This window comes from Paraburkholderia bryophila (assembly GCF_003269035.1).
GTDB classification, from domain to species: Bacteria; Pseudomonadota; Gammaproteobacteria; order Burkholderiales; family Burkholderiaceae; genus Paraburkholderia; species Paraburkholderia bryophila.
Window position 1 is genome coordinate 1 of sequence record NZ_QLTK01000038.1, and the last position, 57,671, is coordinate 57,671.

Below are 57,671 nucleotides of genomic sequence, written 5' to 3' on the forward strand. Positions count from 1 at the left end.
TGAACCAGTTTGCTATCCTGTTTGGCGAGCGCTTCACGCTCGCACGTGGCTAGAAATCTTTAAACCGCCTCGCACACAAAAATGCGGACAGGTTCACGATTTCCCGTGCGACACACAGGTTGTCTTCAATGATCAGAATGTTCCGCATGTCATGACCGGCATCGATTTCGCACTTAGGGGCCCGGGATCCATCCCTACGTACACCAGCACGTTGTTCGTCGTTCGGTCAGCGCCGCAGGATGGGCTACAGGTGGCTAAACACATCCTTCGACCGTTTTATTCCACTCCCGTAAACGAAAACCAGGCCTATTTGCAAGAAAATGTTCGAAGCAGGGGGGGCGGCGAGGAGAAACGCGGTTTGCGAAAAACAGACCGGTGACTCGCTGGCGCGGCAGGCCGTGCGGTGGACTACAGATAGACCGTTCGTCAGGCAGCTTCGCTTTTCGTTGCCGTCTTCAACATCTGACACAGCGCCGTCTTTACTTCTTCGATGACCGGCGGCCAATTGCCCAACTCACGTTGGCGGAACAGCCGCATGGACGGATACCAGGGGCTATCAGTGCGGTCTTGCATCCAGCGCCATTCCGAATACCCCGGTACAAGAACCCATACAGGAAGATTAGCGGCACCGGCAAGATGAGCGACGGATGTGTCGACCGTGATGAGTAGATCAAGCGTGTGAAGGATGGCAAGCGTGTCCGCAAAATCGACAATGGCCGGTCCCAACGTATGAATGTCAAATGTCCCGGCGAGGATTTCGCTATCGCGCTCATGGTTGCCTTTCTGAATGGAGAACCATGTCGTACCGGGTAAGGCGAACAGCGGCACCATGGTTTGAACGCTGATCGATCGAAACCGGTCGAGTGAACTGTCGGGACCGCCTGCCCACACAACGCCGATGCGTTTGCGTCTGTCGCCGTCCGCTGCGGGTGCGATGGCTTTTATACGCTTGCGCCAGAAATCGAGTGTGTCGGGCTCCGGTGCGAGGTAAGGCATGACGATCGGTAGCATTGGCAGGTCAAGCTTCATATGCTCGGGCATCCTCAGCATGTAGCTCCAGTAATCGTATGGACCGGGAGGCATCGCCGTAAACACGGTTCTTATACTCGAGATGCTCGCCGCAATACGTGCGATACGTCGGTTGACCAGTACATCGACCACTGCTCCGCGCTGACTCAGCCAAGCGGCAAACCGGATAAACTGAATCTCATCACCGCACCCCTGCTCACCGACAATCAGGAACGTCTGCCCTGTCACCGGTTCGCCGTCCCATCGCGGAAAGCCAGGAACAGCGAGCGTTATATCCGGAAGCGAATAGAATGCCCTAAGTCGGGCCCAACCTTCAGCGAACTCTCCCCGAACGAGTTGAACCTGTGCGAGCTGATATTGCATCGCCGGATTGTCAGGCATGAGGCGCGCGGCTTCCCTGCTATGCGGCAAACTTTCGGTCGTTCTCCCGCGTATGTTGAGCGCAACTGCCGCATAGTGATGCAACGCAGCGCGTTGCGGATTGACGGCAAGTCCCTGCTTGGCAACACTCAAAGCTTCGCCAAACCTGTCGCCTTTGACGAGCACGAAAGACAGCCGTTCGAGTACCTCCGCATTGTCTGAAAATCGGGTTGTGATCTGTTCGATCGCGCCAACGAGTTGTGCGGTGCGCCGTGCCTTCGAAAGTGCTGCGACCAGTTCAATCCCATCGTTAGGATTTGACGCATCGATCGCACAGGTCTTTGACCAGAAGTCTGCCGCATCGTCTATATCACCCAGCTCTGTACTGATGCGGGCGATAGCGCGAATTGCATGGTGCAAGCGGGGCTCTATTTCGACGGCTTTTCTGTATTGAATTTTGGCTTCGAGCAGACGTCCCGACAATCGAAGGCAGTCGGCCAGATTCCGATGCAACGTCGCCGTACTTCCTGCGATGCTGATGGCTCGGCGATAGAACGCCTCGGCACGGTGATGTTCGCCCTGAAGCGCTGCAATCAGACCTGCGTGCTCCCACAGTTCAGCTTGATCTGGTGCGTCCTGCAGAGCGAGACTGATATGTCGAGCCGCCTCGTCGATCATATTGATATGCACGCATGCTAGAGCGATGCGATGACGCGCGTGGATGTCGTGTGTGCGTACGGCCAATACTTGTTGATAAGCATCCTTCGCGGCTTCCATACGGCGCTCGGCGAAGTCTGAATCGGCTATTGCGAGCAGACCGCCGACATCGACCGTATCGCGATTTGAAGGGGGATCCGTTGGCATTCGATGTGTATCCATTGACCTGTCTCATTCAACGGAGTAGTTGACCGACAATGTGCGAATCCCTTCGACATTTTGACCAGAAGGAGGCGCGTCTGTTTGTACCGGACTGTAAAGATAACGAGGATAAAACGCAGAATTTGTATCGACAATCAGCCGCATCCGGTTCGTGTGTCGGAGGGTGCGCAGGAAGTGTAGGAATGGATGTAGGGCGGCCCGGCACGATGCCTGAGATCATGCAGGCCGCTTAACAGAAAAAAGACAAATAGGTTTGCGCGTCTTCGGGTTGACATCGACAACCGACGCAGGTCTTTTCACTGAGACGCAGCCTGTGCCCTCAGTCGTCGAGACGCAACCAGCGTAGGACTGTTTTAAGGGACTCGTTGTAAAAAACCGGGCAGACAAAATCCCCACTATTTAATCCCAAGAATCCAGTGAGAAAACCGTTCCGCATCAGCCGGAGAGATAGGATTCGGCGGCATTTGAGCGCCAGTATTCCACTTCCCAGAACTCCCTTCGAGCATGCTCTTCTTAAGCTTGGCCACTGCATCAGGATCTCCCTGATACCGCTCGGAGATAGCCCGAAAAGGCGGCCCGACTTTAGTGGTATCGATAGAATGACAAGCCCGGCAGGTCTGTTCGCTTGCCGAGCTCGAGTGTGCGGCATTCGCGGCATCCCCGGCTGCCGTGGCAGCAAGGGCTCCAGCACCAGGCGTTCCCCCAGCCACACCCACGAGAACCAGAAACCCCCCAATCCATTTCACAATCGCACTCCAGAAGGAAAACAAAAAAGCCCCGCCGAACGAAACCGCCGGCAGGGCAAAAGCAAAGCGCTCAAACCAACTGCATGGAACAACAAAAAACCAGACCGCTCACCGCGGCGGCCAGGGCTTGGCCGGCGCCCCAATCACAGGCTTCCCGAGCAACGGCGTCGACAACGCATACGCGCCATTCTCGGTAAAGGCCCAAATGATATTGCGGTCGTACTCGGTATAGATCGCCAGCACACCTTTGCCAAGCGTATAACTCGGCAACTCGCTCTCATCGGCCAGCGCAGGCACGAAGTACCCGGCAATAGTCGGTTTCTCCGGATTGCGCACATCGAAAATCTGCACGCCGGCGTTATAGAACGAGTACGGAATCACCCCTTGCCGCGCGCCACCAGGCTGCCCGATCGCATTCGACCGCTTAGGCCCAAAGTTCCCGCCGCGCTGGCAGAAACTGGTGAACGGCGCACCTTCCGGCGGCGTGGGCTGCGGCAATTTACCCGCGACCTTCAGATGCGAAGGATCGCGCGCATCGACGACAAAGATGTCCTTATACGGCTCATAGCAATCGCGATTCATCGGATAACCGCTCGTCAGCACGAAGCCCGTGCGTTCGTACTGGCTGACATCGGCATTGTCGTACTCGGTGCCGGCAAAACTCGGCGCCGTATTCACATTGCCGAGCACCTTCGGCTTCGCCGGATTCGACAGATCGAACGAGTACAAACCCAGCCCACCCATCGCGCCGAAGCCGATCTTGCCGCCTTGTTCCAACGGCTTCGGCAAAAAGATTGGAATCCGCGACCCCATCCACGAAGTCCGATTCCCCGCGCGCGGATTCTGCAGATAAGCCTGCTCGTGCGCTTCGTTGCCAAGAATCTGGCCCGGCACCGAGATCTGCGAAACAAACTTCGGATCGGCGGGGTCCGACATGTCCCACACCTGATAGCCGGGCGAATACAGATAGTTCGGGTACTCGGTCAACGCATAGCTGTCGTCCGGCGCGGCCGACAGAATCATGTACTTGCCGCCGTAGTACTCCGGCGCATCGAGCGAACCCGAACCCTGCTGCTGGCCGATCGGCGCATCGGGATGCTTGTAGTCGGTGGTACGCGTCGCGATCAGCTTCCATTGGCTCGGCAGTGGGCCGTCCATTTCGAAGACCTTGAAACCCTTCAGCGAGTTGTAGTGACGCTGCGCCTCGACCTTGTCCGGTTGTTCGCTCTTGTCCGTCATCAGCCCATAGCGGCCAATTTCAAACGATGCCACCAGCACCGGCTTGCCGAGCTTCCTGCTCCACACGATGGTGGCGCCGCCCAGGTAGTTGTGGACGTTGTTCGGATCGAAGTGCTCGGTCGGTCCTTTCGGGCCCCACGTGCCGCCTTCCGAAAACACCACCTTGCCGTGGGCGGGATCGGTCACGTCCATGATCCGCAGATAGTCGCGGTCGTGAATGTAGAGGTAACGCTTGCCGTCGAAGTCGGCGATATTGTTCCAGGCGTGAAAGGGCGAATCGACGAGCGGATAGAAGGCCAGCACCTTCACGTCCTTCGCGTAGCTCTTCTTGTCCCACGTGGTCATTTCGCCGGGGAAGCGTTGGCCCTGGTGGACTTCGGGCGTCGCCTTCGGCCACACGAACTGACCGGTCGCCGGGTCCATGCCGTAGTCGACGCCGGGCTTCAGCGGCAGGGGCGGGCGATTCGGCGTCAGGCGCAGCCACGCGGCGAGGTACGGGTCCTTGACCGCGGGCGTGCCGGGCGTCGCCGATGCAGCCGCAGCGGTTGCGGCCGTCGCGTCCGATGCAGCCGCCGCAGGTTGCGCTGCGTCGCCGCTCGCGTACGCGGCGGCCGACATGAACGCCAGCAGCGCGCCGGTTGCGAGAGTTGATTTCAGATGGCTTGTACGAAGCATGGGCTTCCTCCTTTTTATATTAGAACGCGTGACGAATACCGAACTGGAAGCCGCTCGGATTCTGTCCCGCGTTCGGATAGACCTGGAACGTCACCGGATACGCGACCGGCACGTTGTTCTGGCTCTTGACGTGAGCAAACGTTGCATACAGGTCGGTGCGTTTCGACAAACCGTACAGGTAGCCGATCACGCCGCCGGTTGCGCTGGAAATGCTCTTGTTGTTGTCGTCGTGACGATGCACCACGCTGACGTACACACGGCTGCGTCCGTCGATATTCCAGCGCGCGCCGACCTGCGCGTCCCAGCCCTGCGAATTGAACGCGACATACGGCGGGTAAGCGTAATAGCCGTTGTACGTGTGATAGATCAGGGTCGGCTCGAAACCGCCGAACTTGTAGACGGCGGCAAAGTAGTTATCGCGCGACGAATGAATCTGCGACGACTTGAAGATGTCTCGCGTGTACTGCAACTCGCTCACCGCGCCGAGGAAAATCGGCCCGTGGCGATAGTCGAGGCTGGTGCTCAGAAAACGCCCCGCGCGGGTGCTGTCGCCCACGCCGGTCGTGGCCATGATGCGGCCGGTGAAACCGTAGAAGCTCGGCGTCTTGTACTGGATCGCGTTATCCACGCGATACGACGCGTAGAAGAACTCCATGTTGTTGACCATGCTGAAATCGGCCGCCCAGCTCGGATCGGCGTAGCCCGCAATCCAGTACGACGGCGTGAACTGACGCCCCATCGTCACTTCACCCCAATTGCCCTTGAGACCGACGAACGACTGGCGGAACTGCGTCGACTGCACGCCGTTGTTCGCGGAGAACATCGGCTCGACGGTGAACACGGCCTTGTTGCCGCCGCCCAGATCCTCGACGCCGCTCAGGTTGAAGCGCGAGTTGTTCAGCCCGCCGCTCGACATGCGCGTGACGTTGCCGCCCGAGCCGGAAGAGATCAGATGTTCGATGTTCAGGTCGACATAACCGGACAGCCAGACGCTCGACTGAGCATGTGCCCCGGCGCACGCAAGCAGCATGGCGCCTGACACGAGAGTCTTCTTTTTCATTCCATCTCCAAACAAATCGTCGTTCTTTTCGTGTTGTTGAGAGTGCTGTCGTCGCGCGCGACAGCCGCGGTTCCATCCTTTTCTGTCGTGTATACACAAACTGGAAAAAATTATACCCATGGCAAAATTTGGATTCCGAGCTTTATTTTTTTATACAAAACAGCGGTTTAGTTATAGCGGGTTGACCCGAATGGCATAGCGCGTCAAAACAGATGCCGGATTCCGGTCGCATAGGTCATCGCCGTGCCGTAGCCGGAAAGCCGGTCGTAGACGGTCAGCAGATACAGATCGGTGCGCTTGGAGAGGAAGTAGTCGAGGCCGGCCGAGCCCGTATTGCGCCCGCTGACGGCGTTTTTCGGCGCGCTGCGGCGCGTGTAGGCCCATTCGGCGAGCGCGCTGAGCTGAGCCGTGAGCGGCACGAACAGGCCCGCTTCGACCGTGTGTGCGCCGATGCCGGTCGAGTCGGTGCGCAGTCCTTGCAATGCGCCGTACAGTTTGAACAGCGAAAAATCGTACGCACCGCCGACGAGGTACGCGTTCTGTGTCGGCGATGCGACACCGGCCACCACCCGAGTGCGTTGCACGGTCGCGACAGCGGTGAGCGAACCGCCGGCATAGGTGGTGGATAACGCGGCGTTGTAGACGCCGTTCGAGCCCGCGAAGCCGCCGGGCGCATACACGGCCGTGGTGGTGAGGCCGTTCAGATTCGGGCTGGTGTACTGGATGCCGTTGTTCCACACGGTGTCTCCCGCGATGCTGCCGCCGTAGGGCGCGGTGAAGGTCTGCATCACCAGCGGCGAAAACAGGATCGACGCCTGAAACGGATTGACCGCCTGTTCGGCGAGGTAGAGCAGGTTGGTGTGCCGCCCGAGCGTGACGCGGCCGAACGGGCCGGCAATGCCAGCGTATGAATTGCGTCCCCAGAACGGATCGGCGGACGTGCGGCCGACGCCGCCGTTGGTTGGCTGGAAGAAGCTTTCGAGCACGGCAATCGCGCGATAGCCGGCGCCGAGTTCCTCGTTGACGCGGATACCCCAGTACGGCGCGGTGAGCCCCGGGCTTTGCTCGGCGATCGCGGCAGGCGGCCCGTTGCTGCGTTTGGTGTCGGCGATATCCAGGCCGACGAGGCCGTACAGCGTGACAGACGTCTGCGCATGGACCACGCGCGACGCGAGCCCCCACGCAGTGACGCAAATGAGCGCGAGCGCGCCCAACGATCGAACGTTCATGGCGGATCCTCTTTTGAGCGGTTGGGGACAGCGGGAACAGCGGGAACAGCGGACATCGGAGCGGGCGGCGCGATGCGGCGCCACCCTGTTTCAGGCGGTGGGCACCGCAAATTCGATCGGTGCGCGAGCGAAGTGCTGCGACAGACTGGCGAGCAACGCGTCGCGCTGCGCGATCCACGAAGCGGGCGAACGGCCCGCGATATGCGGCGTGATCAGCACGCCGGGATGGTCGAGCAGCGCGCGCGGCACCTCGGGTTCGCTATCGATCACGTCGAGCCCCGCACCCGCGAGCGCGCCGTCGGCGAGCGCGTCGATCAGCGCCTGCGTGTCCAGCACCGAACCGCGCGACACGTTCACCACGTAGCCGTGCGGCCCGAGCGCGCGCAGCACGTCGCGATCGATCAGATGTTTCGTGGCCGGTCCGCCGTTGCAGGCAATCACCAGAAACTCGCTGTCCCGCGCGAGTTCGACGAGGCTGTCGTAGTGGCGCCCGGGCGCGTCGGCATGCGCCCGGCGTGTGTGATAACCGAGCGTCACGTCGAAACCCTGCGCGCGCGCGGCGATCAGCCGGCCGATCCGGCCCATGCCGACGAGACCCAGGCGTGCGCCCGTCAGCGTCGGCCGTTCGGCGCGCGAGTTGTGCCAGTTGTCGGCGCGCACCGCGTCGGTGAGCGGCGCGTAGCCGCGCGCGAGCGCGAGCAGCAGACCGATTGCATGATCGGCGACGGTCGCCGCATTCGCACCCGGTGCATGCGTCACGGCGATGCCGCGTCGCGTGGCGGCGGCGACATCGACATTCTCATAGCCCGCACCGAACGCGCTGACGATGTCGAGCGCGGGCAGCGCGGCCATCTGCGCGTCCGACAAACCGGTCGAGCCGTTGGTCACCACCGCGCGCACGTTCGCCAGTTCAATGCGCGACGACAACGCCTCGGCGCTCAAACCATCCGGATGGTGGTGCAGCGTGTAATTGCGCCGCAGCGCATCGAGCGTCGCATCGGGCAGCGGGATCAGCGTCAGCACATGCGTGCCGCTCGGGCTTGTGCCAGTGCTCACGCCCGTGTACGTGCCCGTGCCCGTGCTTAGGCCCGCGCTCATTGCGGATCGACGGACGGCGCGGCGGACGAACCCACCGTCGGCGCCACTTCTTTCACCGCGCCTTTCCAGCCGTTTTCGGTGATATCGAACACGGTGCCGTCGGGCATGCGGTACTTCACTTCGTAGAACACGTTCGGATCTTTTTCGTGGCGTCCCGTCAGATAGGTGCCGCCGGCCGCGACCACGCGCGCCGCGGTGTCGTCGACGTTATCCACCCACATGCCGAAGTGGATCACGCCGCGCACGTCCTTCAGGCCCGCATAGCCGGGCACGGTTTCGTCCTTGAAGTTGAGCAGCGCCACGTTCATCGTGCCGTCGGTCATATAGATGCCGCGCATCGCGTTGCCCGCGCGACGCATGCCGAACGCCTGCTCGAAGAATTGCGCGGCCGCTTCGGGATCTTCCACCGAGAGCGCGATATGACGGAGCTTGTCCATGAGATGTCCTTGGGTTGTCCTGACGATGAATCGCCCGCAGGCGAAGGGAGGGTTGTCGTGACTGTGAAGCATGTGTGTCCCCAACTTCACCAGGTATACTACGTATAACAAATGTATACACAAAAACAAATTGATATACCAGAATGGCCTTCATACGCTGATCGGGACGCGCTGCGCTCTGGCGATTTCGCTTGGGAGCCCGGCTTGTAGCGCCCGCTTCAGCAGCACGCTTCAACAGTCCGTTGAATCACCGCGATGTATGAAGGACCACCGATGCAGACCTCGCAGGAACCCTTAGGCAGTCTGTCCGCCGCCCTCAGGCAGCGCTTCGCGCAGATCGGCCCGCTGTGGGCGAGCGATATCAATGCGCACCGCGATCTGGTGATCGACGCGTATTCGCCGTTGGTGGCGGCGGCGCGCGATGCGGGCGCATCGTTCGAAGCGGCGCGCGACGTTCCGTACGGCAGTCATGCGCGGCAGCGGCTCGATGTATTCGTGTCGGACGAGACGCGCCGCAAGGGCAACGCCGACGTCGTGCTGTTCGTCCACGGCGGCGCTTTTCTGCGCGGCAGCAAAAGTTTCAACGGACTCATCTACGACAACGTTGCGCGCTGGTTCGCGCGGCAGGGCTGCGTGGCGCTCAATGTCGAATACCGCCTCGCGCCGCAAGCGTCGTATCCCGCTGGCGCCGACGATGTCGCCGCCGCATTGGCATGGGCGCATGCGCATGCCGCCGGGTTCGGCGGCGATCCGCGCCGGATCTTTTTAGTCGGTCATTCGGCGGGCGGCGCGCATGTCGCCAGTTATCTCTGCGATCCGCTGTTTGCCGCGCGGCGTGAGGATGAAAACGCGCCGGGCGTCGCGGGCGCCGTGCTGATCAGCGCGCGGCTCGCCGCCGATGTCTTCCCGGATAACCCGAATGCCGCCGGCGTACGCGCTTATTTCGGCGCGGACGAATCACGCCATGCGGCGCGCTCGCCGCTGACGCACGCCGACCACTTCGACACGCCGCTGATGGTGGTGGTCGCCGAATACGAGAACCCTTATCTGGATGCCTACGGCGCGGCTTTTTTCGAGCGCGTGCTGCTGGCGCGTCAACGCGCCAGTAACGCGCGAGCGAAACGCGCACCGCGTTTCGTGCAGATGCCGCGGCACAACCATACGTCGGTGGTGGCGCATTTCGATTCGGGCGAGACGTTGCTGGGGGACGCGATGCTCGATTTTTTCGGTGGGTAGTTGACGAGCCGAGTCGATCCACGCCACTCGTTGGCGTCGTTGACCGGCGTAATCGACCGGCGTAATCGACCCGCGTCTTCGACCCACGTAAATCGACTCACGTAAATCGACTCACGTAATCGACCGTCTTAACCGACCCGCCCAAGCGACGCGCTTCACCGCGCCGACCGCCGTCACTGTCCGCATGACCAGCAAGGAGACCCGCATGTCCCGCACCATGTCCCCGAACGACGCATCCGCATCCGCATCCCCATTCGCGACCCCCCGCGTTTTCGCCCCGGTTATCACGCCCTTCACGGCGGACTCGACCGTCGACGCGCCGCGCTTCGTCGCGTTCTGTCGCTGGCTGGTCGGGCAGGGCGCGGGACTCGCGTTATTCGGCACCAATAGCGAGGCCAACTCGCTGAGTCTCGCCGAACGGCACGCGTTGCTGGACGACGTGGTCGACGCCGGCATCGACCCCGCGCAGATGTTGCCGGGCACTGGCGCATGCGCGCTGCCCGATGCGATCGCATTGACGCGTCACGCGAACGATGCCGGTTGCGCGGGCGCATTGATGCTGCCGCCGTTTTTCTACCAGGGCGTCAGCGACGACGGTCTGTTCGCGTACTACGCCGACGTGATCGAAGCGGTCGGCTCCGAGCGCTTGCGCGTGCTGCTGTATCACATCCCACAGTTCACGGGCGTGCCGATCACGCATACGCTGATCGAACGGCTGATCGCCGCGTATCCGCGCACGGTAGTGGGGATCAAGGACAGTTCGGGCGATTGGGCCAACACGGCGGCCATGCTGGAGAAGTTTCCCGGCTTCGCGGTGTTTCCCGCCTCCGAGGCTTTGCTCGGTAAAGCGCTGCCGCTCGGCGCGGCCGGCTGCATTTCGGCGACCGCGAATATTCAGCCGCACGCGATTGCGCGTCTGCTGAACGCGGCGACACCGGAAAAGCGAACGCAATGGGAAGGCAAGGTGGCGACGGTGCGGCTCGCCGTGCAGGCACAACCGATGATCCCCGCGCTGAAAAGCATCGTCGCGCACTACGCGAACGATGCCGCATGGAATCGCGTGCGCCCGCCGCTTACGCCGATGAACCCGGCGCATTCCGGCGCGCTATTGCAGCAGTTGGAAGCGTTGGGGTTGTCGATGCCGTCGATGGCCGCGCTCGCGGCGGTGGCCGCGTGAGCATGATGGGGCAGTTGTTCCGCGTGTTCCCGCTTAAGCCGGCCAGCGCGTCGGGCCTGACTTCACGCGCTCTCGCGCTCCGCGCGTTGCCGTTTGAGCCGGCCCAGCACCACGATAGACAGCCGCGCGGTGTGGTCGCGCATGGCGTTGTACGCGCGTTCCGGTTCGGAGTTGAGAATCGCCGAGACGATCTCGCGATGCTCGTCTGTAGCCGCTTCGAAGCGCGACGGCGAAGCCGGCTGCGCGGCGCGAAAGCCTGCCAGCCGCTGCCGCTGTACCGCCATGATCGACGCCAGCGACTTGCTTTGCGCGCCTTTGCAGATCAGTTCGTGGAAGTCGCGATTGAGTTCGAAGTACTCCGCTTCATCGCCGCGCGCGATCGCGGCGTTCATTTCGGTTTGCAGCTCCTCGAGCTGCTTCTTCTCGACGAGGCTCATACGCTGCGCGCTCAGACGGCAGCACAGCGCTTCGAGTTCGCACATCGCCTCGAGCATGTCGGCCAGCTCGTCGATGCTGAACTGCGCGACCACCACGCCTTTGCGCGGCGTCAGCTCGACCATGCCGCGCGCGGCGAGTTCGCGCAGCGCTTCGCGGATCGGTGTGCGCGACGCGTTGAAGCGTTCGGCGAGCGCCGCTTCCTCGAGCTTCTGGCCCGGTTCGAGCGTGCCGTCGATGATCTCGTCGCACAGCAGGCGGTAAATCTTGGAAGAGAGCGTGGTCATCGTGATGGTCGTGGGTTGAGCGAAACCGTGGGCAGGCGGCCCTCATTATGCGCCAGCGGCCCAACCGCCTCAATCGCCACCGCGCATATCCGGCCAGTGCAAGCCCATGCAGTGTACGCGCGAACGTGTTTACGCCCCGATAAGTGTATACGATGATTTTAATAAAAATACATGGGTGACTGAATGTATACGAACTGTGCAGTGCGCGGATAACGCTCCCGACAACTGAACGATTCCCCACAAACGCAAAAAAGCGAGGCAACACGTGACCTGGTTTGGTATCGCAACTTATGAATCGAATGGCCGCCGCGCCACTGGCCTGGCGGTCGGCGACGCGCTGTACGACGCGCGGGCCGCGTTGACGCAAAGCGCGCCGAACGCGTCCGGCGCGGAGATCGACGATGTCGGCAGTCTGATCGCCGGATGGGAAAGCGACGGCGCGGCCATTGTCGAACGGTTCGGCGACGCAGCCCGCGCGATTGAAGCCGGCACGCTCGATCTCGAACCGCTGGCTGGCCACACGCTGTGCGTGCCGTACCAGCCGCGGCGGATTTTCGCGGCGGCGTCGAACTATTACGAGCACGCGCTGGAGATGGGTACGGAACTGGCGCCGCGCGAGGAAAGCACGCCGTACATGTTCATGAAGGCGGAAACCAGCGTGGTGCCGACGCTCGCCAGCGTGGTGATTCCGCCGCACGCGGAGCGGGTCGATTGGGAGGTGGAGCTGGCGGTGGTGATCGGCAAGGCCGGTCGCCATATCGCGCAGCGGGACGCGTACGACTACGTTGCCGGGTACACGATTCTGAACGACGTCAGCGCGCGCGACCTGAATCGGCGCACCGACTATCCGTTCAAACACGACTGGTTTCGCGGCAAGAGTTTCGATACCTTTGGTCCGCTCGGGCCGTGGTTCGTGCCGCGCGCGTGCATCGCCGAACCGCAGAATCTGCGCATGCGTCTCGCGGTGAACGGCGAGACGATGCAGGACGGCAATACGTCCGGGATGATTTTCAACATCGCCGAGCAGATCGAATATTTATCGACGATCCTCACGCTGCAACCCGGCGATCTGATCGCCACGGGCACGCCGACCGGCGTCGGCATGGGACGCGGCATTTATCTGAAGGCGGGCGACGTGATGGTCGCGTCGATCGACGGCATCGGTTCGATCGAAAATCCGCTGGTGGCGGGCTGAGCGTCGTCACGCCCGGCGCGTTTTTTCACTCCACTCACGAATGGGGACACGACATGTCGCAGCCGATACGGCACGCGTTTTTGCAGCGGATCATGCAGCGGCCCATGCAACTGCTCATGCGGCCGTTTATGCCGAAGCTTGTGCTGCAGGTATCGCAGCAGATATTGCCGCCAATAGCGAATCAGATATCGCGACCCGTCGCGCAGTGCACCCCGGCGCGGCTCGTGCAACCCGCCGCCTCACCCGCACGGCGCATCGCAGCGGGCGCGGCGGCACTCGCCGCCGTCGCGCTGTTCGCAAGCGCGCATGCGCAAGCCGCCGACGCCGTGCGCGTGAATCTCGCGTGGCTGCCGCAGGGCAGCACCGGCGGCATTCTGCTCGCGCAATCGAAGGGCTACTACCGCGAGGCGGGGCTCGACGTCAGCGTGATGCGCGGCTACGGCGGCCAGCGCACCGTCAATGAAGTGGATGGCGGTCTGTTCGAATTCGGCTACGGCGATCCGGTCAGCGTGATGCTGAACCGCGCGCATGGCGGCCATGCCGTGATGGTCGGCGCGATCAACACGCGCTGGCCGGGGGCGATGTGCTATCTCGAACGGCCCGGCTTCAAGGTGACTTCGCCGAAGGATCTGGCGGGTCTGACGCTCGGCGGCGGCGGGGCGTCGCCGGTACAGAACATCATGCCGGCGTGGCTCAAACAGAACGGTCTCGCGCCCGACGCCATCAAGACCGTGCGCCTCGACCCCGCCGTCATCAACACGGCGCTGCTGCAAAAGCGTATCGACCTGTCGGAGTGCTGGGAGGGCGCGAGCCTGCCGGTGCAGGCGGCGCTCGCGAAGCGCGCCGGCCAGCAACTCGGCCGCGTGTTCTACCGTGATTTTGGTCTGGATATGATGGGCAACGGCCTCGTGACCACCGATACCTTCGTGGCCCAGCATCCCGATGTGGTCAAGCGTTTCGTCGCGGCCACCTATCGCGGCTATGCGCTGATGCGCGAGCATCCGCAGGAAGCGGCGGATGCCATCGCCGCGCAATATCCGGTGCTCGACAAGACGATCCTGCTGCAACAGATCGTCGAGACCAATGGCCTGATTAGCGACAACCCCGCCGACCACAAGACCGGCTGGCTGCGTCCGGCGCGCATGGAGTCGACGGCGGCTTTCGTGTCGCGTGCGTTCGGCACCGGCGCGAAAGTGAAGGCGGCCGATCTTTATACGAACCGATTCGTCGAATGAACCCGATCGGGAGAATGGGCCTCGTCGCAGGATGAGGCACATTCTCCAACCCGCCTGCGCGAGCCGTGGGCAAAGAGGAGACAGGCAATGAACAGTTTGCGTCCGAAGCGGCTTGGACACATGGTGCTGATGGTGCGCGACATCCAGAAATCCGCGCGATTTTATACCGACGTGCTGGGCCTCAAGGTGTCCGACTGGATCGGCGATCAGATGGTGTTTCTGCGCGCCGGCAGCGATCACCACGATCTCGCGCTCGCCCAGCTACCGAAAGATTCCGCCGACTTCGACGATCTGCCGCGTTACTCGCGGCCGGGTCTGGAGCACTTCTCGTATCTGATCGACAGTTACGAGGAAATGGAGCGCTCGGTGAAGGTGTTGCAGGAGCATGGCGTGGAGATCGTGCGCGGCATCGGCCGGCATGGTCCGGGTAATAACCTGTTCCTCGTGTTCAAGGATCCGGACGGCAATAACGTCGAGGTGTACTGCGAGATGACGCAGATCGGCGAACGCGACGCGCACGAACCGCAGGTGTGGGAGCGCACGATCGAATCGTTCGATCAGTATCGCTTCGAGCGGTTCGTCGTACCGCCGCCGCCGCATCTGGTGGCGCAGAAGCAGGCGCAAACATCGGCGCAGAAGCCGGCGCAAGAGTCGACGCAGGACGCCTCGTCGGACCCCGCCGCCGAACCCTCCGGCGATCCGTCCGCTCACCCGTAATTCGACACCCTTCGGAACCCTCATGAAGCGATTGATCGAAACCGTCTCGTTCTGGGTCGTGATCGGCCTGATCTGGGAATTCGGCGTGCGCTGGAGCGGCACGCGCGACTACGTGCTGCCGGCGCTTTCGCAGGTGTTCGCGGCCGGCTGGGAAATGCGCGGGCAGTTGCTGTCGGACACGCTCGCGACCGCGTGGGAGGTGCTCGCCGGTTTCGCGCTGGCGCTGGTCGGCGGTCTCGCGATCGGTCTGCTCGCCAGCATGTCGAGCATCGCGCGGCGCACGCTGTTTCCGCTCGTCACCGCCTTGCAAAGCATGCCGAAGATCGCGCTCGCGCCGCTGCTGATCGTCTGGTTCGGCTACGGCTTCGCGTCGAAGCTGGCGGCGGCCGTGCTGTTCGCGTTCTTCCCGATCGTGATCGCGACCATGGGCGGACTCGCGGGCGTGCCGCGCAACCTCGACGAGCATTTCCGCGCGCTCGGCGCGTCGCCGGCGAAAACCTTCTGGCACCTGCGTTTGCCGGCCGCGCTGCCGGCGCTGATCGACGGTTTGAAGATCGCGATGCCGCTGGCGGTGATCGGCGCGATCGTCGGCGAATTCATCGGCTCGGAGTCGGGGCTCGGCCATCTGATCGTATTCGCGACGTCGAATGCGCAGACGGCGTTGTCGTTCGCGGCGATCCTGATGGTGACCGGGCTGGCCATGCTGTTTTACTGGGCCGTCGAACTGGTGTCGCGCGGCGTGTGGTGGAGAGGAGTGACAGTCTGATGGCGATGGTCGACAAGTTGCGTATCGTGGAGCGCGCCCCGGCAAGCGGCGCGTCGGTTCAAACCTTGCCGCGCGACGGCACGGCGCCCGCGCTGATCGCGGTGGAGCAGGTGGGCAAGCGCTTCGCCGCGCGCGGCGGCGCACAAGCCTTCAGCGCGCTCGACGACGTCTCGATGCAGATTCGCCAGGGCGAGTTCGTGTCGATCCTCGGACCGAGCGGTTGCGGCAAAAGCACCTTGCTGCGCATGGTGGCCGGCCTCGTGGCGTGCGACACCGGGCGGATTCTGCTCGGCGACGAGCCGATTCACCAACCGGTGCCGGATATCGGCGTGGTGTTTCAGACCAGCAATCTGCTGCCCTGGCTGACGGTCGGAGCCAACATCCGGCTGGGCGCGAAGCTGCGCGATCTGCCGCGCGCGCAGGTCGAGGCGCGCTTGCCCGCGCTGCTGGAGACGCTGGGTCTGACGGCCTTCGCCGACCGCTATCCGCACGAGTTGTCGGGCGGCATGCGGCAGCGCGCGGCAATCGGCCAGATTCTGTTGCTGCAGCCGCGCGTGATGCTGATGGACGAACCGTTCGGGGCGCTGGATGCGCTGACCCGTGACCGCCTGAATGTCGAGTTGCTGAGAATCTGGCAGCAGAGCACGCTCACCGTGTTGCTGGTCACGCACAGCATCCACGAGGCGGTGTTTCTGTCGGATCGTGTGCTGGTCATGTCGGAGCGCCCGGGCCGGGTGATCCACGACGTCAGGATCGATTTGCCGCGCCCGCGCCAGCCGGAGCAGGTCAAGAGCGATCCGCGCTATGGCGAATATGTGTCGCGGTTGTCCGCGTTGATGGGTGTGTTCTAGATCGCGCGGCGGCGCGACGAAAAGGAGCGGCGGGCATCGTGGATGCAAGCCGCTCTTTCAGTCGGCAAATCAGCGGGCAAATCCGCCGCGACCGGCGTCGTTGCCGGCGCGGCAGATGCGTCACGATAGCGACCGGCCGCTCGCGCGGTCAGGGCGCGATTGCGTTCGTGACTTCGGCGCTCCAGTAGGGCGGCAACGCCTTATAAGGATTGGAGCCGCCCAGCGAGGTCACGTACACGCCGCCCGCGCCGTGCGTGCTCGCGTATTGCACGATGCCCGGCATTTGAGCGGCGGTGGCGCTGTACACCATGTGCACGAAGCGGCTCTTCGGATACGCCGCCTGCCAGCTCAACGGCTCGTATTTCGCGTAAGCCTTGGCGGTGCTTTCGAACACGACGAACGTATCCGCCGTCGGCAAGCTGGCGTAAAGTTCCGGAATGTTGGTACCCGGATTGGCGGTCACCGAGTAGCTCGCGTTCAGGCCTTTGATGTAGTTGTAGAGCGATTGGTAGTACTGGATGTGAGCGATTTTGCTGTCGTTCGACATCTCGTCGATAAAGAAGCCATCGACCTTGTACAGCGCCACATACGCATTGATCTCGGCGACGACCGTGGAGAGCGAACGCTTGCCATACGACGTGTGCACATAGCCGACCACCTTGCCGCCCGCCGCGCGAACCCTGGCCGTCGCGGCCGCGTAGTTCGGATCCGTGGTGGCGCCGGGGCCGTTGTCCGGATTCAGGATGGCGGTGGTCGAAACCTGATGAGCCGAGGTGACCATGCTGTTCCAGTCGGCCACGCTTTTTGTCGCGTTGAAGTAGGACGGCACCACCAGACCGAGCGCGGCGGTGGTGCCCGCGAACGCCGTGCCGTGCAGACAACCGGCCAGCATGCAGGCTATCAGCGTGGCGCGTGTCAGCGCCTTGCCGGCGCGTGTCGCGCGGCGGTTCGTTGCGTTGGATTCCTGAACAGCAACGCCGAGCGTGCCCAACTTCTGGATTCTTTTCATCTTGCCTCCTGACCCGGTCTGTCGATGACCGTTGTCGATTGGCCCGCCGCGGTTACGGCGGGCAACTGGCAAACTCCCCCAAGGAAGTCCCTATAGCTTTGCGTCGCCGGATCACTCCGGGTTTGCCAACTGCGCTAACGGCAATGCGGCCGATTCCTTTAGGGAGCCGGCGGATAAATCATCAAGCATGAGAAGCCGCCGCGCCGATCGTGTCTGCGGACACGCCGCCGGGCTTGGCGGCGCGACCGTACTCAGGGTCTTCCCGATTCATTCGGCATTTTTTATCGGCGGCTGGGGAGTGCGATGGATGAAATCGATTTCCGCCGGGAATGACGACTTTTGACTTGCCGGGCTCGGCAGTCGACGAAGTTCGCCTTTTGCAAATCGAGGCGAATTAGCTTTTGTAAAAAGATGTTAAAAAATCGGTAAAGCCGATTAGAAAAAAGAACGATAGTGCAGTTTCCCCCGATTTATTGATATGACCAATTGAACGTTTTCATGGTGACTCGGGTTGAGTGCGGCGTATTCCCAACACATAAACCAGGCTTGGCCGGACAGCGCCTTCGACGCGCAATCGTTTGCCTTGAGATTCAAGCAGATGCATTGCGTTGTATTCAGACGCGGGATTGTCAACAATGGCTGAAGCTAGCTTGAGACGACTCAAGTCATGTGCTATCTTCCACGGCCTTAACAAGAAACAAATACAACAGGCCGGTTTTGCATCCGGCGCAACGCCGGATTGGGTTACGTAATTAATGCCAAACAGGCCGGCTCAAAAATCAGCAAGCGGTAATTTTCTCCCTGTGGAGATATCGCCGCTCGTGTTCAGTCAGTAGAGAACGGGGAAAAGATTTTGGCTATGAAGAAGCGGACCGGGACACGGGCCGGCGGGAATTCTCGCAAGGTAGCTGAACGAACCGGCGAACGGTTTCTCCGGCGCACCTTGATTGCAGTACTGCTTGGGTCGTGCGTCGTTGCCCCGCTTGGCGTTCACCTCCAGGCCGCGCCATTGCCGTCGGCAGCGGCCGCCACTGGCGTTGCCACGGCCCCGCCCAATCTCGCTTTCTTCTACGCGGCCAATCCGCCGGTCGGCGAACTGCAGGCGTTCGACGCCGTCGTGGTCGACCCCGCCACGGGATTCGAGCCGCTCGCTCATCCGCTGCGCCACACAACGTGGATCGCGCGCACTACCGCCGGCCAGTCCGGTGACACCGCCGAAGCGTTTATCACCAGTCAGGTCGAGCCGTTGTGGCGGCGCGGCTATCGTGGATTCCTGCTTGAAACGCCGGTCGCGATCGCCGCGGCCCCGCGCATTCGCGAGATGCATCCGGATGCGCGACTGGTCGCCGGCGGCGCCGACGTCACGCAGGCCGCACTGCCGTATGCGACATCGCTGTACGCGGTGGTCGGAGAGTCGCTCGTCCGCGGACTGGGCGATAGCGGCCGGCCGAACGAGGTGCCCGAAGCGCAGCGCGCGGAGCGCCTCGCGAAGGCGCGCGCCTTTACCCAGCAGACCGGTGTGCCGGTCGTCTCGGTCGAGTACTGCGCACGCAACGATCGTCAGTGCGCCCGCGAAACGGCGGCCCGCGTGGTGGCGGCCGGCATGCTGCCGTACGTGACCAGCCGCGCGCGCGACGTGATCGGCATCGGCCGGATCGAAGTGTTGCCGCGCAAGATTCTCGTCGTTCAGGACCGCGACACCAGGGAACCGCTCGACTTGAGCGCCGGTGTGCGCGATCTGGCCACGCCGCTCAATTACATGGGTTACGACGTCGAGTACGCCGATTTCTCGTCGCGTCTGCCGGACAACATTTCGCCGGATCGTTATGCCGGCGTGGTCGCGTGGATCCAGCGCGGCGCGGCGCCCGATCCCGAAGCCTGGCAACGCTGGGTCGCTGCCCGTATCACGGACCATGTGCCGATCGCGTTTCTCGGCCAGTTCGGTTTCGACGCCGCCGGTTCGGGCGGCGCTGCGCTCGATCTGCAAGACGTGAGCGGCACGCTGGCCGCACCGGTCTCGGTGGTCAAGAGCGATCCCATGGTCGGCTTTGAAATCAATCCGAAACCCGAGCCGCGCGATTTACTGGGTGTGCGCGTCGGATCTCGCAGCCAGTCGCTGCTGCGCATCTCGGCCAATGGCGTGCTGGTCGACCAGATCGCGCTTACCCCGTGGGGCGGCTATGCGCTGAGCCCGTACACCGTGGCTTCGCTCGACAGCATCGAGCAGGAACGCTGGGCGATTCAGCCGATGGCTTTCATGAAAGCCGCGCTGCATCTGCAAGACCTGCCGTCGCCGAGCGTTACGACCGAAAACGGCCGCCGTCTGTTCATGTCGCATGTGGACGGTGACGGCTTCGCGTCGCGTGCCGAATTTCCGGGTCCCGATTATTCGGGCGAGGCGCTGTACCAGCAGATTTTCAGCCGCTATAAAGTGCCGATGACGCTGTCGGTGATTGAAGGCGAGGTCGGTGCGAAGGGACTGCATGCGGACATCTCGCCGCGTCTCGAGGAAATCGCCCGCAAGATGTTCGCGCTGCCGAACGTGGAGATCGGCACGCACACGTATTCGCATCCTTTCCAATGGGAACATGTCGACAACAAGACTGGCGCCCAGGTAGACGTGGGCGGCGGCGATGCGGCATTCTCGCTGAATATTCCGGGCTATAAATTCAATATCGACCGTGAGATCACCGGGTCGATCGACTACATCAACTCGCGCCTCGCGCCCCCCGGCAAGAAGACCGTGATGCTGCAATGGTCCGGCGATTGCCAGCCGCCCGCGTTCGTCGTGCGCAAGGTGTACGAAGCCGGCGTCTATAACTTCAACGGCGGCGACACCGTTATCACGAAGTCGGCCAACAGCTGGACCAATATCGCGCCGATCGGCGTCGACAAAGGTCCGGGCGCTTATCAGGTCTATGCACCGAACCAGGACGAGAACGTCTACACGAACGACTGGCAAGGCCCGTTCTATGGCTTTTCGCGCGTACTCGAAACGTACGCGATGACTGACCGTCCGCTGCGTTTCAAGCCGATCGACGTCTACTACCACATGTACAGCGGCACCAAGGTGGCGTCTTTGCGCGCGCTCGACCAGATCTTCTCGACGGTGCTCAAGCAGCCCGTCATGCCGGTGTATGTGACCGAGTACATCCGCAAGGTGCTGGACTGGCGCACGTTTGCCGTGGCGAAAGAGGTGGGCCCGCAAGGCGGCTGGGTGGTGCGTGGCGACGGCTCGGTGCGCGAACTGCATTGGCCGCAGACCGCCAGACCGTCGCTCGACACGGCGCAGGGTGTGACCGGTTTCTCCAACGGTCCGGACGGCACCTATATCCACATCGACGACGGCAATGCGCGCTTCGCGCTGGGTGGAGCGGCGAGCGTGCCGTATATCGCCGAAGCCAACGGTTTCGTGCGCAATTTCCGTCGTACACCACAGGGTATGCATTTTGAATTTGCCGGCCATTACTTGCCGTTCGTCAAGCTGGCGAACGCGCAGTCGTGCCGGATCAGCATCAACAACCAGCCGGTCGCGGCGCGTCGCGACGGCGAGTTCCTGCGTTTCGACACGCCAGCCGATATCGGCACGAAACTGAACTATCTGTCAGTCGAGGCCGCCTGTGGTTGATACCCGCCCTCGCATCGCGCCGACCTGGCTCGTCCTGCTGCTCGCGGGTGTCGTGCTGATGACGCTGTACGTCGTGCATCCGCGCGGTGGTCTGCGCAGCCGGATGACCTCGACCGACGCGCCCAGCGACCTGAGCATCGCCTATCTGGAAGCGTGGCTGCGCGTGCAGCCCGACAACACCGAGTTCCTGCAGGTGCTCGGCACGCAATACGTGCAGCTGGGCCGCAACGAAGACGCACGGCGGATCGCCGTGCGCATGGAGGCCATGCCGTCCGACGCGATGCACCGCGCGGGGCTGTTGCTGCATCTGACCGTCGATACGCGCGAGATCTTTGCGTTGCCCGTCGACGACCCGGAGCGCGATGCCGCGCTGGTGCGTCTGCGCGCGCAGCTCGCGAATGCGGCCGCGCTGTCGTGGTCGACCGCCGACCTGCAAATGTTGGCGGAGATGGCTGCATCGGTGAATGCGCAACAACTCGCGGAGCAACTGTATGCGCGCCTCGCGGTCCAGGACCCGGCGCAGCAAACGCGCTGGAATCGCGAGGTAGTGCGCTTCGCGATGTACGGCGGCGACTATCGCGGCGCGGCCGACGGCTGGTTCCGTCTGCAGGCAGGCGCCGCGACGTTCGACGCGCAGCGCCAGTGCTTTATCGAAGGCATCCGGGCGCTGCAAAGCGGCAATCTGCTCGACGACGCGCTCGCCGCCGCTGATCGCCACGGCGCGGCTTTTGCCCACGATCACGAGACGCTGATCGTTTTGCTGAATCTGGCGCGCGCGGCGCATCGTCCGGACCTGGTCGATCGTTACGCGAAGGCGCTGGCCGGCTATGCGCAGGCTCGGCCGGACGACGGCGGTGCGCTGCGGCTGGTCGCGTTTATCCGCGAGCGCGAGCAGCGGGACGGCTCGCAGCGGCCGTACGCATATATGGACGGTCCGCAAGCCGGTTCCGGCGCGGTGATGCGGATCGGTACGCACGGCCGGGGCGATGTGCACGTCGTGCGGGTGGCTGCGGCGGTGAATGCGACCGGTGCTGCGTCCGTTGCGGCGGCATCGGGCGCGAGCGCGGCATCCGCTGCTCCGGCAGCCGCCGCGTCGGGGACCGACGTCCAGGGCTTGCTGTATCAGTCTTTCCTCGAATCGAACGATTTGCCGAACGCGCAGCGCGTGGCGACCGAACAGGTCCAGAAGAATCCGGGCTCGGCGGTCTGGGCCAAACGTCTCGCTCAGGTCGCCGAATGGAATCATGCGTCGCCGCTCGCCTTGCAGATGTGGCTCGCCTATTCGCAGCTCACGCAGGATCCGGACGGCTGGAAAAACGTGATGCGTCTCGCGCCGATGCTGAACGACGACAACGCCTATCTGGCGGCGTTGATTCAGGCGTCCAATGCGGCGCCCGGCGATCTCAAGCTGCTCGATTCCGTGGTCGCGACCTATGAACGTCTCGGTCGTCCTGACGACGCGCTGGCTTTCCTGCGCGGCCGTCAACACAATTCTCCGGCCGAAGCGATCGATTCCCGGCTGGGGTTGCTCGCCGAGCGCTCCGGTCACGACGACGAAGCACTGACGTACTACCGCAAGCTGAACCAGCTCTATCCGGACAATACGCAATACGCGCTGCACACGGCGAGCATGTTGTATCGTCACGGCGACTACAAGGGTGCGCTCGACGCACTCCTCGCGGCACGCAAGGGCGCGAAAGACGACGACGTGCTGTTCTGGCGCAATGCCGCGCAACTCGCCCGTCTGCTGCAACGCGACGACATGGCGAACGACGCGTACAAGCATCTGTTGGCAAGCAATCAGGCGACACCCGAAGACCTGAGCGCGATGACGTACTTCTACGACGCGTATCCGGTCGATGCGGCTCGCACGTCCGAGCTGCAATTCCGTCGCGACCAGTCGCCACTCGCGCTGCAGGCGGCGATTCACTATTACACCATCGCGGAGCAGTTCGATCGCGTCGCGCAGTTGCTGGCAAGCCTGTCGCCCGCGCAAGTGAGCGCGGCCGAACGCGATCCGGCTTTCCTGCAGGCACGGGCCGAATATTATCTCGAGGTCGACCGTCCATACGACGCGCTGCACGACCTGCAGGCCGCCGTGAAGCTGCCTGGCGCCTCGCTTGAGTTGCGCGCCGCGTTGCTGTGGACGCTGGTCGACTACGGCAACGGAGCGCAATTGCGCGACGCGGTGGCCCAGTGGCGCGACGCGCCCGCCCAGGCACCCGCCTTGTGGGGGCCGCTGGCCGCCGCGCAGATGCGTCTGAACCGTCCGGAAGCGGCGCTCAGGTATCTGCGCCTGCAGTCGGCCTCCATGTCGCGCGATCCGCTCTGGCAACTGACCTACGCGGAAGCGCAGGAGATGGCCGGTCGCACCGATCTCGCCTGGTCGATCCGGCGCAACGTCTGGCGCCAGATGCAGAAGGACGGGGCCGACATCCGCGCCAACAACGCGGCAGGGCAGGTTGCGTTGCGCACGCGGACGTCGCAGGGCGCGGACGTGCGTGAGCAGTTGCTCGGCCGCCGCGTAACGCTTGCCTCGATCTTCGCCAACGGGGATGTGTCGAAGGCGTTCCTGACGGATCTGCTCGCGACCGACGCCGGTCGCAACGACCACACGGAGGTGCGCCGCACGCTGCTCGGCGATACGCCGGGCCTGCCGCCCGCGCAACTCAAGCCGACCAAAGCCACGGCGGCGCCGGATCAGGCGCGTCTGACTTCGTCGGTGGCGCGCGACGTGGCGCTGGCCTGGGCCATGTCGCGTGAAGCGAATCCGCTGGCGAAGCGCTGGCTGGCGCGCCAGTACGCGTCCGTGCTGCTGCAGCCTTCGGAGCAACTGATCGCGATCGCGCTCGCCGACGACGACAAGCCCGCCATGGAGCGTCTGCTGGATCAACAAGGCTCGCACTTGCCGCTCTACAACCGGATCGATGCGTCGATCGAGGTCGACCGTCCGGGCGCGGCCGAAGAGCTCTCGTTCCAGGGACTCGAAGGCGCCCCTGACGATCCGGAAATGCATAGCCGCTTGCAGGAGACCGCGCTGGGCTGGCCGCAATCGCTCGACGCCACGGTCACGAGCTATGTCGAGCATCCGCTCGACTACATCGAGCAAACGCTCGCGGGCAGCATCAAGGTTGCCGATCTGTACATGGTCGGCGTGACCGGGGTTCAGCGCTTCCAGCATTCGACCGATACCTCGCAGCTCACCGAGGTCCCAGCGATCGATCGCTCGGTGGAGTTTTTCGCCCGCCGGCAAACCTACGACACCGCCTTCCAGGTGAGCGCGGGTCGCCGCGAGGCGCTCGACAGCTTCTACACCGTCGCGGTGGCCGCGGAGTGGGGCAGAAACTCGCCGCTGTCGTTCGAGCTCAAGGCCGGCCGTAACCAGACGGCGCTGGAATCGCAGGCGCTGCAGATCGGTGGCGTGAAGGACAACGTGATCGGCACGGTCACTTATCACGCAACGCAGCACCTGTATGCAACCGGCACGGTCGAAGCCGATCGCTTCTATAGCCAGGCGCGTCACTACCTGGGCAGCGGTGTGCTGTCGACGGGCGAGATCGGCTATCGGATCCGCACCAACTACCCCGACTACACGATACGGCTGATCGGCGCGCACGGCGACTACAGCGCCAGCGGCGCGGCCGACGGCCTGATTTCGCGGCTGATTCCGGTGGCCGCGGGTCCCGCCACCGCAGCGTCGTTCGTCCCGCAGACGTACTCGCAATACGGGCTTTTCTTCGGTTTCGGCAACGATCTGCTCGAGCAGTACACGCGTGCGTGGCGGCCGTTTCTCGACGTCGGCATGCTGCACGACACGCTCCAGGGCTGGGGGCCGGAAGTCAGCCTCGGTCTCGCGGGCACGGTGTTCGGCGGCGACCATGCGGCACTGTTTTTCTCACATCAGCGTGTGTCGCGTCTGGGCACGCCTGTGACCCAGATCGGCGCGCGGTATAGCTGGTTTTACTGAATCCCGGTTTCGAATCCATCCAAGGAGAATTCTTCATGTACGGCATCAAACAATTGGCTCGAACCAGCGCCTGGTGTGTCGCGGCAACCACGCTGGCCCTGATCGTGAGCGCTTGCGGCACGGTGCGTCAAACCTCGGCTCCGACGCTCTCGCGCGGCGACAAAGTGGCGGTGGTGTCGATCGCCAACTACACTGAAACGCCCGACGCGGGTCATAGCGCCGAATCGATCGCGGCGAACACGCTGCGCGCCGGCGGCATTTCGGACGTGCGTATTGCACCGGCCGATGCCAGCCGCAACGCGATGTTCGACACGACGCAACGCGCCGACGGCGACAAGGCGCTCGACTGGGCGCGCTCGCAGAATGCCCGTTACGTGTTGTCGGGCGCCGTCGAGGAATGGCGTTACAAGACCGGCGTGGACGGCGAGCCGGTGGTCGGCGTGACGTTCGAACTGATCGACGTGTCGAACGGCGCCGTGGTGTGGAGCGCGACCGGTACGCGTACCGGCTGGAGCCGCTCGGGTCTGTCGAGCGTGGCCAGCTCGCTGATCGCCAAGGTGCTGTCGCCGTTGCAGGCGCGTCAGTAAGCTTATCCCCGGGTGGCCGGCTGGCGCGTGAAGCGCGGACCGCGCACCGGAACCCGATACGACAAGTGAAAAGGAAATGGCCGTGAATACCGCAGCCGTGGAAAACAACCCGGGCGCCTCGAAGCCGCGCCATGCGCATCCGTTCGGCAATCTCGGACGCGTGCGCCGCTTTCTGGCGCCCGCGGTGGCGCGGCCGTTCGCGATCGTGGAAACCATCGCGCTCGTGGTGGCCGTGCTGGCCCTGACGCGCTGGCTTCATCCCGAGGACCCGCTCCTGCTGCACGCCGGCTACCCGTGGGTGTGGCTGGTGTCGCTGCTGGTGGCGCTGCGCTACGGCAGCCTGCTCGGTCTGCTGTCCGGCGTGATCATGCTGGGCGCATGGTCCTTCTTTTATCCGCACGGCAACGCGTTTCCCGCGATGTTTTTCGCGGGCGGCCTGATCCAGACCATTCTCGCCGGGCATTTCGGCGACACGTGGGGCAGCCGCGCCGAGCGTGCGTCGTCGCTGAACGATTACCTGAACGACCGGCTCGTCGCGCTGACCAACAGTCACTATCTGATGCGCCTCTCGCACGAGCGGCTCGAGAAAGACCTGTTGTCCCGCCCGACCACGCTGCGCGATTCGATCACCGAACTGCGCCGGCTGTCGGTGGCGACGGACACGGCGCTGGCCGTGCCGGCCGCTGCCGCGCCAGGCGGCACGTTGACCGGTGCGAGCGGCTTGCTCGAATTCGTCGCGCAGGCCTGCCAGATCGAAGTGGCGGCCCTGTACCCGGTGCGTGACGGCAAGCTCGGCACCCAGGCGATCGCGCAGATCGGCGACGCCTTCGAACTCGAAGCGAACGACGAACTCGTGATGCACGCGCTCGCCACGCTGAGCGTCGCGCATCTGAAGAACGAAGACACGGTGGTGCCGGTCAGCCAGTATCTGGTTTGCGCGCCGCTGGTGTCGGCCGACGGCGAATTGCGCGCGCTGCTGATCGTCAAGCGCATGCCGTTCCTGTCGCTCAATTTCGACAACCTGCAACTGCTGCTGGTGCTGCTCGGTTACTACGCCGACGGCGTCGAGCATTCCGCGTTCGTGCAGCGCATTCTCGACAGCGTGCCGGATTGCCCGTACGAATTCGCGCTCGACCTGAGCCGCCTGACGCGCCTGCAGCAGAAGGCGGGCGTGGCGTCGTCGCTGGTGGCGCTGGCGTTCCCGCGCGACGAAGAGGGCGATTCGCTGTTCGAACACGTGATGCGTCGCCGTCGTTCGCTCGACGTGATGTGGCCGGTGCAGACCGCGAAACAATCGGTGCTGGTGAACCTGATGCCGGCCACCGACACGACCGGGATCGAGGGTTATCTGGCGCGGATCGAAGCGAGCCTCACGGCCCAGTTCAACACCGACCTGGAACACGCGCGGGTGGGCGTTCATACGCTGCACCTCGAGGGCGACGAGCCGGGCGCGGCGTTGCTGCGTCTTCTCAAACGAAGCGGCCTCGATGTCTAAGCCCCTGTCTCTTCTCGTGAGCGTGCTGGCGGCGCTGGTGGCCGTGGTCGTCCAGTATCTGGCGGTCGCGAGCCTGCTGGCGCCGGCCGGCGCGTTCGACCCGCTGCTGCGCTTTCTCGCGCTGCAGGCCGTGGCGGGCCTCGCCGAGGCCATCGCCTTGCGCGGCTGGTTGCCGCCGCGCTATCGCGAACCTCGGGCGATGTCGTTGCTGTTCCTGTGGGCGGCCTGCACGTTCGTGCCGCTGTTCGGCGGCGTCGTGGTGCTGGTCAGTTGCATCTGGGCCGCGCTGTTCCCCGGCCGCAAGGAGAGCGATCAGCTTACCGACGTGCCACGCCCAGAATTCGTTACCTATCTGGTGTCGCGGGTGTCGCACGGCGGCGGTGCGCGCCTGCAGGCGCGCCTTGCGAATACCCAGGTGTCGGCCACCGACCGTTTGTCGGCGCTGGTAGCGATCCAGAGCATGCCGACCCGTACCACCGGCACCTTGTTGCGCGAACTGCTCGCCGATCCGCTGGAAGACATTCGTTTGATTGCGTACGGCACGCTGGATCACGCCGAGAACGAAATCATGCAGAAGATATTCCGCACCGGCAAAGCGCTGGAAGCAACCGGCAGCGACGCCGAGCGCCACTCGCTCAACCGTCTGCTGGCGGAGCTCTATTTCGAACTCGTGTACCAGAACCTGGTGCAGGGCGCGGTCTACCGGCACACGCTGCAACAGGCCGACCGCTACGCGCAGGCAGCGCTCGAAACCGATCAGAGCGATGCGGCGCTGTGGCTGATTCGCGGCCGTCTCGCGCTGGCCAACGGTCTGCCGGATGCCGCCCACGAACACATTGCGCGGGCGCTGGAACTGGGCTTTCCGCGCGAACGTCTGGTGCCGTGGCTGGCGGAGGCGGATTTCCTGCGCGGCGACTATGCCAGCGTGTCGCAACTGCTCGGCTCGCTGGGTAACGCGGCCGCGTTGCCCACACTCAAACCGGTGGTGAAGTACTGGTCATGATCAAAGAACTTCCTGTACGTCGCGCCGCCGACGCCGATGTCTGCCTGCTGCTCGAAGGCACGTTCCCGTTCGTGCGCGGCGGGGTGTCGAGCTGGGTCAACGAAATGATCCGCGCCTATCCGACGACCCGTTTCGCGATCGTGTTCATCGGCAGCCGCCTCGCGGACTATACGGGCGTGGCGTACGCGTTGCCGGATAACGTGGTGCATATCGAAACGCACTTTCTGTACGAGTCGGTGTCGGCCGACCTGCCGCAACCGCGCGCGGTCGCCGGCGACGCCGCGGCCTTCGCGCGCTCGCAGGAATTACACGATGCGTTGCGCGACACGCGCAGCGGCGTGGACGCCGGCGCGTTGATGGCCAGCATGATTCCGATGCTGGGCGAGAACGGCGCGCTGAACGAGGCGGAGTTTCTGTCGAGCCGCGCGGCGTGGGACACGATCGTCGATCAGTATCAGAAGTACTGCACCGATCCGTCGTTCACCGACTATTTCTGGACCGTGCGGATCATGCACAAGCCGCTGTGGCAACTCGCGCGCGTGGCCGAAAAGCTGCTGCCGGCGCGGGTGTACCACACGGTGTCGACCGGTTACGGCGGCTTCCTCGGCGCGCTGATGCACTACCGCACCGGCCGGCCGTTGCTGATCTCGGAACACGGCATCTATACGAAAGAACGCAAGATCGACTTGCTGCAAAGCCAGTGGATTCGCGACAACCGCGGCGTGTTCGAGCGCGATATCTCGCGCGTCAGCTATTTCCGTGAGTTGTGGGTGCGCTTCTTCGAGGCGATCGGCAAGCTCGCTTACGACGCCGCCGACGATATCGTCGCGTTGTACGAGACGAACCGCCAGCGCCAGATTACCGACGGCGCGCGTGCCGAGCGCACGCAATGCATACCGAACGGTATCGACGTCGACGGTCTGGCGCCGCTGGTGGCGCTGCGCAAGCCGCGCGCGCACCGCGTGGTGGCGCTGATCGGCCGGGTGGTGCCTATCAAGGACATCAAGACCTTCATCCGTTCGATCTTTATCGCCTCGCGCAATCTACCCGATCTGGAAGGTTGGATCATCGGGCCGGAAGAGGAAGATCCCGCCTATGCGCTCGAATGCCGTGCGTTGGTGGAGAGTCTCGGGCTCGGCCGGCATGTGAAATTCCTCGGCTTCCAGCGTATCGACGAGATGCTGCCGCAGGTCGACGTGATTGCGCTGACCTCGATCAGCGAGGCGCTGCCGCTGGTGGTGCTGGAGGGCTTCGCGGCCGGCGTGCCCGCCATCACGACCGACGTGGGTTCGTGCCGGCAGCTGATCGAAGGCGTCGACGAAGAAGACCGCGCGCTCGGCTCGGCCGGCATGGTGGTGCAACTCGCGGACCCGGCTGCGTTCGCCCACGCGGTGCAGTCGCTGCTCGCCGACGAGGCGCGCTGGCTGGCCGCGCAGCAGGCGGGCCTCGCGCGCGTGCGCCGCTACTACACGAAGACGCAGATGATCGACCGCTATCGGGTTCTGTACGAGCGGCTGGCCGCGCTGCCGGATCGTCAAGCCAACGCTGCGGGCGGCGACGCCGCGCGCTGCCCGGTGAACCATGGCACTCAAACGAACGGAGCGGGCGCGCGTGCGCAGACCGCGGCGTCCGTTCCATCGCAGGAGACACGCTAATGGCGGGGATTGGCTTCGAATTGCGCAAGATCATGCGCCGCGACACGCTGATGGGCGTGGCGCGCGCTTATGCTTACGCGGGCTTGATCAGCTCAGGGCCGCTGATTCTGTCGATCTTCGGCATTCTGATTATCGGGCTGATCAGTCTCACCTCGGTGATACCGACGTTCGCGATCGTGCAGTTCCAGGTCTCGGTCACCTATCTGATCGCGTTGAGCCTGATCCTGACCGGGCCGTTGCAACTGTCGTTCACGCGTTTCATTTCGGACCGGCTGTTCGAGAAGCGCGACGATCTGGTGCTGTCGAACTATAACGGCGTGGTGCTGGTGTCGTCGCTGCTGGCGGCCGTGGTGGCCGTCATTGCGACGCTGGTGGGGTTTCGCGGCGAGCCGGTGATCTACCGTCTGTTGATGATCACGGGCTTCGTGGTGGTCAGCAATATCTGGATCGCCGTCATTTTTCTGTCGAGCGTGAAGCAGTACCGGCAGATTCTGGTGGTGTTCTTCGTCGGCTATGCGTGCGTGGTGTGTCTTGCGCTGGCGTTGAACGGCTATGGGCTGGTTGGCTTGCTCGGCGGGTTTGTCGCGGGCCATATCGTGCTGCTGGCCGGCTTGTCGGGGCTGATCTATCGCAACTACCGTTCCGAGCGGTTCATTTCGTTCGAAGTGTTCGAGCGGCGTTTCGCCTATCCGAGTCTGGCGCTGGTTGGGCTGCTGTTCAATATCGGCGTGTGGCTCGACAAGTTCATGTTCTGGTATTCGCCCGGCACGGGCACCAGCGTGATCGGGCCGCTGCATGCGTCGGTGATTTACGACATTCCGATTTTTATCGCGTATGTGTGCGTGATGCCGGGCATGGCGACCTTCCTCGTGCGCATCGAAGCGGATTTCGTCGAGTATTACGACGCGTTTTACAACGCGGTGCGCAGCGGCGCCACGCTGCGTCACATCAACGAAATGCGCGACATGATGGTGGGCAGCGTACGCGCCGGCCTGTACGAAATCATCAAGGTGCAGACCATCGTGCTGTTGCTGATCGTCGCTTTCGGCGAGCACGTGCTGGCTTCGCTCGGTATTTCGCCGCTGTATCTGCCGCTGCTCGTGGTCGACGTCGTGTCGGCGAGCCTGCAGGTGCTGTTGCTGGGGCTGCTCAACGTGTTCTTCTATCTGGACGGACGGCGCATGGTGCTGCGGCTGACCGCCGGTTTCGTGCTGCTGAACGGGCTGTTTACCGGTATCACGCTCAGGCTCGGCCCGGACTACTACGGCTATGGTTTCGCACTGGCGTTGCTGGTTGTCGTAGTGGCGTCCGTGAAAGTGCTCGATAGAAAATTCATGTCATTGGAATACGAAACGTATATGTTGCGGGGTTGAAGGAGCGGCGCTGCCGTTTTTCGGTTCAAGATCGTGGCTGGCTTGCCGTTCATACGGTGAGAGCCTGGCGCGTTGTGTGAATCGAAGCGGCGTGCCTGCGCCTTGCCCTCATATCGTTCGACCCGGATTCCAATATGTTTCAGCTTTTCCTCGGCCCTTTGCGCCGGGCCGCCCGTGCGTGTCTTGCCATCGAGCTTCGCCGCGCGGTTTGTCATCCGTTGCGTTGGCGCGGTGCGGTTGTCGTCGTTGCAGCGGGTTTGCTGGCCGCGTGCGGCGGCGGTGGTGGTGGTGGTGGTGGTGGCTCTGGCGGCGGCACGTCGGGCGCCTCGACCTCGACCTCGGGCTCGGCGACGCCGGCCGGCGGTACTACCTCGACTCCGGCAACGCCCGCCAAGACCACGCCGCCGGTCACTCCCGCGCCCGTGATTTCGGCGGCGCGTGCGTTGCCGGTCACGCCGGTTTGGGCCGTATATTACGGCAATGCCAGCGGGCTCACCCTCAGCCAGGTGGCGTCGACCTTCAAGCTGATCGTGATCGACGCGGACCCCGGCACCGGCACCCCGGCGTTCTCCGCCTCGCAGATCGCGGCATTGAAGGCGAACGGCGCGAAAGTGTTGAGCTACCTGAATTTGGGCGCCTGCGAGAAATCGCGCAGCTACTGGAACACCGTGCCGTCCGGGTTCGTGTCGTGCGGCGCGAACACCGCGGCGCAACTCGGTAAATATTCGGGATTCCAGGAATACTGGATGAATCCCGCCAACGCCGACTATCAGAATCTGCTCGTGAACTACGTCGCGCCGCGTCTCGCGGCCACCGGCGTGGACGGCTTCATGCTCGACAACTTCGAGATCGTCGGGCATGGCACCAATACGACGGCCGGCCCGTGCGACGCCACCTGCGCGCAAGGCGGCCTCGATCTCGTCAAGCAACTGCGCGACAGTTTCCCGAATCTTGCATTGGTGCCGAACGCGGCGCCGGTGCAAACCATCGGCGGGAGCAGCGGCGGGGTGGCGTTTCCGTGGTTGATCGACGGTGTGCTTGCGGAGCAGGTCTATTTGCCGTCGGTGAGTACCTCGCTCGTGCAGCAGTTGCAGTCGTGGCAAAGCGCGGAGCAAAACCTCGGGCGCAGCGGCTTTTTCGTCGGCTCGCTCGACTATGCGTCGTCGTGCACGGCGACCTCGAGCGCGCAGACTGCCTGGACGGCGGCGCGGCAGGCGGGCTTCAGTCCGTCGATTTCGATCGCGTCGCTGGATAGTATTTGCTGGTGGTCGTTTCTGACGTCCGGTAGCTGATGCGGCAAGGCGCGCATGGCGAGCGGCTTCGCTCGAACAATATCTAAAAAGGAACGGGGTTTGGCTCAGCACGATGACGACCGGCGCTTTTCGTTGCGCCACTTACTCAGCCTGGTCAGCCGCTTCGCGCGCATGGCCGCGTTCGGCGCGCTGGCGTCGGTGGCGCACGCGCAGGACGCGGTGAGCACGCCGGCGGGGCCTTCGATCGCGCTGTTCTATGGCGCGAATCCGCCGGTCGACGAGCTGGCGCGCTTCGACGTGGTGGTGGTCGAGCCCGATGCGCGCTTCGATCCGCGCGCTCATCCGAAGACGCATCCCGCGTGGTTCGCCTACGTCAGCGTCGGCGAAGTGAACCCGCATCGCAGCTATTTCAGCGCGATGCCGCAGGCGTGGCTGCCCGGGACCAACGAGGCCTGGGCTTCGCACGTGGTCGACCAGACGGCGCCCGAGTGGCCCGCGTTTTTCGTGGAGAAGGTGATCGCGCCGTTGTGGAAAAAAGGCTACCGCGGCTTTTTCCTCGACACGCTCGACTCCTATCAACTGATCGCCAAAACCGACACCGCGCGCGCCGCGCAGGAAGCCGGCATGATCCGCGTGATCCGCGCGATCAAGTCGCGTTACCCGAAGGCCCGGCTGATTTTCAATCGCGGTTTCGAGATCTTGCCGCAGGTCCACGATCTCGCCTATGTGGTCGCGTTCGAATCGCTGTATCGCGGCTGGGATGCGAGCAAGCAGGCTTACACCGAGGTGCCGCAAGCCGATCGCGACTGGCTGCTCGGAAAGGCCGCCACGATCCGCGATCAATACCGGCTGCCGGTGTTGTCGATCGACTATTGCGATCCCGCCGACACCGCCTGCGGACCCGCCACGGCGGCGCGGATCGCAGCGGACGGAATCGTGCCGTACGTCACCGACGGCGATCTCGCCACGATTGGCGTGGGCCCGTCCGGGCAGCAGTGAGCGGGCGCCAGGCGCGCGCTGGCCGGTCATTCAAATCATCTGAAACGGGGAGTGGGACATGGTCTTGAAGGGCACGATTCTGGTAACCGGCGGCGCGGGCTTTATCGGCTCGCATACGTGCGTGGAATTGCTGAACGGCGGCTACGACGTGGTGGTGGTCGACAACCTCGTCAACAGTCACCGCGAGTCGCTCGCGCGGGTCGAGAAGATCACCGGCAAGCGCGTCGCGTTCTACGAGAACGATTCGCGCGACAAGGCCGTGCTGGAGCGCATTTTCGACACGTATCCGATCACGGGGGCGATTCACTTCGCGGCGCTGAAGGCGGTGGGCGAATCGGTCGGCAAGCCGCTCGAGTACTACGACAACAACCTCGGCAGCCTGCTTACTCTGCTCGGCGTGATGCGAGACCGCAACGTGAAGCAGTTCGTGTTCAGCTCGTCGGCCACGGTGTACGGCGTGCCGGAAACCTCGCCGATCGATGAATCGTTCCCGCTCTCGGCCACCAATCCGTACGGCCAGTCGAAGCTGATCGCCGAACAGGTGCTGCGCGATCTTCAGCTCGCGGATGCGTCGTGGCGGATCGCCACGCTGCGTTACTTCAACCCGGTTGGTGCGCACGAAAGCGGGCTGATCGGCGAAGACCCGGGCGGCATTCCGAACAACCTGATGCCGTACGTCGCGCAGGTCGCGGTCGGCAAGCTGGAGAAGCTGCGCGTATTCGGTGGCGACTACGATACGGCGGACGGCACCGGCGTGCGCGACTACATCCACGTGGTCGACCTGGCACGCGGACACCTGGCGGCGCTCGACGCGCTCGTGCAGCGCGACGCGAGCTTTGTGGTGAACCTCGGCACGGGGCAGGGCTATAGCGTGCTGGACGTGGTGCGCTCGTTCGAAAAGGCCTCCGGCAAGCCGGTGCCCTACGAGATCGTGGCGCGCCGTCCGGGCGACGTCGCCTCCTGTTTCGCCAATCCGGGCGCGGCCGAACGGTTGCTCGGCTGGCGCGCACAGTACGGTATCGAACGCATGTGCGCCGACCATTGGCGCTGGCAATCGACCAATCCCGCCGGTTACGCCTGAAACCCGAATCGATTCGAAGCGGTTCGCTTCATCCCCATCATCACGAAGTAGGAAAGCAAACACTATGTGCGGCATTGTCGGCGCGGTAGCGCAACGTAACATCGTTCCCGTCCTGATCGAAGGACTGCGACGCCTCGAATATCGCGGCTACGACTCCTGCGGTGTCGCCGTGCTGGCCGACGCCGGTCCGCGCCGCGCGCGCAGCACGGCGCGCGTCGCCGACCTCGAAACGCAAACGCTCGACACGCGGCTCGAAGGCGGCACGGGTGTGGCGCATACGCGCTGGGCGACGCACGGTGCGCCGGTGACCGACAACGCGCATCCGATTTTCTCGAAGGACGAGTTGGCGCTGGTGCATAACGGCATCATCGAAAACTATGAGCCGTTGCGCGAGATGTTGCGTGGGAAGGGCTATGTTTTCGTGTCGCAGACCGATACGGAAGTGGTCGCGCATCTCGTGCACAGTCTTTATCGCGGCAATCTGTTCGCGGCGGTTCGCGAGGCGGTGAAGCAGCTGGAAGGCGCTTATGCGATTGCGGTGGAGCATAAGGATCATCCGTCGCTCGTGGTCGGTGCGCGGCAGGGTTCGCCGCTGGTGGTCGGGCTGGGCGACGGCGAAAATTTCCTTGCCTCCGATGCGCTGGCGCTGGCCGGGACGACCGAGCGTTTCATCTTCCTCGAAGAGGGCGATGTCTGTGAGCTGACGCTGGCGGGGGTGCGGATTATCGGTCGCGATGGCGCCGATGCGCAGCGCGAAGTGCGCGTGGTGACGGCGTATGGCGGTGGGGTCGAGCTCGGCCCGTACCGTCACTTCATGCAGAAGGAAATCTTCGAGCAGCCGCGCGCGATTGCCGACACGGTGCCGCAAGGCGATTCGTTCGATGCGGCGCTATTTGGCGAGCGGGCGGCGGCGGAGTTTGCCGGTATCGACAGTTTGTTGATTCTGGCTTGCGGTACGAGCTATTACTCGGGACTGACGGCGAAATACTGGCTGGAGTTGATTGCGAAGATTCCGACGCAGGTCGAGATTGCCAGCGAATACCGCTACCGCGAATCGGTGCCGAATCCGAAGGCGCTGGTGGTGGTGATTTCGCAATCCGGTGAGACCGCGGATACGCTGGCTGCGTTGAAGCACGCGCAGTCGCTTGGACATACGCACACGTTGTCGGTGTGCAATGTGGCGACGAGTGCGATGGTGCGGCTGACGTCGTTGTCGTTTCATACGCACGCGGGGCGTGAGATCGGGGTGGCGTCGACCAAGGCGTTTACTACCCAACTGGTGGGCCTGTTCGTTCTGGCTGTGACGTTGGGGAAGATTCGCGGTGCGGTGAGCGCGAGCGATGAAGCCGATTACGTGCGTCAGTTGCGTCATCTGCCGGCGGCGTTGAATGCGGTGCTGGCGCTGGAGCCGCAGATTATCGGGTGGGCGGAGAAGTTTGCCGCGAAGGAAAGTGCGCTGTTTCTTGGCCGCGGCGTGCATTATCCGATTGCGTTGGAAGGGGCGCTGAAGCTCAAGGAGATCTCCTATATTCATGCCGAGGCTTATCCGGCTGGGGAGCTTAAGCATGGACCGCTCGCGTTGGTTACCGACGCGATGCCGGTGGTGACGATTGCGCCAAATGACGCGCTGCTGGAGAAGCTGAAGTCGAATCTGCAGGAAGTGAAAGCGCGAGGCGGGGAGCTTTATGTGTTTGCCGATGCGGATACGCGGATTAGCAGCGAGGCGGGGATTCATGTGATCCGGATGCCGGAACACTATGGGCCGTTGTCGCCGATTCTGCATGTGGTGCCGCTGCAGTTGCTGGCTTATCACACGGCTTGTGCTCGGGGGACGGATGTGGATAAGCCGAGGAATCTGGCGAAGTCGGTGACGGTGGAGTGAGGGGGCGGTTGCGATGGTCTTTATTTTTCGTGACTGCGAGAGAATTTCCTTTATAGAGCCTCGGTAGCTGCGGAGCTTTACACCGCGAAACGAAACAACCAAATTACTCATCACGGCGCTGAAACCATTTTCAGCGTCGTTTTTTGTAACCGGTGCGACGCTGATCCATTGCCCATAAAAAAACAGAAAAGTGCCGAACCTCTCTTGATGCGAATTAATTTTATTTTTTTAATCAAAACAATTTGAGTTGTAGATTTAACAGTTGTCCGATAGATATTTCATACGACCTTTTGTAAAATTCGCGCTCGGTGAACGTTTGCGTGATGGAGGGAGGCTTGTGCAATGAGCGTACAGGCACTTATTGGCGGGATAACCGGAGGCCTCGCCCAGCAGGACCGGCTTCTGAAATTCGACACGCCGCTGGCCGCAAATACGTTGCTGCCACAGCGTGTTTTCGGTCGTTCACGCATTGGCCGTAACTTCGACTTCACGGTCGACCTCGTGTCCACATCCGGTGACATTGAACTCAAGTCACTGATTGCACAACCGGTCACCCTCTGGATTCAGCAGGCCGACCGCTCCTACGCGGCCCATCATGGCTATGTGAATACTGCGCGGCGACTTGGTTCAAACGGTTCGACGACAAGCTATCAGCTCGCGTTTTCCTCCTGGATGCATTTCCTGCGCTTTCGCAAGGACGCGCGAATCTGGCAGGACAAACCTGCCGACGAGATTCTCACCGACGTATTCAATCAGCATCCGCAGGCTCAGGGCGCGTTCCGGTTTGCCCTGAAAGCGCCTCTGCCGCAGCGCTCGTTTTGCGTGCAATACGAAGACGACTGGAACTTCTGCCATCGGGTCATGGAGAGCGAGGGACTCTTCTTCTGGTTCGAGCAGGCCGACAATGGCAACGCCCACACCCTTGTCGTCACTGACGATCTGGCGTCGTTGTCGCCACTCGCCAGGCTCGACGGACAGCCCGTCGATTTTTACCGCGCAGGTACCGGCAGCGAGACGAACGCGCTCGTGCAGTGGTCAGGCACGCGTACGCTCCACAGCACTTCGCTTACCACCCGGACCTTTGATTACAAGTCTCCCTCGGTCACGAACCCGAAGGCGACAAACGTTCCGACCTTAGAGAGCCACGGCGACCTGCCGCAGCAGGCTGAAGTCTACGAATACACGGGTGCCTATTCCTGGAAAGAGCAGACGCACGGCGACCGTCTTTCCACCATCCGGATGGAAGAATGGGAATCCCGCGCGAAACGGTTTCACGGCTCCGGCGCCGTGCGCGGCATGGACGCAGGCGGCTGGTTCACCCTCGCCAACCATCCGGTGCACGACCAGGGCGACGCGCCGAGCCGCGAGTTCGCCGTGATAGAGGCGGTGTAGTTCATTGAGAACAATCTGCCTGTCTCCAGCAACGCTCCAGACTTTCCGCACAGCCTGAAGTCGCAAATCGACGAAATCAGGCAGGCCAATGTCAGCACTGGCACCGCAGACGGTCAGGTAACAAGGGGCAACGTCCAACGACTGACGACGGCCGCGAGAAATGTGTTTTCTGTCCCGCACGCCGATGGCAGCGAAGGATTCTTCCTGGTTCAGCTCGAGGCACAGCGCCGCTCGGTGGCGTTTCGTAGCCCGTTCGAACATGTCAAACCCGCGATGCACCTGCAGACCGGGACCGTAGCGGGTCCTGCCAACGAAGAGGTGTACACCGACACCTTGAACCGTATCAAGGTACGCATGCACTGGGACCGCCTGAATCAGGGCGACGAGCGGGCTTCGTGCTGGATGCGTGTCGCACAGTCAGACACGGGCGGCGGATACGGTGCCGTGCATGTTCCCAGGATTGGTGAAGAGGTCGTCGTCGACTGGGTAGGCGGGGATTGTGACCGGCCGATCGTCACGGGGCGCGTGTACAACGGCGCGAATGCTCCGCAGTGGCATTCGAATGGCTTGCTTTCCGGATTCCGGTCCAAAGAGTACGGCGGAAGCGGATTCAACCACCTCGTGATGGACGACTCGACCGGCCAGAATCGCGTGCATCTTTATTCGTCGAGCACCGGCGCACACCTTCATCTGGGTTATCTCATCGCCCAAACGGGTAACACGCGCGGGAATTACCTTGGCAGCGGCTTTGACTTGAAGAGCGACGCGTACGGTTCCGTGCGTGCCGCGCGCGGGTTGATGCTCACCACGCAACCTGCTGCACGTGAGCCGCTCGACGCGACATCTGCGAGTCAGCAGCTTGCAGGTGCCGAAAGCGTCCTGGAGTCGCTCTCGACGGCAAGCGAAACGCATCAGGCGGCCAGTCTGAATGACGGCAGGGATGCGCTCAAGGCGTTCAACGATGCCACCCAGTCCAGCGTGGATGGTGCGCATCTGAGGGTTGCCGCGAACGCGAGTGCCGAAGATTCCACCCGCGGTGTGGCGAGCAATAGCTCAGGCGGTCGTACTGCTGGCGGCGGCACCGGAAAGGCGAACATGTTCAAGGAACCGGTGATACTTCTTACCAGTTCGGCTGGTATCGCGCTCTCGACGCAGAAGTCGACGCATCTCGGGGCCGATGAGCAACTCAATATCGTGAGCGGGCAGAACACCCACATCGCCGCGGGAAAGTCGCTTATCGCGAGCGTCGCGCAAAGCCTTAGCCTGTTCGTGCAGAACGCAGGCATGAAGCTCTTCGCCGCGAAGGGTAAGGTTGAAGTGCGCGCGCACTCGGACAATATCGAGGTAACTGCGCAGAAGACCCTCAAGCTTCTTTCTGCCACGCAAAACATCGAGGCTGCGGCCAGACAGGAGGTTCTTCTAACCTCCGGTGGCGCGTATATCCGCATCTCCGGCGGCAATATCGAGATTCATGCGCCGGGTACGATTGACATCAAGGGTAGCCAGCACTCGTTCAACGGCCCGGCCAGCCAACCGTATGACCTGCCTGCGCTGCCTGCCGGTGAGCTACACAACAAGCTTGAGCTGAATCTCGCCGATGATTCGCTGAAACCCATACCGAATGCGCCGTACAAGGTTATGTTTGAAAACGGTGGGGTGATGTCCGGCAAGCTCGATGCGAACGGCTATGCGGTGCTGCACGACGTACCGCCCGGCCCCGTGAAAGCATTCTTCGGTGAAGATGCGCGTCCCTTCACCCGGGCACCGCTTCCCGCCGCAAAAGACCTTGCGCCGGACGACGTTCTGAAAGAACTTCACGCGGCGGGCCATGACGGAATTACCCAGGACAATCTCGCAAGTCTCTTTAACCGTTTTTCGGGCCGGCCGGACGTGCAATGAGCGACAACGACCAACAGGCGATCGAGGACGCGGTTGAGCAGATTGGCCTTTCGATGGCTTCGAATGCCTTTCCGCTCTTCTACGTCGCTCAGAACGTGTACGACACAAGCGAGAGTGTCTGGACGGTGTGGAATAGCCGGGACAGCACCGACGAGATGGTTAAAGTCGAGGCAGGTATTGACTTCGTGTTTGCCGTGGTCGGATGGGTTCCTGTCGTGGGCGCCGGGGTGAAGCGGACATTTCGTCTCGTCAACCACAAGTCCGACATTTATGGACCGCTTCTCTTCGATATTCTCCGGCTGGTACTGCAGCGCGCCGGGGTTCACACGAGCCCGGAGGAACTGGTCGACAAGCTGTTCGACGCTTCGGGCCTCAAGACCGTGCTGACCGGTGCGCGTGAACACATTGAGAAATCATGGTTGTTCAAGGAAATGCCGGTTGCAGCGCAGGCTACGTTCAGGCAGGCGCTCGTGTGGGTGGAGACAAATCTGCCGTACTGGCTGACGCAGTTCCTCGAGCGCAAGCTTCTTCACTGGAAGAAGAAGCAGCCGAATTCATCGGCGGAGACGACGCTCGAGCGGCGGAAAGAGACGGACAAGCCCGGCAAGGTCGGCGTCGAGGCGGAGGAGGGGCATAACCGTCCGTCCAAGTCGTCAAGTCCGGGCGTGGTCAATGCGAAGCTCGCGGTTGCCGACATCACGACAGGAGTCACAGGCATTCTCGGCGAGCATATCGCAGACTATTACTGCTATGAGAAACTAGGCTGGGGCAGTGGCTGGGAGGCACACGACCAGGGCTTGATGGGGCGATGGTCACGGGAGCCAGGGGCTGAGGTGCCCGGGAAGCTGAACGACCGGGGCAAACTCAACAAACTGTTCGACTTGCGGCCGCGAGGGCACGGCATTGACGGTGTATGGCGGGCGAATCCGGCAACGAACGAGGGCAAGCCGTTTGCCATCGTCGAAGCGAAGTCGTCGAAAGTCGATAAGCCAATGGCGGACCCCGAAGCGAAACGAGGTATGGCCCCGAAGCTTGGGCTGGCATCGCGTATCAAGGATGCGGTCCGACCATCCGCGGATGAACTGATTGAGCCGCCCAGCGCAGCGGCTCCGGGTGCGGCACAGGCACCGTCGGGTACGGGAGGCAAACCTGGTGGTGGTCGCAGACGACCTCAAAAGCAGGCGCCTCCAACGGACGGCACTGAGGGCCGGGCTGCACCTCAACAAAGCACTGGCAAGATTGTACAAATGAGCCATGAGTGGGTAGAGCAGAACCTTGGCGGGGCCGTCACGGAACAGCTTGCCTCGAAAATCCAGAGGTCTGGATACTCGCGGCACCTCTTGTACGTGCCTTTCTATTTACCGGCTGCCGTCGAGCATGAGGCGGCTTTGATGAAGGGTGACGAGCATGGTCATACAGACCACGCCTTACCTCCAACACATCACTACCACGATACGGAAGTGGAAGCAGCGGTACAGAAAAAACTCGGCAGGCTACGACAACGGGTCTAAGCGATGACGAATATGGATGAATTTGAATCAACCAGACGCCAACGATTCTTGAGCAAGCAGTACTACGACTGGCTGCTGCCGCAATTGACCGACGAAATCGAATATTGGTCCTCTCATGAATCCCCCAACGGCTCAACTGAAATTGAGCGGAAGGCGCTCGCGGCAAGACTTCGCTCGTCGTACGTGCATCGTCGATTTTTATTGCGGTTTACGGCCGGTTCAAGCTTGGCCATGTTGCGCGATGAGTTGACTCTAGTTGTCGAATCACTGGAGCAATACACCGCGCTACGGCGTGCCTCGCTCAAGGACAACGGGTACCCACCGCTGATGTTCGGTGAGATTGACGAGTATGAGAGAGCTATGCAACTCATCAGTCTTTGCCATCTGTTGCATCGCACCGAACTGCTCCAGCGCATTGCGGATATGCTCGACCCTTTCTATCGTGCGCAAGACACGCTTTATGAGGACTTGCTAGCCTACGGCCTGGACGGGCGGTTTGATGTAGACAAGTGGTTTCACGATAAGCCCTATAAGCATCTTATCAATAGCATGTATCGGGACAGCCTGGAGGAAAGTGTCGTCGACCTCGAGGCATATCTTGATGCCTGGTACCCAGCCATGAAGATGGCCCCCTGGCACGATAGTCATGTCAAAGCTAACGAGCATGAAGGCGGCGCGTACGTTGGCTATTGGGCCATCGAGGCTGCCGCCGCCGCATATCTTCTTGAACTGGACGATACTTCGTTTCGTAACGACCTCCTATATCCGAAGGATTTGACGGACTTCGCGCGTGAATTCGAGGCGCAACAACGACCCCAGTCCACAGAAGCGGGTGTCAGACCGCTGACTGTTCGCACCGGCCAGATCTGCCCCGAAACAGGTATTTGGAGCGCAGTTGGCCACAATGTCCCGGGCGTGCTGGTGCAGAAGGGGGACCGCATGCCTGAGATTTTCGCGCCGGATGGGCGCGGTGCTGTGCGTCCGCAACCAGCCCTCTGGGAATTCGAGCGTAAAGCCTAACCCGTTTTTCAGCGTTGCGTCTTGGGGGAAGAAGTATCCAACCATCGTGCAGGCAATCGGATGCTTCCTCGGCGCAAACCGCCAATGCGCCTTCGGGTAAAGTTGTGCAGATGAGCGACGAATGGATTCGCCAGAACCTGCAAGATGCGGTCGGAGCAAAAATACTGCAGAGCATCCGACGGGAAGGCTATTCGAGGCATATCTTGTACGTGCCGTTCTATCTGCCGTCGGCCGTTGAGCACGAAGCTGCGCTCATGAAGGGAGATGAGCACGGGCACAAGGACCATCAGCTTCCTCCAACACATCACTATCACGACGCAGAGGTCGAGCAAGCTGTGCAACGAAAGAAAGTCCGGCTGCAATAGTCTGTGTACGAAGGGAAAACGCGAATGTCAGATTTCGATAGCAAAAGACGTCAACGCTTTTTGAGCGAAGCGTATTTCACGTGGCTTTCATCCATCATCAGGGAAGAGATAGAGCACTGGACTCACAACGTCCCACCTACCGGAAATGGGGAGGACGCCAGGAAAGCGATGGGGGCGTGGTACGTCGCAAATGAGACGTACCGACAGTTTCTTCTGCAATACACGGCCGGTGCAGATCTGCGCCTGCTGCGCACCGAATTGGACGCCGTGGTCACGAGTCTCGAGGCGTATACGGTCGCTCAACGAAAAGCGGAAAAGAACGACTCCTATCCGCCGTTAATGTTCGGCGAAATTCAAGATTACGAGTCTGCGGTTCAGCTCATCGGCCTGTGCCATCTGCTTCACAGGCGTGAACTGCTTCCAAGGGTGGCGGCCATGCTCGACCCGTTCTATCGGGCGAGGGACACTCTTTATGAAGATTTGCTGGCGTACGGGATGGATGGCCGGGTTGATGTCGACGTGTGGTTTCACGAACTTTATCGCGACCTTATCAACAGCATGTACAGCGACACTGATGAGCTTGGCGTCTCGCTGGTGCGTTCGTATCTGGATAAATGGTATCCGGCCATGGGTGCTGCTTCGTGGCACGACAGTCACTTGAAAGCCAATACCACAGATGGCGGGGCCTACGTCGGTTATTGGGCCATTGAAGCCGCCGCCGCCGCCTACCTCATCGAACTCGACGACACCTCGTTTCGTGACCATCTTCTATATCCAAAGGATTTGGTGGACTTCGCGCGTGAATTCGAGGCGCAACAACGACCCCAGTCCACAGAAGCGGGTGTCAGACCGCTGACTGTTCGCACCGGCCAGATCTGCCCCGAAACAGGTATTTGGAGCGCAGTTGGCCACAATGTCCCGGGCGTGCTGGTGCAGAAGGGGGACCGCATGCCTGAGATTTTCGCGCCGGATGGGCGCGGTGCTGTGCGTCCGCAACCAGCCCTCTGGGAATTCGAGCGTAAAGCCTAACCCGTTTTTCAGCGTTGCGTCTTGGGGGAAGAAGTATTTACCATCGTGCGATCCAGGCAGCCTCCCGCTACCCGGAAACCCCCTCACAAAACCGCGCGATCCCCTCACACGCCCGCTGCAATGCCGCACTATCCAGCGCGTACGCGATCCGCACATACGGCCCAAGCCCAAAAGCACTGCCATGCACGGTCGCCACGCCCGCTTCATCCAGCAGTGCATTCACCACATCCTCATCCGACAGCAGCCGCCTCCCTTCAGCCGTGACCCTCCCAAGCAACCCTTCGCACGAAGCAAACGCATAGAACGCTCCCTGCGGAACCTCACAACGCAAGCCTTCAATAGCATTAATCGCCCGCACCAGATGATCGCGCCGATGCTGAAAAACCGACCGCGACTCCCACACAAACTGTTGCGGACCGTTTAACGCAGCCAATGCAGCATGCTGCGAAATAGTCGACGCCCCCGAAGTCTGTTGCCCTTGCAACTTCTCCATCGCATCAATAAGCCACGCCGGCCCGGTTCCAAAGCCAATCCGCCAACCGGTCATTGCATACGCTTTCGATACTCCATTCATTGTCAGCACACGCTCACGCAAACGCGGCTCGACCTGAGCCAGCGTGAAGAACGTCAGCCCATCAAAAATGAGGTGCTCGTAAATATCATCCGACAGTACCATCACGTGTGGATGTGAAAGCAGTACCTCAGCCAAAGCCAGCAATTCCGCGCGACTGTACACAGCGCCCGTAGGGTTGGACGGCGAGTTGAGAATCAACCATCGCGTGCGCGTCGTAATCGCGAGCTCCAGCAAAGCGGGCGTAATCTTGAACCCACTCGTCACACCACATTCGACAACGACGGATTTCCCGCCGCACAGTTGCACGATCTCCGGATAACTCACCCAATACGGTGCAGGAATGACGACCTCGTCACCTTCATTGAGCGTCGCGGCAATGGCATTAAAAATGACCTGCTTTCCCCCATTGCAAACAATGGTCTGACGCCAGTCGGTATCGAGTCCATTCTCGCGCCGGAATTTATCCGCCACCGCCTCGCGCAAAGCCCGCATTCCAGCGACCTGGGTATAGCGAGTATGTCCATGCCGAATGGCGGCTATACCTGCTTCCCTCACATGCGCCGGGGTATTGAAGTTCGGCTCACCGGCGCTCAGCGATATCACGCCCGCACCTTGCGCGCGCCGGGCGGCGACCCGGTCCATTACACCGTAGGTTGCTGAAGGGCGGGCCGCCGCCAGAAATCGATTGAGTTCGCTAACACTGGCTGCCATCAGATTTGTCTCCACTTCGACAATCCGAGAAGATCGAGCGTGGTGCAACCCTTGCCGAGCGCGTCCATCATCTTCGCTTCTTTGTCCGCGCGAGTTTTGCCGCCAGCGAGTGTTGTCTCGACACTCGCGGCGGGAATGATGACGACGCCATCGTCATCCGCAACGACAAGGTCGCCCGCAGTGACCGGCGTACCGGCCAGGCTGAACGGCAAACCAACGGAGGGCGCGCTGTTCTTCAACGTGCCGCGAACCGAGATGCCCCGCGCAAAAACAGGAAAACGCCGGGCGGTCATCGCCGCAATATCTCGCACGCCACCGTCGACCACCAAACCCACCACGCCTGCCGCCTCTGCCGCAACAGTGAGTACCTCGCCCCAATACCCCGCGACAAAGCCGCATGCCGAGACGACAAGAACACTGCCTCGCGGCACGCGTTCCATGGCGATGTGAATCGCCAGATTGTCGCCCGGTGCGCATTCCACCGGGTAGGCCGGGCCGGCGACACACGCTCCTGTCCAGACTGTCCGGATAGCGGGATCGACAGAAGTGGTCGACTGGCCCGATGCTTCATACAACGTCGACGTGCCGAGTCGGCGAGCCAGTTCGAGCGCGGCATCGTCGTAGTTCATTGCGACGTTCGTCATCATGCTCTCCGTTGGAGTGTGTGATAACCAAGTTCGGCACGCGCTTCGCGAATCGTCGCGCCCGTTGCAATGCGCTCGCGGATGGCACATTCGACGGCTTCGATCTGCCGTGCGGTCTCGGCGACTTCATGCGCCCGCGCACGCGGCACGATCACCACGCCGTTTGCGTCCGCAACCACCATGTCGCGCGAGGCGACCCGCACTGTGCCTATCGCGATGGTGGCGTTGACCGACTCGACCTGCACACGGTCCTTGCCCGTTCGCATGAAGCGACCGGCCGTGAAGAGGGGGTAGCCATCGCCGAGCGCCTGGCTGACGTCACGACAAACGCCGTCGATGACCGTGGCGGCGATGCGGCGCAGACCCGCATACCGGGTCATGATGTCGCCCCACACGGTACAGTCGGTTCGACCGTCGTTATCGATCACGACGTCGTCACCCTCGGCGACATCGTCGATAAAGTCGCCGACGGTGCCCGGGGGCACGGTGGCGGGAGCGTATTTAACGGTGAAGGCCGGTCCCACGACGGGATGGGCATAGTCGGCGAGCGGCGCGATGCCGAGCGCCTGACCATGCAGACCAAGTCTGTCCATCGCGTCGGAGACGCTGGGCGTATCGAGGCCGGTGAAGAGCGCAACCATTGCCTCGTCTTCCGCGTGCGCTTTCCTGGGATTCGTCATGTGCATTACTCGAGAAAGTTATTGAGCGCGGATTGCTTCGAACTCTTTGTCGTGCATGACCTCGGCGACGGAGCGCCCCGCACGGACAGCGGCGACCATACCGTCCTGGCGGCGCGTAATTCTTTCGCCGAGTTCCAGCACCTCATCGATACGCGACGCGGGCACGAACACCGTGCCGCAGCGGTCGGCCACCACGTAGTCATCCTCGCGCACGGTCACGCCGGCAATCTGCACCGGTTTTCCCGAGTCGATCTGAACGACCCGGTTTCTTGCGCTAATCATCGTGATGCCGCGGCCATAGACCGGGTAGGCGATGGACTCGCTTCCTTCAATATCGCGGCTGACGCCATCGATTATCGAGCCACGAATCTGTTTCGCCACCGCCGCGTTCGCCAGAATGTCGCCCCAGCAGGAGATACCTTCAAGTCCGCCAGCGATGACGAGAACGCGGTCGTCGGTCGTGATCGAATCGACGACCGGTGTAATCAAATGGGCTGTCGGCGCCGCATCGGTTTTGGGGCCAAGCTGAATGGTGCTGGCTCGGCCGACGATCTTCGGACAGTCCCACAGCGGGCGAAGGCCATACGTCGCGCCTTGAATGCCGAGAAAATCGAGCGTATCGGAGATCGTGTTGGTGTCGAGCAAAGCAAGCCGGTGGAGCGTGGGAGCGGGATTCATGATGGGTATCCGGTTGGGCAGTGACGCAATCGTCGACTTGCTCGCCTGATATGTAAATTCGCCGGTTGATATCTCTCTGATACGATTTACGGATGAAACGGTGCAGCCGTTTGCTGGGATAAAGACTGACCGATCGGCCCCCATCCGACCATCGCTCTAATGCCAAGGGACATTCACATGGCTACCATTGATTTTCGCCTCATCCGTCAACTCTGGATGTTCCTTGCCGTCGCCGAAGAAAAGCACTTTGGGCGCGCAGCAGAACGGTTGAACATGTCGCAGCCGCCTCTAACCGAACAGATCAAGGTGCTTGAGCAATCGCTGAAGCTGACGCTGTTCGAACGCTCTCGCCGAGGCACTCAACTGAGCGCGTCCGGCGCCGCGATTCTGCCGGCGGTCCGGCAGTTCGCCGACCAGGTGGAGCGCCTTGAGCGTGTCGTGAGGGAAGTCGCAGCCGGTCAGACCGGCGTCCTTCAGGTGGGCGCGATTACATCGGCCATGCTTGAAACGGTGCCCGCCGTGTTGAACGAATTGAAGCGCGGCTATCCGAACCTGAAGGTGTTCATTCGGGAGATCGATAGCGTCGAGGCGATCCCGGCGCTAGAGGCGGGCGAACTCGATGTCGCGTTTGTGAGACTTGACGGCAACGTCGGACACGCAATCGCGACGCTGCCAATCGCCGAAGATCGGCTCGCGGTTGCGGTGCCTCGTGACCATCCGCTGGCGGCGCTTTCTCGCGTGCGTTTGCGCTCGCTCGCCGACGAATCCCTCGTCATGTCATCGCGACAGATCAGCCCGGCTTACTTCGATTTTCTGACCGCCGTCTGCCAGTCGCACGGTTTCGCGCCACGCGTCTTGCATGAAGTCCGCTCCGTGACGTCGCAAATCGCCTACGTGGGATGCGGTCAGGGCATCGCGCTCGTGCCGTCGTCGATGCGAAAACTGGCTTCGGAAAACGTGGTGATTCGCCCGCTGAAGGAGCGTGTCATGGTCGTGACGGCCGCGCTCGCGTGGAATGCGAACCGGCATCATCCGATGGTCGACGCCGTGGTGTCGTGGGCGAAAGAAAACGCTGCCCGAAAGCCGAAAAAGAATGCCCAGGCGTCTGGCGACTGATGGGCATGCGTCGCGGGCACTGTCTTACCCGCGTGCCACATTGCCGACAAAGCATGCAATCCGTTTCCACATTTCAACCGGATTGGAGTACATCGGGAAGTGACCCGAGTGCGTTATGGAGGCCAGCGTCACGCCCGATTCCTGTAAATGCGGCAGATAGGAGAGGCCGGCGTTCTGCTGACCGAACATAAACATCTGCCGGCACGGGAGGTCGATAAATCGGGTCAACAGATCGCCGTGGTCGGAGAGATGAACCATCGACGTAAAGATGCCATGCACGGCCCCCGCGCGCACTTTGTGCCGCAGGCTCGCCGCGTATAGCGAACTCGAGAAGTCGGGCGCGCCCCAGTTACGGTCGATGAAATCGGCAAAGAACTGCTGCGGATCGTCAGAGGGATGACTCACGATTTGCCGGCTGAGAAAGCAGTCCTCGGGCGCCACGTTGCCTTCTATGTCGATAAAGCTCAACACGCGCTCGCGCTCTTCATGAGCGAGCATCAATGACGTCAAGCCACCCATTGAATGTCCGACCAGATGAAATCGCTGGATGTCCAGACGGTTTAACACGGCGCGTGCCGTGTCGACGAGAAAGGGGATAGATAGCGCGGACAGGTTGGCGCAGTCGCTCTCGCCGCAGCCCGGCGCGTCGTAGACAACAAACGGACGACCGGAGAACGCGGGTAGTCGGGCGATATCGGCATAGTCTTCTTTCGTGAAGCCAAAGCCGTGAAGAAAGACAATCGGCTCGCCATTGCCCAATCTGTGCAGCGATGAAATGTTCAAGTCCACGCCGCGAACATTCAGTTCAAGCTTTTCCCGCTTTATGTCCAGCATCAATGTCTCCACGAGTGACGGCCAGAGTCGCGGGCGTGCTGACGGCCCGTTCATCTGAATCTCACCATACTCGCGGATTGCGCTAACCGTGTAAATTCGGTATTTCGTAACGCTGTGATAGGCATGTATTTGGGATTCGGCGGATGGCGCGCAGTCGCCGAGCGATACAAAACGCGATCTCGACGACTACCGCGTTCGGCGAGGCTACCGCAACTGCGTCACCGCAATCAGCAACACCATGCTCCCAATCGCACCGTCCAGCACGCGCCACGCCGTAGCGCGCCGAAACAGCGGCGCCATGGCCCGCGCACCGTAACCCAGACCGACAAACCAGATCCCGCTCACTGCCATCGCGCCGAGCGCGAACGCGACCCGTGCGCCTTCCGGTTCACGCGCGCCGGCGGTGCCGATCAGCAAAAACGTATCCAGGTACACGTGCGGATTCAGCCACGTGAAGGCGAGTGTCATCAGTACGATCGGCAGCGCGCGCTGCACGGGCGCCGCGCCGCTCGCTTCGGCCTGCAAGGCCGCATGGTCGGGCCGCACCGCACGGCGCAGCGCGTTGAAGCCGAACCACGCCAGATACGCGAGCCCGACATACAGCATGGTGTGGACGAAAACCGGAAAGCGTTCCACCAGCACGGAAGCGCCGCCGACGCCCGCACCGATCAGAATGAAGTCCGACAGCGTGCACAGCGCGACGATCTTGCCGACGTGCGAACGCATGATGCCCTGACGCAGCACGAAGGCGTTCTGGGCGCCGATCGTCACGATCAGCGAGGCGCACAGGGCGGCGCCGTGGGAAAAAGACAGCCAGTTCATGAATCGATCCAGTAGACGGGAAAAGCGAACAGGGCTAGTCTGCGGTTTCTCTCATCATAAGAGAAGCTAATTTACGTAATGTGGATTAAGGAACGCTAATGCTCGATTACGCTTTGCTCGATGCGCTCGCCGCCGTGGTGCGGCACGGCTCGTTCGACCGTGCGGCCAGCGAACTGAACGTGACGCCGTCCGCGGTCTCGCAGCGGGTCAAGCTGCTGGAGGAGCGCGTCGGCAGCGTGCTGGTCAAACGCGGCCAGCCGTGCGTGGCGACCACCTCGGGCGCGCTGCTGTGCCGTCATACCGAGCGCGTGCAATTGCTGGAGGCGGAACTGACCGGCCGCCTGCCGGCGCTGCCCGGCGCGCTGGTCGAGCCGTGGCCGGCGCTGCGCGTGGCCGTCAACGACGACAGCGTCGGCACCTGGTTTATCGACGCGGTGGCGCCGTTCTGCGTCGAACGGGAAATGCTGCTCGATCTGGTGGTCGACGATCAGGATCACACCGCGCAACGGATTCGCGACGGCAGCGTGCAAGGCGCCGTCACTACGCAGGCCGAGCCGGTGCAGGGCTGCCGCTCCACGCGCCTTGGGCGCATGCGTTATCTGGCCGTGTGTTCGCCCGAGTTTCAGGCGCGCCATTTCGCCGACGGCGTGACGCGCGAGAGTTTGCGGCGCACGCCTTGCGTCGACTTCAATCCGAAGGATCAGTTGCAGAAGCGCTTCATGCGCCGGATCACGCGGGCGGAGGTCGATCCGCCGTTGCACTGGATTCCGCATGTGGCCGGATTTTTGCGCGCGTGCGTGATGGGGCTCGGCTGGGGCATGTGCCCGGAGCGGATGATCGCCACGCACCTGGCCAACGGTGAGCTGGTGGAGATCGCGCCGGGCAAGCATATCGACGTGGATCTTTACTGGCAGAGCTGGCGGCTGTCGATCGGCTGGCTGGACGATTTCGGCGCGGTGCTGCGCCAGCGGGCCGCAGAGTTTCTGGACTGAGGCGAGCGGCGCTGCCCCGTCTCACTCCGCCGGCGGGCGGCGCTCTTCGAGCACGTAGCCCATGCCGCGCACCGTGTGGATCAGTTTGGGCTCGTAGTTATCGTCGACCTTCGCGCGCACGCGGCGGATCGCGGCGTCGACCACGTTGGTATCGCTGTCGAAATTCATGTCCCAGACCTGCGACGCGATGGTTGAGCGCGCAAGGATTTCCCCGCGCCGACGCATGAGCAGCCACAGCAGCGAGAATTCCTTCGCGGTCAGCAGAATCTGGTCGCCTTGGCGCGTGGCCTTGCGGCGCGTCAGATCGAGCGCGAGATCCGCCACATGGAGCGACGCGGCGTCCCGCACCGGGCTAAGCGTGGCGCCGCGCCGGAAAATCGAGCGCACGCGCGCCAGCAACTCGGCGAAATCGACCGGTTTGACCAGACAGTCGTCGCCACCCATTTCGAGGCCGCGCACCTTGTCGTTCAGATCGTCGCAGGCGGTGAGCAGGAGCACGGGTGTGGAGTGGGTCAGGCGCAGATTGCGCAGCAAGGTCCAACCGTCAAGGCCGGGCAGCACGACGTCGAGGATGATCATGTCGTAGTCTTCGGTCAGCGCGAGATGCTGACCGGTCACGCCGTCCTGCACCCAGTCGGCGACATACCCCGCTTCTGTCAGACCCTTCCGAAGATAGCTGCCGTTTTTCGCTTCGTTGTCGACGATCAGAATTCGCATGGTCTTTCTCCTGTTGACGCCCGCCGCGCTGCGCCGCGCGATGACGGCGGCGTGGCGATGCAGGGCGGTTGAGGTTGAGCTCGGCGTGGTGAACGGTGCCGGAGGCGAGCGCCTGAGGGGCAGGGGCTGCGGGCAGCACGGCCGGCGAAAGTGGCTATATTCAAGGCCCTTTCGTGTCGCTGGATGTGCAGACGACACGACGATAAGAAGAGTTTTTTGAGACGATTGAATTTCTTTTTTGGGTAGAGAAATTTATAACGGTATCCTTAGCATGTTCTCTACTTATACCACGCCGCCACAGGAATGGGCTGCCGTGTCGACAACGGCGAAGGCGGCCGGTTGCGCTCGGTGGAGCGACCATGAGGGTGAGGCGGGTCGCGCGGTCCACCCGTTGAACACATCGGCGTACGAGGGTTTAAACGCCGGCTCGGCAAGCTTCCCGCTGCGTTGCCGCAGCCAGCAAATTCGGCAGCGCGCAGCGCCTGGCGGCTTCGACGCCACAACCGTGGGGGCGCGTCGGAACGTCGCGTTGAAGGTGGGTCGCCAGTTCCAGCGATAGCAGACCTCGTGCGAGCGGAGGCTCGCCGCAGGCCTGACTCGACCAGAAGGTCGTAACCTCGCGTTGTGCCGCCGCGCCGTCGAACAGATGCGCGGGCTGGTTGAGCCAGAACGCCAGCGAGCCGATCACAATCGAGACCAGTCCGCCGGCGAGCGACAGCGTCTCGCCCCGGCGTCTGAAGAAGCGCCGTAGCGACGCAACTTCGCTGGTAGTCGGAATGCGTGTTGCGCTATCGCGCGTGGGCCTTGTGCGTCGCATGAATTACGTCCCGAGGCAAGGAATACCCATCGTATGAGCGCGTGGCCCATAGCAGGATGAGCGGAACATGACAATTTCGTCATGTTCGCGCGCGCTTCGGATTCTCGCGATTCGTATCGACGTTAGCGGCGGCCAAAGCCTTTTGCGAGTCGTCGCGCGGTGTCGCTGATAGCTCGGAAAGCCTTATATAACGGCCGTTTCCTGTTACATCGCCCGAGATCGAAGTAAAGGTTGGGCGGTCGGTATTTTTGCCTGCGCCGATTGTCTTTACAGTGGCGTCCAGACATCCCAAAAAAAGTGGACGCCGCCTCCTCGCGGCGAGCCATCGTGAATGACCTGGCCGTGACAGGAGTCGGAGACAATGAGCAGCAACGGCATCACCCAAGTCGAAACATTCGGTTTCGAACGCATTCCGGATCGCTCGCGTTACGCGCGGCCGATCGATCTGTTCCGCTTGCTGTTCGGCGGTTGCAATACTTTTTCGACCTCGGTGCTGGGCAGCTTTCCCGTGCTGCTCGGTCTATCGTTCAAGGCCGGCGTCTATTCGATCGTGCTCGGCGTGCTGATCGGTTCGTGCATTCTTGCGCCGATGAGCCTGTTCGGTCCGCGTAACGGCACCAGCGATCCGGTTTCGTCCGGCGCGCATTTCGGTATTCACGGCCGGATCGTCGGCTCGTTTCTCGCGTTGCTGACCTCGGTCGCGTTCTTTTCGCTGGCAGTGTGGAGTTCGGGCGACGCGCTGGTGGGCGGCGCGAATCATCTGCTCGGCCTGCCGGTCAACTGGATGACGCTGAGCGCCGCGTACGGCCTGTTCGCGGTGCTGGTGCTGACGGTGTGCATCTACGGTTTCCGCTTCATGCTGTGGGTCAACAAGATCGCCGTGTGGGCCGCGAGCCTGCTGTTCGTGGTGGGTATCGCCGCCTTCGCCGGGCCGTTCGACAGCGCATACGCCGGCAAGGTCGCGCTCGGTTCGGTCGGGTTCTGGCCGGCCTTCGTCAGCGCCGTGCTGGTCGCGATGAGCAACCCCGTGTCGTTCGCGTCGACGCTCGGCGACTGGGCTCGCTATATTCCGCAGAACACGCCGAGAAAACGCACGATCCTCGCGGTCATACTCGCGCAACTCGCCACCTTCGTGCCGTTTTTCTTCGGCCTCGCGACGGCGACGATCATTGCCGGCAAGGCACCGGATTTCATCGCGTCGAATAACTACGTGGGCGGTTTGCTGGCGATCTCGCCGAACTGGTTCTTTCTGCCGGTGTGCCTGATCGCGATCATCGGTGGCATGTCGACCGGCACTACCGCGCTGTACGGCACCGGGCTCGACATGTCGAGCATGTTCCCGAAACTGTTGAACCGCGTGCGCGCCACGCTGCTGATCGGCAGCCTCGCGATCGGCTTCATTTTTCTCGGCCGCTTCGCGTTCAATCTCGTCGAAAGCGTGTCGACGTTCTCGGTGCTGATCAACACCTGCAGTTGCCCGTGGATGATGATCATGATCATCGGCTTCGTCACGCGGCGAGGGTTCTATCTGTCGGACGATTTGCAGGTATTCAATCGCGGCGGCCGTGGCGGTCACTACTGGTTCACGCATGGCTGGAACTGGCGCGCGATGGGCGCGTGGCTTCCGAGCGCGGCGATCGGTCTGTGCTTCGTCAATCTACCGGATCAATTCGTCGGCCCGCTGGGTCAGCTTGCCGGCGGCCTCGACATCAGCATGCCGGTTTCGCTGACGCTCGCCTGCACGTTGTATATCGCGTTGCTGCAGTGCTTTCCCGAACCGGACGGCGTGTATGGCCCGCTTGGACGGCGCTGGCTGCGAGGTGGATCGGTCGGCAATGCGGGCGTGCAACCGGTGGTGCCGGCGACTAAGCTGAAAGTAGCGGCGGCGCGTGCGCAACCGCAGGCGCGAACGCAAACTCCAACGCAACCGCGTCGTGCGGTGCGAGCGGGTCGTGAACACGAAGAGACGCTGGATACGCAGGACGCCGGTTGACGTATGGTTTCCGCGCAACCGGACCGATAAAGCATCAGGCAACAAGCATTCAAGTAGAGCAGGCAAACAAGATGAGCGAGTCAGTAAAGCGCGCGTTTGATGGAGTAAAGCTGTTTCCGTTCTGGCTGGACAATCCGCGCGCACCGGCTGTCGAACGGGAATTGATCGGTCCGACTTCGGCGGATCTGGTCGTGGTGGGCGGCGGCTTCACCGGTCTGTGGGCCGCGATTCAGGCGAAAGAGGCCGACCCGTCGCTCGACGTCGTGCTGGTCGAAGCGGGCAAGGTCGCGTACGGCGCATCGGGCCGCCCGGGCGGGATCATTTCGACGTCCGTCATGCACGGCTTGCCGAACGCGACGCGGGTGTTTCCGCAAGACCTCGATGTACTGGAAAAGCTGGGCCAGGAAAATCTCGACGGTTTCAAGGCTTCATTGACGCGTTACGACATTGAAGCCGACGTCGAATGGAACGGCGAGATGACGGTGGCGGTCGATCCGGGCCACCTCGATCATCTGAAGGGTGACTACGAACTGCATGTGGCGCATGGTCACGACGTGGTGCTGCTCGACAGCGAGCGCGCCCGCGAGCAACTCGATTCGCCGCTGTTCGCCGGCGCCATGTGGTCGCGCAATCGCAGCGGCACGATTCACCCGGCGAAGCTCGCATGGGGGCTGAAGGCCGCTGCGCTGAAGCTCGGCGTGCGGCTGCATGAACATTCGCCGATCACTCGCCTCGAGGATCAGGGCGCGACGATGGTCGTCCACACGCAGGCGGGCAGCATCGTCACGCCGCGCGTGCTGCTCGGCACCGGTACCGCGGATGTCGGCGTGACCGACATCAAGCGCCGCGTGATGCAGGTGCGCGATCACATTGTCGCGACCGCGCCGTTGAGCGATGAACAGATGGCGCGCATCGGCTGGAAAAATCGCCAGGGCATTTACGACACGCGCACCCAGCTCAACTATTTCCGGCTCACGAAAGACAACCGCATCATCTTCGGCGGCCGGGTGAGCTATCACTTCGGCGGCGATCCGAATCCCGCCGCGGATCGCGACGAGAGCACCTATTACAAGCTCGCCGAGGCGTTTTATCGCACCTTCCCGCAACTCGACGACGCGCGTTTCACGCATGCATGGGGCGGTCCGATCGACTACTGCTCGCGTGGCGCGGTGTTCGCGCGGCGTTATCACGGCGGCAAAAGCGTGTTCGTAGCCGGTTACACGGGCTTTGGCGTGGCGGGCAGTCGCTTCGGCGCGAAGATGGGCCTCGATATGCTGTGGAATCGCGAGACGTTGATTACGTCGCTCGATATTTCGCGCAAGGGGCCCTCGTATATTCCGCCGGAACCGCTGCGCTGGATCGCCGCGAAAATTACCTTCAACGCGTTCGACGGCGCCGACGATCGCGGCGGTTGGCGGCGTCTGTGGATCAATTCGATCAAGGCGCTGGGTTTTCCGATGTAGCGATCGAATGGCGGCGGCGTTTTGTCGTTTTGTGCTTGCCGCCGGAATAAAAAAACCGCACCTTGGCGGGTGCGGTTTTCAGTGAAGCGTACGAATCAGCCGCAGTACACGATGCTGTATTTCTTGGTCGCGACCGGCATATGCCACGTGCCCGAGAAGCCCTTGTGCAGAATGAAGGCGTCGCCGGCGGCATAGTGTTCGCTGCGGCCGTCGTTGCTGGTGATCACGACTTCGCCTTCGATCAGCACGCACACTTCGTGAATCGGCAGGTCGGCCAGTTTCAGCGTGCCTGCGTCGCATTGCCAGACGCCCGCGGAGAGCATGTTGGTCGCGTCGGAATAGGCGTTGAGCGCGTGCGGGGCCTTGGCGCCGTCGAGAATGACATCGGCCGGATCGTGCAGGGCCGGGTTCAGGCCGCTAGCGCCGGGGCCTTTAGCGTCGATGCGGGTGAAGGTGATGTTGCTCATGAGGCTCTCCTGGTTAATTGATTTGAACGTCGGGTGTCGACGTTCCTGAATTCGACGATTCGATGCAGGGATCGAAGCTGAACCGGAGTCTGAGCCAAAGCGGCGTAGCGGTGAATTTCGATTTGAAGACATTCAGATTGAGCGGCGTCGATGTAAAGCGGGTGACGCCGCCACGGGTGCGATCCACGCGCCCGGGATCTGACCCACCACATTTCATGTAAAGGACAAGCCCATGCTACACACCAGACAGTTTTACATCGACGGTCAATGGGTCGATCCGCTCGATCAGGGCGAGGCAAACACGCTCGACGTGATCGATCCGTCCACCGCCAGCGCGTTCGAGAAAATTGCGCTCGGTAGCGCGGCGGACGTCGATCGCGCGGTCGCCGCCGCGAGGCGCGCGTTTCCCGCGTACAGCGAGACCACGATCGCGCAGCGTATCGATCTGCTGCAGGCGATTCTCGACGTGTACCGCAAGCGTTACGACGACATGGTGCACGCGATCAGCCGCGAGATGGGCGCGCCGCTGCAATACGCGAACGACGCGCAGGCGTGGACCGGCGTCGCGCATCTGGAAACGATGATCCGCACGCTCGATACCTTCGAGTTCGAGTCCATGAAGAACGGCATTCTGATCCGCAAGGAAGCGGTCGGCGTGTGCGGGCTGATCACGCCGTGGAACTGGCCGGCCTTGCAGATCACCACCAAGGTTGCGCCGGCGCTCGCGGCCGGCTGCACGATGGTGCTCAAGCCTTCGGAACTGGCGCCGCTGTCCGGCCTGATCTTCGCGGAGATTCTCCACGAGGCGGGCGTGCCGGCCGGCGTGTTCAATCTCGTGAACGGCGAGGGCCGCACGGTGGGCGAGGCGATGTCGTGTCATCCGGATATCGACATGATGTCGTTCACCGGCTCGACGCGCGCGGGCGTGCAGGTCGCGAAGGCTGCAGCGGATACCGTCAAGCGGGTGCATCAGGAACTGGGCGGCAAATCGGCCAACCTGATTCTCGAAGACGCCGACTTGAAGCAGGCGGTGATGCGCGGCGCGCGGGCCTGTTTCGACAACAGCGGTCAGTCGTGCGATGCGCCCACGCGCATGTTCGTGCCGCGTGCGCGCGAGGCCGAAGCGCTGACGTATGCGAAGGAAGCGGCCGAAGCGCTAAAGGTCGGCCCCGCGAGTGCGGAGGGCATCGACCTCGGCCCGGTGATCAGCGAAGGGCAGTTCGACAAGATCCAGCGTCTGATCGGCGTCGGCATCGAAGAGGGTGCCACGCTGGTGGCGGGTGGCGCGGGCCGTCCCGATGGCCTGAAAGACGGCTATTTCGTTCGCCCGACGGTATTCGGCAAGGTCACGCCGGACATGACGA

General features: G+C 62.4%; 44 protein-coding genes, 2 pseudogenes and 1 riboswitch (1 of these 47 running past the window's edge). Of the genes and pseudogenes, 28 read left to right on the forward strand and 18 right to left on the reverse strand.

All coding sequences use genetic code 11. From position 1 onward, the window contains the following. Positions 1-426: 426 nt before the first annotated feature. The 7 genes from BX591_RS32230 to BX591_RS32260 all read right to left on the reverse strand — a co-directional run bounded on the left by BX591_RS32230 (position 427) and on the right by BX591_RS32260 (position 8,752). Complete coding sequence (locus BX591_RS32230) at positions 427-2,253, reverse strand: tetratricopeptide repeat protein (protein ID WP_167444657.1); 1,827 nt, start codon at positions 2,251-2,253, stop codon at positions 427-429. 410 nt (positions 2,254-2,663) lie between these two features. Then, positions 2,664-3,014, reverse strand: coding sequence for a c-type cytochrome (locus BX591_RS37270; RefSeq protein ID WP_338068912.1), 351 nt, complete (start codon positions 3,012-3,014; stop codon positions 2,664-2,666). A 108-nt stretch (positions 3,015-3,122) separates the two neighbouring features. Then, positions 3,123-4,928 carry an LVIVD repeat-containing protein gene (locus BX591_RS32240; RefSeq protein ID WP_111935369.1) on the reverse strand — a complete coding sequence of 602 codons (1,806 nt, stop codon included), beginning with the start codon at positions 4,926-4,928 and terminating at the stop codon, positions 3,123-3,125. Between the two features lie 19 nt (positions 4,929-4,947). Next, a complete protein-coding gene (locus BX591_RS32245; protein ID WP_111935370.1) occupies positions 4,948-5,988 on the reverse strand; it encodes a porin in 1,041 nt (346 codons plus the stop codon). Positions 5,989-6,191: 203 nt separating this feature from the next. Then, positions 6,192-7,217, reverse strand: coding sequence for a porin (locus BX591_RS32250; RefSeq protein WP_111935371.1), 1,026 nt, complete (start codon positions 7,215-7,217; stop codon positions 6,192-6,194). Between the two features lie 90 nt (positions 7,218-7,307). Then, positions 7,308-8,315: a 2-hydroxyacid dehydrogenase gene (locus tag BX591_RS32255; RefSeq protein WP_111935372.1), complete on the reverse strand. Its 1,008-nt coding sequence runs from the start codon at positions 8,313-8,315 to the stop codon at positions 7,308-7,310. Continuing rightward, the gene (locus BX591_RS32260; RefSeq protein ID WP_111935373.1) at positions 8,312-8,752 is read right to left on the reverse strand and encodes a VOC family protein; all 441 of its coding nucleotides are present in this window, start codon (positions 8,750-8,752) and stop codon (positions 8,312-8,314) included. The genes BX591_RS32255 and BX591_RS32260 overlap by 4 nt, the downstream gene beginning before the upstream one ends. Positions 8,753-9,025: 273 nt before the next feature. Here BX591_RS32260 and BX591_RS32265 point away from each other — a divergent pair, with 273 nt between their 5' ends. Together BX591_RS32265 and BX591_RS32270 are read left to right on the forward strand one after the other, a co-directional pair. After that, positions 9,026-9,988, forward strand: coding sequence for an alpha/beta hydrolase (locus tag BX591_RS32265; RefSeq protein WP_111935374.1), 963 nt, complete (start codon positions 9,026-9,028; stop codon positions 9,986-9,988). 205 nt (positions 9,989-10,193) lie between these two features. Then, the gene (locus BX591_RS32270; protein WP_244147185.1) at positions 10,194-11,165 is read left to right on the forward strand and encodes a dihydrodipicolinate synthase family protein; all 972 of its coding nucleotides are present in this window, start codon (positions 10,194-10,196) and stop codon (positions 11,163-11,165) included. Positions 11,166-11,227: 62 nt separating this feature from the next. Here the strand turns inward: BX591_RS32270 and BX591_RS32275 are convergent, their stop codons facing one another. Further along, positions 11,228-11,887 carry a GntR family transcriptional regulator gene (locus BX591_RS32275; RefSeq protein WP_111935375.1) on the reverse strand — a complete coding sequence of 220 codons (660 nt, stop codon included), beginning with the start codon at positions 11,885-11,887 and terminating at the stop codon, positions 11,228-11,230. A 265-nt stretch (positions 11,888-12,152) separates the two neighbouring features. Between BX591_RS32275 and BX591_RS32280 the strand changes: the two genes are divergently transcribed. From BX591_RS32280 to BX591_RS32300, 5 genes are all read left to right on the forward strand, one after another. Then, entirely contained in the window at positions 12,153-13,082 is a 930-nt protein-coding gene (locus tag BX591_RS32280; protein WP_111935376.1) for a fumarylacetoacetate hydrolase family protein, read from the forward strand. A gap of 53 nt (positions 13,083-13,135) precedes the next feature. Beyond that, positions 13,136-14,317 (forward strand): ABC transporter substrate-binding protein, encoded by a 1,182-nt coding sequence (locus BX591_RS32285; protein WP_244147184.1) that lies wholly within the window; start codon positions 13,136-13,138, stop codon positions 14,315-14,317. Between the two features lie 87 nt (positions 14,318-14,404). Further along, on the forward strand, positions 14,405-15,034 hold the full coding sequence (locus tag BX591_RS32290) for a VOC family protein (RefSeq protein ID WP_111935377.1): 630 nt from the start codon (positions 14,405-14,407) through the stop codon (positions 15,032-15,034). Positions 15,035-15,056: 22 nt separating this feature from the next. Further along, complete coding sequence (locus tag BX591_RS32295) at positions 15,057-15,800, forward strand: ABC transporter permease (RefSeq protein ID WP_111935378.1); 744 nt, start codon at positions 15,057-15,059, stop codon at positions 15,798-15,800. Continuing rightward, positions 15,800-16,651 carry an ABC transporter ATP-binding protein gene (locus tag BX591_RS32300; protein ID WP_111935379.1) on the forward strand — a complete coding sequence of 284 codons (852 nt, stop codon included), beginning with the start codon at positions 15,800-15,802 and terminating at the stop codon, positions 16,649-16,651. The genes BX591_RS32295 and BX591_RS32300 overlap by 1 nt, the downstream gene beginning before the upstream one ends. A 148-nt stretch (positions 16,652-16,799) precedes the next feature. Here BX591_RS32300 and BX591_RS32305 read toward each other — a convergent pair whose 3' ends face one another. Continuing rightward, the gene (locus tag BX591_RS32305) at positions 16,800-17,660 is read right to left on the reverse strand and encodes a spherulation-specific family 4 protein (RefSeq protein WP_111935380.1); all 861 of its coding nucleotides are present in this window, start codon (positions 17,658-17,660) and stop codon (positions 16,800-16,802) included. 57 nt (positions 17,661-17,717) lie between these two features. Further along, positions 17,718-17,797, reverse strand: a riboswitch (cyclic di-GMP riboswitch). Between the two features lie 809 nt (positions 17,798-18,606). Between BX591_RS32305 and BX591_RS32310 the strand changes: the two genes are divergently transcribed. The 16 genes and pseudogenes from BX591_RS32310 to BX591_RS32385 all read left to right on the forward strand — a co-directional run bounded on the left by BX591_RS32310 (position 18,607) and on the right by BX591_RS32385 (position 43,799). Beyond that, positions 18,607-21,288, forward strand: coding sequence for a bifunctional glycoside hydrolase/polysaccharide deacetylase family protein (locus BX591_RS32310; protein ID WP_420849449.1), 2,682 nt, complete (start codon positions 18,607-18,609; stop codon positions 21,286-21,288). Beyond that, positions 21,281-25,255, forward strand: a complete 3,975-nt coding sequence (locus BX591_RS32315; RefSeq protein ID WP_111935381.1) for a tetratricopeptide repeat protein — start codon at positions 21,281-21,283, stop codon at positions 25,253-25,255. The genes BX591_RS32310 and BX591_RS32315 overlap by 8 nt, the downstream gene beginning before the upstream one ends. Positions 25,256-25,290: 35 nt before the next feature. Further along, positions 25,291-25,842: a penicillin-binding protein activator LpoB gene (locus BX591_RS32320; RefSeq protein ID WP_111935382.1), complete on the forward strand. Its 552-nt coding sequence runs from the start codon at positions 25,291-25,293 to the stop codon at positions 25,840-25,842. An 82-nt stretch (positions 25,843-25,924) separates the two neighbouring features. Beyond that, positions 25,925-27,337 (forward strand): PelD GGDEF domain-containing protein, encoded by a 1,413-nt coding sequence (locus BX591_RS32325; protein ID WP_111935411.1) that lies wholly within the window; start codon positions 25,925-25,927, stop codon positions 27,335-27,337. Next, positions 27,330-28,340 (forward strand): hypothetical protein, encoded by a 1,011-nt coding sequence (locus BX591_RS32330; protein WP_111935383.1) that lies wholly within the window; start codon positions 27,330-27,332, stop codon positions 28,338-28,340. The genes BX591_RS32325 and BX591_RS32330 overlap by 8 nt, the downstream gene beginning before the upstream one ends. Beyond that, complete coding sequence (pelF, locus tag BX591_RS32335) at positions 28,337-29,995, forward strand: GT4 family glycosyltransferase PelF (RefSeq protein ID WP_111935384.1); 1,659 nt, start codon at positions 28,337-28,339, stop codon at positions 29,993-29,995. The genes BX591_RS32330 and pelF overlap by 4 nt, the downstream gene beginning before the upstream one ends. Next, positions 29,995-31,368 carry an exopolysaccharide Pel transporter PelG gene (gene pelG / locus BX591_RS32340; protein WP_111935385.1) on the forward strand — a complete coding sequence of 458 codons (1,374 nt, stop codon included), beginning with the start codon at positions 29,995-29,997 and terminating at the stop codon, positions 31,366-31,368. The genes pelF and pelG overlap by 1 nt, the downstream gene beginning before the upstream one ends. Positions 31,369-31,502: 134 nt before the next feature. Next, entirely contained in the window at positions 31,503-32,660 is a 1,158-nt protein-coding gene (locus tag BX591_RS32345; protein WP_111935386.1) for a glycoside hydrolase family 191 protein, read from the forward strand. A 132-nt stretch (positions 32,661-32,792) separates the two neighbouring features. Further along, positions 32,793-33,602, forward strand: a pseudogene (locus BX591_RS32350) (endo alpha-1,4 polygalactosaminidase); the annotation flags it as partial. Positions 33,603-33,678: 76 nt separating this feature from the next. After that, positions 33,679-34,701 (forward strand): UDP-glucose 4-epimerase GalE, encoded by a 1,023-nt coding sequence (gene galE / locus BX591_RS32355; protein ID WP_111935388.1) that lies wholly within the window; start codon positions 33,679-33,681, stop codon positions 34,699-34,701. Positions 34,702-34,765: 64 nt separating this feature from the next. Continuing rightward, on the forward strand, positions 34,766-36,583 hold the full coding sequence (gene glmS, locus BX591_RS32360; protein ID WP_111935389.1) for a glutamine--fructose-6-phosphate transaminase (isomerizing): 1,818 nt from the start codon (positions 34,766-34,768) through the stop codon (positions 36,581-36,583). Between the two features lie 342 nt (positions 36,584-36,925). Continuing rightward, positions 36,926-39,874, forward strand: a pseudogene (locus BX591_RS32365) (type VI secretion system Vgr family protein). Continuing rightward, positions 39,871-41,385, forward strand: coding sequence for a hypothetical protein (locus tag BX591_RS32370; RefSeq protein WP_111935390.1), 1,515 nt, complete (start codon positions 39,871-39,873; stop codon positions 41,383-41,385). The pseudogene BX591_RS32365 and the gene BX591_RS32370 overlap by 4 nt, the downstream one beginning before the upstream one ends. Before the next feature lie 12 nt (positions 41,386-41,397). Further along, on the forward strand, positions 41,398-42,405 hold the full coding sequence (locus BX591_RS32375) for a PoNe immunity protein domain-containing protein (protein WP_111935412.1): 1,008 nt from the start codon (positions 41,398-41,400) through the stop codon (positions 42,403-42,405). Positions 42,406-42,515: 110 nt separating this feature from the next. Further along, positions 42,516-42,770: a hypothetical protein gene (locus BX591_RS32380; RefSeq protein ID WP_111935391.1), complete on the forward strand. Its 255-nt coding sequence runs from the start codon at positions 42,516-42,518 to the stop codon at positions 42,768-42,770. A gap of 24 nt (positions 42,771-42,794) precedes the next feature. Further along, on the forward strand, positions 42,795-43,799 hold the full coding sequence (locus BX591_RS32385) for a PoNe immunity protein domain-containing protein (protein WP_111935392.1): 1,005 nt from the start codon (positions 42,795-42,797) through the stop codon (positions 43,797-43,799). Positions 43,800-43,866: 67 nt separating this feature from the next. Here BX591_RS32385 and BX591_RS32390 read toward each other — a convergent pair whose 3' ends face one another. From BX591_RS32390 to BX591_RS32405, 4 genes are read right to left on the reverse strand one after another with little or no spacing between them, the layout of a single operon-like run. After that, the gene (locus tag BX591_RS32390; protein WP_111935393.1) at positions 43,867-45,084 is read right to left on the reverse strand and encodes a pyridoxal phosphate-dependent aminotransferase; all 1,218 of its coding nucleotides are present in this window, start codon (positions 45,082-45,084) and stop codon (positions 43,867-43,869) included. After that, positions 45,084-45,731, reverse strand: a complete 648-nt coding sequence (locus BX591_RS32395) for an RraA family protein (RefSeq protein ID WP_244147182.1) — start codon at positions 45,729-45,731, stop codon at positions 45,084-45,086. Before BX591_RS32395 ends, BX591_RS32390 begins: the two co-directional genes overlap by 1 nt. Beyond that, complete coding sequence (locus tag BX591_RS32400; RefSeq protein ID WP_111935394.1) at positions 45,728-46,408, reverse strand: RraA family protein; 681 nt, start codon at positions 46,406-46,408, stop codon at positions 45,728-45,730. Before BX591_RS32400 ends, BX591_RS32395 begins: the two co-directional genes overlap by 4 nt. 18 nt (positions 46,409-46,426) lie before the next feature. Further along, on the reverse strand, positions 46,427-47,086 hold the full coding sequence (locus tag BX591_RS32405; RefSeq protein ID WP_111935395.1) for an RraA family protein: 660 nt from the start codon (positions 47,084-47,086) through the stop codon (positions 46,427-46,429). A gap of 177 nt (positions 47,087-47,263) precedes the next feature. On the opposite strand from BX591_RS32405, the gene BX591_RS32410 reads away from it, so the two are divergent. Then, a complete protein-coding gene (locus BX591_RS32410; RefSeq protein ID WP_111935396.1) occupies positions 47,264-48,202 on the forward strand; it encodes a LysR substrate-binding domain-containing protein in 939 nt (312 codons plus the stop codon). 24 nt (positions 48,203-48,226) lie between these two features. Here BX591_RS32410 and BX591_RS32415 read toward each other — a convergent pair whose 3' ends face one another. Together BX591_RS32415 and BX591_RS32420 are read right to left on the reverse strand one after the other, a co-directional pair. Continuing rightward, positions 48,227-49,036, reverse strand: coding sequence for an alpha/beta fold hydrolase (locus BX591_RS32415; protein ID WP_111935397.1), 810 nt, complete (start codon positions 49,034-49,036; stop codon positions 48,227-48,229). A gap of 204 nt (positions 49,037-49,240) precedes the next feature. Further along, positions 49,241-49,858, reverse strand: coding sequence for a LysE/ArgO family amino acid transporter (locus tag BX591_RS32420; protein WP_111935398.1), 618 nt, complete (start codon positions 49,856-49,858; stop codon positions 49,241-49,243). Between the two features lie 98 nt (positions 49,859-49,956). Between BX591_RS32420 and BX591_RS32425 the strand changes: the two genes are divergently transcribed. Beyond that, positions 49,957-50,850: a LysR family transcriptional regulator ArgP gene (locus tag BX591_RS32425; RefSeq protein ID WP_111935399.1), complete on the forward strand. Its 894-nt coding sequence runs from the start codon at positions 49,957-49,959 to the stop codon at positions 50,848-50,850. A gap of 21 nt (positions 50,851-50,871) precedes the next feature. Here BX591_RS32425 and BX591_RS32430 read toward each other — a convergent pair whose 3' ends face one another. Further along, the gene (locus BX591_RS32430) at positions 50,872-51,567 is read right to left on the reverse strand and encodes a heavy metal response regulator transcription factor (RefSeq protein ID WP_111935400.1); all 696 of its coding nucleotides are present in this window, start codon (positions 51,565-51,567) and stop codon (positions 50,872-50,874) included. 415 nt (positions 51,568-51,982) lie between these two features. Beyond that, positions 51,983-52,384: a hypothetical protein gene (locus BX591_RS32435; RefSeq protein WP_111935401.1), complete on the reverse strand. Its 402-nt coding sequence runs from the start codon at positions 52,382-52,384 to the stop codon at positions 51,983-51,985. A gap of 361 nt (positions 52,385-52,745) precedes the next feature. Between BX591_RS32435 and BX591_RS32440 the strand changes: the two genes are divergently transcribed. Beyond that, positions 52,746-54,377 (forward strand): purine-cytosine permease family protein, encoded by a 1,632-nt coding sequence (locus tag BX591_RS32440; protein ID WP_111935402.1) that lies wholly within the window; start codon positions 52,746-52,748, stop codon positions 54,375-54,377. 71 nt (positions 54,378-54,448) lie between these two features. Beyond that, positions 54,449-55,840, forward strand: coding sequence for an NAD(P)/FAD-dependent oxidoreductase (locus BX591_RS32445; RefSeq protein WP_111935403.1), 1,392 nt, complete (start codon positions 54,449-54,451; stop codon positions 55,838-55,840). A 95-nt stretch (positions 55,841-55,935) separates the two neighbouring features. Here BX591_RS32445 and BX591_RS32450 read toward each other — a convergent pair whose 3' ends face one another. Next, positions 55,936-56,307: a cupin domain-containing protein gene (locus BX591_RS32450; protein ID WP_111935404.1), complete on the reverse strand. Its 372-nt coding sequence runs from the start codon at positions 56,305-56,307 to the stop codon at positions 55,936-55,938. 232 nt (positions 56,308-56,539) lie between these two features. Between BX591_RS32450 and BX591_RS32455 the strand changes: the two genes are divergently transcribed. Beyond that, positions 56,540-57,671, forward strand: the 5' portion of a protein-coding gene (locus BX591_RS32455; protein ID WP_111935405.1) for an aldehyde dehydrogenase family protein. 305 nt of this gene lie beyond the right edge of the window; only the first 1,132 of its 1,437 coding nucleotides appear in the window; it begins with the start codon at positions 56,540-56,542; the stop codon falls past the right edge of the window.

Excerpts from the sequence above, each read along its gene's own strand:
- BX591_RS32400 (WP_111935394.1), bottom strand. The coding sequence starts at position 46,408 with ATGACGAATCCCAGGAAAGCGCACGCGGAAGACGAGGCAATGGTTGCG.
- BX591_RS32250 (WP_111935371.1), bottom strand. The coding sequence starts at position 7,217 with ATGAACGTTCGATCGTTGGGCGCGCTCGCGCTCATTTGCGTCACTGCG.
- BX591_RS32305 (WP_111935380.1), bottom strand. The coding sequence starts at position 17,660 with ATGAAAAGAATCCAGAAGTTGGGCACGCTCGGCGTTGCTGTTCAGGAA.
- BX591_RS32385 (WP_111935392.1), top strand. The coding sequence starts at position 42,795 with ATGTCAGATTTCGATAGCAAAAGACGTCAACGCTTTTTGAGCGAAGCG.
- BX591_RS32375 (WP_111935412.1), top strand. The coding sequence starts at position 41,398 with ATGGATGAATTTGAATCAACCAGACGCCAACGATTCTTGAGCAAGCAG.
- BX591_RS32290 (WP_111935377.1), top strand. The coding sequence starts at position 14,405 with ATGAACAGTTTGCGTCCGAAGCGGCTTGGACACATGGTGCTGATGGTG.
- BX591_RS32370 (WP_111935390.1), top strand. The coding sequence starts at position 39,871 with ATGAGCGACAACGACCAACAGGCGATCGAGGACGCGGTTGAGCAGATT.
- BX591_RS32245 (WP_111935370.1), bottom strand. The coding sequence starts at position 5,988 with ATGAAAAAGAAGACTCTCGTGTCAGGCGCCATGCTGCTTGCGTGCGCC.
- glmS (WP_111935389.1), top strand. The coding sequence starts at position 34,766 with ATGTGCGGCATTGTCGGCGCGGTAGCGCAACGTAACATCGTTCCCGTC.
- BX591_RS32420 (WP_111935398.1), bottom strand. The coding sequence starts at position 49,858 with ATGAACTGGCTGTCTTTTTCCCACGGCGCCGCCCTGTGCGCCTCGCTG.
- BX591_RS32395 (WP_244147182.1), bottom strand. The coding sequence starts at position 45,731 with ATGATGACGAACGTCGCAATGAACTACGACGATGCCGCGCTCGAACTG.
- BX591_RS32445 (WP_111935403.1), top strand. The coding sequence starts at position 54,449 with ATGAGCGAGTCAGTAAAGCGCGCGTTTGATGGAGTAAAGCTGTTTCCG.
- pelG (WP_111935385.1), top strand. The coding sequence starts at position 29,995 with ATGGCGGGGATTGGCTTCGAATTGCGCAAGATCATGCGCCGCGACACG.
- BX591_RS32265 (WP_111935374.1), top strand. The coding sequence starts at position 9,026 with ATGCAGACCTCGCAGGAACCCTTAGGCAGTCTGTCCGCCGCCCTCAGG.
- BX591_RS32320 (WP_111935382.1), top strand. The coding sequence starts at position 25,291 with ATGTACGGCATCAAACAATTGGCTCGAACCAGCGCCTGGTGTGTCGCG.
- BX591_RS32275 (WP_111935375.1), bottom strand. The coding sequence starts at position 11,887 with ATGACCACGCTCTCTTCCAAGATTTACCGCCTGCTGTGCGACGAGATC.
- BX591_RS32440 (WP_111935402.1), top strand. The coding sequence starts at position 52,746 with ATGAGCAGCAACGGCATCACCCAAGTCGAAACATTCGGTTTCGAACGC.
- BX591_RS32410 (WP_111935396.1), top strand. The coding sequence starts at position 47,264 with ATGGCTACCATTGATTTTCGCCTCATCCGTCAACTCTGGATGTTCCTT.
- BX591_RS32405 (WP_111935395.1), bottom strand. The coding sequence starts at position 47,086 with ATGAATCCCGCTCCCACGCTCCACCGGCTTGCTTTGCTCGACACCAAC.
- galE (WP_111935388.1), top strand. The coding sequence starts at position 33,679 with ATGGTCTTGAAGGGCACGATTCTGGTAACCGGCGGCGCGGGCTTTATC.
- BX591_RS32260 (WP_111935373.1), bottom strand. The coding sequence starts at position 8,752 with ATGGACAAGCTCCGTCATATCGCGCTCTCGGTGGAAGATCCCGAAGCG.
- BX591_RS32255 (WP_111935372.1), bottom strand. The coding sequence starts at position 8,315 with ATGAGCGCGGGCCTAAGCACGGGCACGGGCACGTACACGGGCGTGAGC.
- BX591_RS32380 (WP_111935391.1), top strand. The coding sequence starts at position 42,516 with ATGAGCGACGAATGGATTCGCCAGAACCTGCAAGATGCGGTCGGAGCA.
- BX591_RS32425 (WP_111935399.1), top strand. The coding sequence starts at position 49,957 with ATGCTCGATTACGCTTTGCTCGATGCGCTCGCCGCCGTGGTGCGGCAC.
- pelF (WP_111935384.1), top strand. The coding sequence starts at position 28,337 with ATGATCAAAGAACTTCCTGTACGTCGCGCCGCCGACGCCGATGTCTGC.
- BX591_RS32300 (WP_111935379.1), top strand. The coding sequence starts at position 15,800 with ATGGCGATGGTCGACAAGTTGCGTATCGTGGAGCGCGCCCCGGCAAGC.
- BX591_RS32285 (WP_244147184.1), top strand. The coding sequence starts at position 13,136 with ATGTCGCAGCCGATACGGCACGCGTTTTTGCAGCGGATCATGCAGCGG.
- BX591_RS32430 (WP_111935400.1), bottom strand. The coding sequence starts at position 51,567 with ATGCGAATTCTGATCGTCGACAACGAAGCGAAAAACGGCAGCTATCTT.
- BX591_RS32230 (WP_167444657.1), bottom strand. The coding sequence starts at position 2,253 with ATGCCAACGGATCCCCCTTCAAATCGCGATACGGTCGATGTCGGCGGT.
- BX591_RS32330 (WP_111935383.1), top strand. The coding sequence starts at position 27,330 with ATGTCTAAGCCCCTGTCTCTTCTCGTGAGCGTGCTGGCGGCGCTGGTG.
- BX591_RS32435 (WP_111935401.1), bottom strand. The coding sequence starts at position 52,384 with ATGCGACGCACAAGGCCCACGCGCGATAGCGCAACACGCATTCCGACT.
- BX591_RS32240 (WP_111935369.1), bottom strand. The coding sequence starts at position 4,928 with ATGCTTCGTACAAGCCATCTGAAATCAACTCTCGCAACCGGCGCGCTG.
- BX591_RS32415 (WP_111935397.1), bottom strand. The coding sequence starts at position 49,036 with ATGCTGGACATAAAGCGGGAAAAGCTTGAACTGAATGTTCGCGGCGTG.
- BX591_RS32295 (WP_111935378.1), top strand. The coding sequence starts at position 15,057 with ATGAAGCGATTGATCGAAACCGTCTCGTTCTGGGTCGTGATCGGCCTG.
- BX591_RS32345 (WP_111935386.1), top strand. The coding sequence starts at position 31,503 with ATGTTTCAGCTTTTCCTCGGCCCTTTGCGCCGGGCCGCCCGTGCGTGT.
- BX591_RS32270 (WP_244147185.1), top strand. The coding sequence starts at position 10,194 with ATGTCCCGCACCATGTCCCCGAACGACGCATCCGCATCCGCATCCCCA.
- BX591_RS32450 (WP_111935404.1), bottom strand. The coding sequence starts at position 56,307 with ATGAGCAACATCACCTTCACCCGCATCGACGCTAAAGGCCCCGGCGCT.
- BX591_RS32390 (WP_111935393.1), bottom strand. The coding sequence starts at position 45,084 with ATGGCAGCCAGTGTTAGCGAACTCAATCGATTTCTGGCGGCGGCCCGC.